The sequence below is a fragment of the Synechococcus sp. WH 5701 genome (genome assembly GCF_000153045.1).
Classification (GTDB): domain Bacteria; phylum Cyanobacteriota; class Cyanobacteriia; order PCC-6307; family Cyanobiaceae; genus Regnicoccus_A; species Regnicoccus_A antarcticus.
This window is the reverse complement of record NZ_CH724159.1, coordinates 1-54784: the sequence shown is the minus strand read 5'-3', so window position 1 is coordinate 54784 and position 54784 is coordinate 1. Positions and strand designations below refer to the sequence as shown.

Sequence of the window (54784 nt, the reverse complement as noted above, 5' to 3'; positions counted from 1 at the left end):
GCCATCCAGAGGCCGAACGGGTGCTCGTGCTGATGGGGTCGGGCTGCGAAACGGCCCATGAGACCGTCGACGCGCTCACGGCCAGCGGCACCAGGGTGGGGGTGCTGAAGGTGCGGCTGTATCGGCCGTTCGATGGCGCTCGCCTGCTGCGGGCCCTGCCGGCCACGACCCGGTCGATCGCGGTGCTCGATCGCTGCAAGGAACCGGGCAGCGGCGGCGAGCCCCTCTACCTCGATGTCTCCAATGCCCTGCGCGAGGGCTGGACGGGCTCACCCCTGCCGCGCCTGCTGGGCGGCCGCTACGGCCTGGCCTCGAAGGAGTTCACGCCGGCCATGGTGCGGGCGGTGTTCGCGGCCCTGGAGCGACCCGACAGCCCCAACCCCTTCACCGTCGGCATCGACGACGACGTGACCCACCGCTCCCTGCCGCTGGAGGACGACAGCGGCAGGGATGCTGACCACCAAGCCGGCGGCGACCCAGGCGCGCCCTTCGCCGCAATCCTGTATGGACTCGGCTCCGACGGCACGGTGGGGGCCAGCAAGTCCACCATCAAGATCATCGGGGCGGCCACTGCGCTGCACGCCCAGGGCTACTTCGTCTACGACTCCAAGAAGTCGGGGGCGGTCACGGTCTCCCACCTGCGCTTCGGACCGGAGCCGATCCGCTCCACCCACCTGGTGCGCCAGGCCCGCCTGGTGGCCTGCCACCACTGGGACTTCTTCGAGCGCTTCGATCTGCTGGCGGAAGCTCTGCCAGGGGCCACCCTGCTGCTGAACAGTCCCTGGCCGGCAGAGCAGGTGTGGCCGCGGCTGCCCCGGGCGGTGCAGGAGCGGATCGTCGAGCGCGATCTCAAGGTGCTGGCGATCGAGGCCTCGGCGATCGCCCGGGAACTCGGTCTGGGGGGGCGGATCAACACCGTGATGCAGGTGGCCTTCTTCGCCGCCGCCGGGGTGATGCCGCAGGAGCAGGCCCTCGAGGCGATCCGCGGCGCGATCCGCCACAGCTACGGCGGCAAGGGTGAGCGGGTGGTGCGCAGCAATCTGGCGGCCGTCGACATGGCCCTGAGCCGCCTGAGGCCGGTGCCGATCGGAGCGGTGGGCGAGGGCGTGGCGAGCACCGAACGGAAGGCTCTACCGGACCCCCTGGCCTCAGCCCCGGCATGGGTGCGTGAACTGATCGCGCCGCAGCTGGCACGCCAGGGGGACCGCCTGCCGGTGAGTGCCCTGCCTCCGGATGGCACCTTCGCCTCCGGCACGGCCCGCTGGGAGAAGCGCAACATCGCCGAATCGGTCCCGGTGTGGGACGACGACATCTGCGTGCAATGCGGCAAGTGCGTGATGGTCTGTCCCCACGCCGCAATCCGGGCCAAGGTGGTCGAGCCGGCTGCCCTGGCGGACGCACCGGAGGGCTTCGCGAGCACGGCCGCCCGTGACCCCCACTGGAGCGGCCTCAGCTTCACCCTCCAGGTGGCCGGCGAAGACTGCACCGGTTGCGGTCTGTGCGTGGAGGTCTGCCCGGCCCGCGACCGCACCGAGCCGCGGCACAAGGCGATCAACATGGCCCCGCAACGCCCCTTGCGGGAGAAGCTGCGCAGTCACTGGGACTACGCCCTGGGCCTGCCCAGCCCGGACCGGCGCGACCTCGACCTCCGCCACATCCGCCAGCAGCAGCTGCAGGAACCCCTGTTCGAGTTCTCCGGCGCCTGCGGTGGCTGCGGCGAGACCCCCTACATCAAGCTCGCCAGCCAGCTGTTCGGTGACCGCATGGTGGTGGCCAACGCCACCGGCTGCTCCTCGATCTACGGCGGCAACCTGCCCACCACCCCGTGGAGTGCCAATGGTGAAGGCCGAGGCCCCGCCTGGAGCAACTCCCTGTTCGAGGACAACGCGGAATTCGGTCTCGGCTTCCGTCTTGCCTTCGACCAGCGCCGGGCGATGGCGCAGCAGCTGCTGCACGAGCTCGCCGCCGGGAGCGGGGCCTGGGTGCCGGGGGCGCTGGCAACGGCCCTGATCGAGGCGGATCAGAGCGACGAAGCGGGCATCCACGAGCAGCGGCTGCGGGTGGCGGAGCTGCGCTCCCTGCTGGAGCCCTCCCGCGCCGAGGCCGCCCGCACCCTGCTCTCCCTGGCCGACGATCTGGTCAAGCGGAGCGTCTGGTTGATCGGAGGCGACGGCTGGGCCTACGACATCGGCTCCGCCGGCATCGACCACGTGCTGGCCAGCGGCACCGACGTCAACATCCTGGTGCTCGACACCGAGGTGTACTCCAACACCGGCGGCCAGATGTCGAAGGCCACCCCCCTGGGCGCCGTGGCCAAGTTCGCCAGCGGCGGCAAGACCACCGCCAAGAAGGATCTGGGGCTGATGGCGATGTCCTACGGCCACGTCTACGTAGCTAGCGTGGCGATGGGCGCCCGCGACGAGCACACCCTCAGGGCATTTCTCGAGGCTGAATCCTTCCCAGGTCCCTCGCTGATCCTGGCCTACTCCCACTGCATCGCCCATGGCATCGACATGGCCCAGGGCATGACGCAGCAGAAGCGGGCGGTGGACTCCGGGCGCTGGCTGCTCTACCGCCACGACCCCCGCCGCGTCGAGCGGGGCGAGAACCCCCTGATCCTGGATTCGCGGGCCCCGACGCTGCCGATGGCGGAAGCGATGGCCAGCGAGAACCGGTTCCGCCTGCTGACCTACAGCCATCCGGATCAGGCACGGACCCTCACCCACCAGGCCCAGCAGGAGGCCCGCCAGCGCTGGGAGCGCTACGAGCGGATGGCGGAACCATGAGCGGCCCCGACCTCAGCAGCCATTACCTCGGCCTGCCCCTGGCCTCCCCCCTCGTGGTGGGAGCCGCCGCCCCCCTGAGCGGCGACCCCGACCACATCCCGCGCCTGGCCGAGGCCGGGGCTGCGGCGGTGGTGCTCCACTCCCTCTTCCTGGAGCAGATCGAGCGCGACTGGCAGGACTGGGAGCACCATCGGCATCAGGGCAGCGAGAGTTACCCCGAAGCCCTCAGCTATCAGCCCAACCTCGAGCCCCGTCACCTTGGGGTTGAGGGGTATCTCCACGAGATCGAAACCGCCCGACGGCGGGTCGATATCCCCATCATCGCCAGCCTCAACGGCACAGAGGAGGGGCACTGGGAAGAGATCGCCCGGGCGGTGGAGCAGGCCGGGGCCGCGGCGATCGAGCTCAATCTCTATGCGGTCCCCACCGACCGCAGCCTGGACGCCAACGCCATGGAAGCGGCCCAGGTGGAGATCGTGCGCAGCGTCTGCACCGCCACCAGCCTGCCCGTGGCGGTGAAGCTCAGCCCCTACTACACCAATCTCAGCCACCTGGCCCATCAACTGCAGGCCGCCGGAGCCCGCGCCCTGGTGCTGTTCAACCGCTTCTACCAGCCCGACATCGACATCGAGACCCTTGAGCCTCGCGCGAACCTGCTGCTCAGTTCAGCGGCGGATCAGCGGCTTCCCCTGCGCTGGATCGCCCTGTTGCACGGGCGGGTTCCCCTGGAGTTCGCCGCCAGCGGCGGCATCAGCCATGGCACCGACGTGGTGCGGATGCTGATGGTGGGCGCCAGCGTGACGATGGTGGTGTCGGCGCTGCTGCGCCACGGCCCGCAGCACCTCCAGACGCTGACCGCCGAGTTGAGCCACTGGCTGGAGGAGCATGGCCATGGCTCCGCCCGGGAACTGCTGGGTTGCATGAGCCAGCAGCGCTGCCCCGACCCCGCCAGCTTCGAGCGGGCCCAGTACCTGCGGGCCATCTCCGCTGATCCGATGGGCATGGCCTGGGGTCCATGAGCGGCAGCCCCCTCCACCGTCAGCGGCAGCAGGTGCAGCGGCTGCTCGACGCGCTGCACGCCGAGATCAGCAGGAGCTGGACGCTGATGGAGGTCTGCGGCGGCCAGACCCACGCGATCCTGCGCCACGGCCTCGATCAGCTGATCCCCCCGCAGCTGGAGCTGATCCATGGGCCCGGCTGTCCGGTCTGCGTCACTGCGGCGGAGACGATCGATCGGGCCCTTCAGCTGGCGGCCCTGCCGGAGGTGATCCTCTGCTCCTACGGCGACATGTTGCGGGTGCCGGGAACGGGCCCTTCCCACCTGCTCGAAGCCCGCGCCAGCGGAGCCGACGTGCGCGTGGTGACCGCACCCCTCGACGTGCTGGCTCTGGCGAGGTCTCATCCCGAGCGGCAGGTGGTGTTCCTCGCGGTGGGCTTCGAAACCACCGCCCCGGCCACCGCCCTGCTCGCCCACCAGGCCTGGAGCAGTGGCGCACGGAACCTCAGCCTGCTGGTGTCACACGTGCGGGTGCCGCCGGCGATGGAGGCGATCCTGGCCGCGCCGGAAGGCCGGGTGCAGGGCTTTCTGGCCGCGGGTCATGTTTGCACCGTGATGGGCAGCCAGGAGTACGTGCCGATCGCGGCGCGTTACGGGGTGCCGATCGTGATCAGCGGCTTCGAACCGCACGACCTGCTGGAGGGGATGCTGCGAGCCGTACGGCAGCTGGAGCACGGCAAGGCCCGGGTGGAGGACGCCTACCCACGGGCCGGCGCGGGGGAGGGCAATGCCTCCGCCCGCGCCCTGATCTCACAGGTGTTCACGACCTGCGACCAGCACTGGCGCGGCCTGGGGGTGCTGCCCGACAGCGGGCTGTGTCTGCGCCCTCCCTACGACAGCCTCGACGCGGCACGGCGCTTCCTGCCGGCGGCCCGGCCAGGCACCGACACCGACACCGACGCCCAAGGCTGCATCAGCGGCCGGGTGCTGCAGGGGTTAGCCCGCCCCGATGCCTGTCCCCGCTTCGGCCGGGGCTGCACACCCGAGCGCCCCCTGGGAGCCCCGATGGTGTCGGCGGAAGGGGCCTGCGCCGCCTACTGGCGCTACCGCTCCCGGAGCTGATCCATGGCCGCACCGCTGGACTTCCCCTGTCCCATCAGTGCCGATGACGGCGCGGTGGTTCTGCTCGGCCACGGGGGCGGTGGGCTACTCAGCCAGCGGCTGCTGGAGCAGGTGATCCTGCCGGCCCTGGGAGCCACAGACGGCGTGCTGCTCGACGCCGCCAGCCTGACGACAGAGGCCGGAGAGCTGGCCTTCAGCACCGACGGTCATGTGGTGCGGCCCCTGGAGTTTCCCGGCGGTGACATCGGCGCACTGGCGGTGTTCGGCACCGTCAACGATCTGGCGATGCTGGGGGCCACACCCCTGGCCCTCAGCCTCGGCCTGATCCTGGAGGAAGGGCTGCCCCTGAGCATCCTGAGCCGGGTGCTGAGCTCCGCCGCTGCCGCCGCGGCCCGCTGTGGTGTGTCGGTGGTCACGGGAGACACCAAGGTGGTGGAGAGGGGCAAGGCCGACGGCCTGTTCATGACCACCGCTGGGATCGGACGGATTCCTGCCGGCGTGTCGATCGGGCCGTCCGCGATCCGCAGCGGCGACGCGATCCTGGTGAGTGGCGACCTGGGCCGCCACGGCCTGGCCATCCTGGCGGCCAGGGAGGAGCTGGGATTCAGCACCAGCCTGGAGAGTGATCTGGCCCCGCTGCACGGCAGCGTCCAGGCGTTGCTGGCAGCCGGCCTGGAGCTGCATGCCCTGCGCGACCTCACCCGTGGTGGACTGGCGGCCGCCCTGCATGAGCTCTGCCGCGACGCCGGCCTGGGGGGCCTGGTGCACGAGGCGGTGGTACCGGTCCATGCCGCCGTGGCCACGGCCTGCGAGCTGCTGGGCCTCGATCCGCTCACCATGGCCAGCGAGGGGCGCTTCGTGATGATGTTGCCGGCGTCTCAGGCGCAGGATGCCCTGAAACTGCTGCGCCACGAGCAGTCGAGCGCCGCGGTCATCGGCCGGATCGGAGGGGAGGCGTTGCTGCTGGAAACCTCCCTGGGGGTGCGCCGCCCCCTGGAGCTGGGCCGGGGCGAATTGTTGCCCCGAATCTGCTGAGGGCCAGGGGCACCTGGTGGCTGGGATGATGGGGTCTGTTCCCTTGAGCAGTCATGTACACCGACTGGACCGCCGTGATCCTGCTGCTGCTCACCGCCTTGCCCCTGGGGGTGGTGGTGGCCACAGCGGCCTTCTTCATCTGGCGCCAGAAAAAACTCAGGCAGCGCTGATGTCGCGGGGGGCGGCCAGATGATCAGCAAGGCTGCCCTGGCCGAGGCAGTCAAGGCAGGTGCGGAAGCTGTGCCCGCCTAGGCGCAGCACCCCACTGCCACCACAGTGGCTGCAGCGCTTGGAAACCATCTGTGCTGAGCCGCTCACCGACGTGGACGGACGGGCTGGATGGGTGAGAACGTGGGGGTAGGACTCGGGAGCACGAAGATCGGAGGCTGCTTCAAGTGCGCCGGGGAAAGACACCACCACCCGTGGCGGAACTCCTTCACGATCTGGATGTTTTTGAGAGAAGCGCTCCGGACTGACGAGACGTTCCGGACTGGAGCTGGACACGGAAATGCTCCGGTGCGTAGTTGATCAGTCTGATCTCAAAGTCGGGCATTTGATCCCGAAACCTTCCTTAAGAGTTCCCAGCCCTTCGGCCCCTCGACGCAGCTGAACCTGCAGGCTCGCAAGATCCATCTCCTGCAGCAGCTCCGCCGCGCTCAGGCGGCTGCCGGTGGGCACCAGCTCCAGGCTGGCCGCCATCCGGCCGATCACCGCCGCCGCATCGAGCCCCTCCTGCCGCAGGGGCTCCAGCCCCAGAGCCGCCTGCCGCTTGGCCAGCCGCTGCCCACGCTCATCCAGCCAGAGGGGCACATGCCAAGAGGTGGCAAACGGCCGCCCCAACCGCTCGCTCACCGCCACCTGCGGCGCCGTGGAACGCCAGAGGTCAGCGCCCCGCACCACGGTGGTCACCGCCAGCAGCAGGTCGTCCACGGCTGAGGTGAGGTGATAGGCGAGGAAGCCATCAGCCCGGCGGAGCACCACATCGCCCACCTGCGTGGCCGCCTCCAGACAGCCCTCGGGACCGATCTCCTCCCGCCAGCGCAAGAGTCCAGGCTCCAGTCTCAGTCGCCAGCTGGGCAGCCGGCCCTGCCGAGGCCCCCAGCCCACGGCTTGATCCCGGCAGGTGCCCGGATAGAGCGGCCAGCCGCCGTGGGGGGCAGAGAGATCCGCCAGCATCCGACGGCTGCAGCGGCAGGGATAGAGGGCCCCGCCGCGGCGAAACGCCGAAAGCACCGACGCATAAAACCCCGTGCGCTCGCTCTGGCGCAGCGGCTGTCCATCCCAGGTGATCCCCAGCCAGCTCAGATCGGCCTCGATCGCCTCGATCGCCCCCGGGCGCTGGCGCGGGAGGTCGAGGTCGTCGTGGCGCAACAAAAAGCGGCCACCGCTCAGGCGGGCCTGCAGCCAGGCCAGCAGGGCCGTGCGCAGGTTGCCCAGGTGTAACGGGCCGCTCGGGGATGGGGCGAACCGCCCAGTGGGTCCCTGGAGGCGGCGCCGGTCGGCCGCCTCGATCAGGTGTTCGAGCCGGGAAGGGAGAGGAAGCCCCAGGGCTCAGCTCTGGACCTTGTCCTTGAACTGCTTGCCGGCCGTGAAGGCCGGCACGCGCTTGGCGGGGATCTTGATCTTTTCGCCGGTCTTGGGGTTGAGGCCCTGGCGGGCGGAGCGCTCGCGGGCCTCGAAGGAGCCGAAGCCCAGGATCGAAACCTTCTTGCCTTCCACGACGGAGTCGACGATCGTCTCGATCGCGGCGTCGACGACCTTGGACACTTCGGTCTTGGTCAATTCGGTGCGAACCGCAACGAGGTTGACGAGATCAGCTTTGTTCATCGGGGGCGAAAACCTTCAGGAGAATGCGGGAGCTGGGCGGAGCGGAAAAACACCCTCTCGCCGGCGCCGGAACGGTACAGCGCGCCAATCGTATGGGGGAAGGGCGGTCCGGGCAACCAAAAACCCCGTCTGAACAACGGTTTGGGGCCGAATCAGCCCCGAACGCACCCATTCCGGCCCCATCGGCCGCCCAGCGGAGCCTCAGGGACGATCCAGCAGGCCATCCAGCAGAGCGCGGCCTCCGTCGATCAGCTTCTCCCCGTGCAGGGCCCCCAGACCCGCTCCGCTGGCGATCCAACGGGGGGAACCGGGCGGCAGCCAGCGGACCAGTGCTTCGAGGCTGCGCCCCTTCCGGCCCCAGTGAAAGGTGCGGGCCGTGCGTAGCGGACGGGCCGCACCAGGAGCACTCGGCACCAGGAGGCGGCCGCAGAAGAGCACGTCGAGATCCCCGGCCGCGTGGACCACGCAGGCCCCCGGGGTGGTCCCCGGCGTCCAGAGCACCCGTACACCCCCGCCCAGATCGAGTGCATCACCGAAGGGACGCAGGCCCGCCACGCCGGGCAGGAGATAGGCCTCCTGCTCCTGGAGCCGCACCGGCCAGCCCAGCGCCTCCTGCCAGCGGCGGCAACGGCCATGGCCCTCGCGGCTGGTGAGCAGGATCGTGCCGCCACTGGCACGGCGCAGAGCGGCAAGGTTGGCGGCGGTGTAGGCCGGCACATCGATCAGCAGCGGCGCCTGGCCCGGAGGCGCCAGCAGCCAGGAGGTCCCACCCAGGCTGTCGCGGTTGGGGGCGAACACCCATAGACCGGGGAGCACGGGCATGGGAGGACGCCCCCCCTCCAGGGTCCTCTCGCCACTGTCCTCCGCTGGCATGAACGCCTCCCGAGGACCATCGCCCCTGCGCAGCACTAGCTTGAAGCGTGAGGTGACCCGAGTCCTTGTCTTCGATCCAGCTCGGACATCCCTGGCCCCTCGGGGCAGCGCTCACCGCCCGGGGGGTGAATTTCTCCCTGGTGGCCCCATCGGCCTCGCGAGTGGAGCTGCTGCTGTTTGCCCGTGGAAGCTCGCCTGAGCCCTTCCGGATCATTCCCCTGGATCTGCGCCATCGCTCCGGCGACCACTGGCATGTGGAAGTTGAGGGGATCGGCGCCGGCACCTGCTACGGCTACCGCGTCTATGGGCCTCTCCACCCCGGGGGCCACGGCTTCAACCCGTCGAAGGTGCTGCTTGATCCCTGCGCCAGGGCGATCAGCGGCTGGGATGTCTACCGCCGCGGTGACGCCATCGGCGCCATCCCCAACACCGCCGCCTGCCTGAAGGGGGTGGTCACGGAGCGGGATCACTTCGATTTCGTGGCCGCGCCGAGGCCCCGCCACAGCTGGCAGACCACGGTGATCTACGAGCTGCACGTAGGCGGGCTCAGCCGGGGCCAGGGCAGCCCCGTGGCCCCCGAGCGCCAGGGCAGCCTGCTGGGCGTGATCGACTGCCTGCCCTACCTGCGGAGCCTGGGCGTCACCGCCCTGGAATTGCTGCCGGTGATGGCCTTCGATCCCCAGGACGCCCCCCACGGGCGCCAGAACTACTGGGGCTACAGCCCCCTGAGCTGGATGGCGCCCCACCAGGGCTATCTGGTGGGCGACGACCCGCTGGCGGGGCGCCAGCAGGTGCGTCAGCTGGTCACCGCCTGCCACCAGGCCGGGATAGAGGTGCTGCTCGACGTGGTTTACAACCACACCAGCGAAGGCAACCAGGCCGGGCCGACCCTGAGCTGGCGCGGACTGGCGGACCGCCTCTACTACCACCAGAACAGCCGGGGCGACTACCTGGATGTCACCGGCTGCGGCAACACCATCGCCGCCAACCGCCCCCTGGCGCGGCGGCTGCTGCTGGAATCGATGCGCTGCTGGGCCCTGGAGTTGGGCATCGACGGCTTCCGCTTCGATCTCGGCATCGCCCTCAGCCGCGGCGAGGAGCTGGCCCCGCTCGACAAACCGCCCCTGTTCGAGGAGATCGAGGCCGACCCCGAACTGAGCGACCTCAAGCTGGTGAGCGAACCCTGGGATTGCGGCGGTCTCTACCGGCTCAATGATTTCCCGGCGCGGCGCATGGGCACCTGGAATGGCCGCTTCCGCGACGACGTGCGCCGCTTCTGGAAAGGGGACGACAACGGCAGCTGGTTGATGGCCCAGAGGCTCTCAGGCAGCCCTGATCTCTACGGCGGCAAACCGGCCACGGCAGGCCGCAGCATCACCTTCATCACCGCCCACGACGGCTTCACGCTCGCCGACCTGGTCAGCTACGACCGCAAGCACAACCTGGCCAACGGCGAGGACAACCGCGACGGCGACAACCACAACAACAGCTGGAATCACGGGGTGGAGGGGCCCTGCAGCGACCTGCAGATCAACGAGCTGCGCAACCGCCAGATCCGCAACATGCTGGGCACCATGCTGCTGGCACCCGGGGTGCCGATGCTGCTGATGGGCGATGAAGTGCGCCGCAGCCAGGGGGGCAACAACAACACCTGGTGCCAGAACAATCCCCTGGGCTGGATGCACTGGCGCCCCGACGAGGACGACCAGCGCCTTCATCGGTTCTTGAGCCGCCTGGTGCGCCTGCGCCGCCGGCTCGAAAGGCTGCTCAATCCCGAGATCCCCCATGCCGACAGCCCCCCCTCCAAGCCCGGCGAGCGGGACCTGATCTGGCGCGAGTGGCACGGGGTGGAACTGCTCCAACCCGACTGGGGCAGCTGGTCCCACAGTCTGGCCTGGAGCCTGCACGACATGCGCCACGGCCCCCTGCTCTGGTGCGGCATGAATGCCTACTACCAGCCCATGGTCTTCAAGCTGCCAGAGGCCAGCGCCGGCTGGCTGAGGGTGATCGACACCGGAGCCCCCGACGGTGACGACGTGATGGCCTCCCCTCAGCCCTGGATTGCCGAGGAAGCCGCCCTGGAGAGCCGCAGCCTGATGCTGCTGCTGGCGTCCCACCTGGGCGAGAAGGCCGTCGAGGCCTGAGGCGGGGTGCCGCCACAGGCTCGGGAACCGCCGCCGTGAGGATCCGATCCCACCGCTGGCCTCTCGTCCCGGCCCTGCGGGTGCGAGTGGGCACCGAGGCGATCACAGTGCGGCTGGCCGGAGGGCGAAGTGTGAGGCTCGAGATCAAAGACACCGACATCAACATCGGCCTGACGACGGTGGAGGACAGCCAGACCTTGGTCGATCGCCGGTTCCTGGAGCGTCCCATTGCCTGGCCTGCCGAGCGGGGAATCGGCAAGCGCACTCCTAGAGATTGAATGCGTCTTCGGAGAGAGTATTGACGCCGAGCAGAATCACCTCTAGATCGGGGCTTCCATCTCCGTCAAAGTCGCCCTGCACGAGCCCGTTGGCAACGGACCCCAGTTGCATCGGCACGAACCGCAGTTCTCCCGCTTGGCCTGTGAACGCTGCCGCCCCGATGAACCTCAACGGCAGCTCATCCGGACTGCCCGCCGTATGGTCGAAAAGGCTGAAGTCAAGCTTGTCTTCGGATGGATCAAAGTCAGTGATGACATCACGCTGTCCACTCCAAGGCATTCCGCTGCCACCACGCAGACTCGAAAAGATGTCATCGAGGCCGTCCCCAGGCAGGCTGCTGTCACTCCTCAGGAAAAGAAATGCATCCCGGCCGGGACCCCCGCTGAGAACATCTCCCCCATAACCACCCGTGATCACCTCTGACTGATTCGTTCCATAGATCGCATCGTTACTTGGGCCCCCAATCGTTGTCGCACTGGAGAGCGAGCCCACGTTGATCGTCACCGGGAACTGGTCCGCAAGAAACGTGATTCCACCGAGGACGTTTTCCTGCGGGTAGGTATAGAATCCCTGAAAAGCATCTGGCAGAACAATATTTCCAAGCACTCCGCCCTTGATGCCATCCAGGGCCCTGGCCGCCTGCTGCAGGGCATAGGTAAATCCATTGCTGACTCCTGGGCCACCATCTTCTCGAGGCTTAACGATTTGCCAGCCGTTGTTGTTGCTTGGAGAACTTGCATTCGGCGTACCAAAGGCACCTGCCATGGCCAACTGCTGGCCTTCCGCTGGAAAGGTGGAACAAAACGTGGAAAAGCTCTCAGGAAGAAAGCCAGGAAGCGTCGAGCCATAGGTCCATAGCTTGCTGGGACCAACGATCCTGTTGTTGTCAAGTATGTCGTTCGACTTGCCTTGCCAGATCAGATTGGCCGTGATGGTCGCTGGCGTTGGCGGCGAACTGTTGAAGTTCTCCGGGTTCGTGAAAGGAACAGCTGCCATCCACGCTCTGACAAGGTCAAGGGCTCCGAGCGAGGGCCCGTTCGGACCGTCGCCGTCGAAGCGTGCTCTCCCGCCCAGCCCCCAGGAGATCCCATTGGCCTGCCATTGAATGGGATAGGAGAACGCATCAATGAGAGTGACATCGGCAGAGAGTCCTCCAGCCACAAAGGGCGCAGGTCCAAGATAATTATATTCAAATGCCGAAAATGGTACGTCCCCATCGACGTCCCCGTTGCCGATGTCGGGGAGCCTGTTGATCTCAAGCGACTCTGTCAATCGCGACCGAGAGAAGTAGAGAGAATTGGACTGGTAGAGCCTGCCACTGTCTGGAGTGGCAACAACATCAGGAAGCTTGATGTCGACAAATGACTGTGCCGCCAACCTGATATAGGCCTGCTCATCGATGGGTATGATCTGCTGTCCTGTGCGGGCCTCCAGGGCATAGTTATAGACGTAGATCGACTGGTCCCCGTCATTCCGGACCGTAATGGTCGAGCCTTTCCCATAGGTGTAATCAGCCATGAAAGAGGAGAACGCTTATGGGGAAAATGATCCAAGACAATGACCCAGGATTCTGCTGTGCCATGACATCTATATTGGCAAGGCGAAGGGCCAGGGAGCCGCTCAGGGGATGGGTGCGTTTCGGTCAGATGGCTACGGTTCTGATGGGCCTTTCCTGAGGAGATTCCCATGATCGAATGCATCAGCGCTCTGCAGGAAGACGCTCTCGCTTTTTCATTCCATGGGCAGATCACCGCTGACGATGATGACCATGTGCTCACTCCGGCGCTGGATCGTGCCCTGGAGCACGACCACCTCAGGCTGCTCGCCCAGCTGGGGCAAGTCTTCGAGGGCTACGACCTGGGTGCGGCCTGGTCCCGCAGGGCCGTGGCTGCCTTCAGCCTTGTGAGGCCCTGCCCGGAGCGGGTCTTCGCCAACGCGGAACTGGAGGGGCCAGCCGCTGGTTGGTGGAGTCGCTGGGCACGATACATCTGGAGCGGCAGGGCGAGGCGGTCCAGGTCCAGCTGATCGGCACGCTCGAGTCCAGTGCCTATGAACGGATCGAAGCCGACATCGACGCGGAGATTCAGGGGCTCGATGGTGTATGGCTGCTACTGGATCTGCGTCAGTTCGATGGCTGGGCCGGCATCGGCCCCCTGGGGCACCACCTGGCCCTGGCGGAGAAGCTGGTGTCCAGATTCTTCAATGCCGAGACCCGGTTGTTCGAGGCTGCTGACCATGCCCTGGCTGAAACCTGGATTCAGCAATGACGACTGCTTCGCAGCCCTTCTGACCAGGGCTCGCCGAGGAGCAGCCCGGCACGATCCTGCTGAGCCTAAGCATGAGAATCCGGGGTGAGAAAGCGGGCGGCGGGAATCGAACCCGCATCATCAGCTTGGAAGGCTGAGACGCAAATCGCCCAGTCTCATTGCGTTGTCTGACTTCTCAACAAGCAAAAGGCGCCATGTGAGATGTTTGGTGAGATGTTTTGCCCCTGAAAGCCGTCTGGGCCACAGGATCGGCCCTGAGAAGGCCAGCCACGCGAGCATCCACCGAGACCGCGGCGCGACGCGCGAGACACCCGCTGACGGCCCGTCGATTTATTCAGAGAAAGTGCTGCTTCCTTGAATAAACTGACGGCATATTCAAGGTCGGCCCGGAGGGGCTCCATGCGGCGCGAGGCCACCGGCCACTACGAGGTCAACAGCACCGCCGGGGAGCCGTGCTCGGCGCGGTCTGGCAAGGGTTTCACGAGCCGCTGCGCGGCCCTTGGCAGACCGCACCGGCCGGGGCGATCGGGCGGGTGTTCCTCGCCTCCGTCCCATGGCCTCCTCTGCTCCGCTGGCCTCAAGGTCGCCGTCAAAAAGCCCCGTTTCATGCCAGCGGAGCGGGCCCATGCGCTGGCGCGCAAGCTGGCCGCCAAGCGCGAGCAATCAAAATGTGTATGGCATGCCTACGCTCTACACATCAAGGAGGCCGGCCATGCGCACGAACATCGTCATCGACGACCAGCTGATGCGCGATGCGATGCAGGCCAGCGGAGCCCGCACCAAGAGGGAAGCCTTCGAGATCGGCCTGCGCACCCTTGTGAGGCTGGAACAGCAGAAGCGCATCCAGGCCTTCCGAGGCCGGCTCTCCCGGGGAGGGCGACCTGGAGAGCCTCCGCCAGGACCAGTCCCCTGCAGAGGCCGAGGCAGCGTGACCGTTGTCGATTCATCGGTCTGGATCGACTTCTTCAATGGCGTCAGCACTCCCGAGGTGGAGCGCCTGGATGGCCTGCTGGGCAGCACGCCGGTGGCGATCGGTGATCTGATCCTGGTGAAGGTGCTGCAGGGCTTCCGCCACGACCGAGATGTCGCCACAGCCCGCCAGTTGTTTCGTGCCATGCCCCTGCTGACGATGCTCGGGCCCCAGAACGCCTACAAGGCGGCAGGGAACTACCGCAGCCTGCACAGTCGGGGCATCACGGTGCGCAAAACAATCGACGGAATCATCGCCACCGCCTGCATCCAAGCGACTGTGCCCCTGCTGTTCAGCGATCGCGACTTCCAGCCCTACGTGGATCACCTGGGATTGGAAGCGGCTTGAGCCACCATCGCGGGATCAGCTGCGTGGACTCCTGCCGCTGGTCACGAAGCCAGCCCGGTAGAGCTCACTGGCGCTCATCGCGTGGGGGTTCAGCACCTCCCCAAAGCCGCCGGCCGTTGCCGACGTTGCCGCCAGGGCGTTGGCTGCACCCATGGCCCCGCGCTGCTGAAACAGGAAGCCGTAGACGGGATGGATGCGCAACTGATCGAGGAACTCGGCGGTGCTCAGCGGCCGGCCGTCGTCGCCCAGCAGGGGCTGGCCCTGGTGGATCGGCAGCTCATCGCGGCGCTGCCATCTCCTGTTGCCGAGGAGCGTGATCAGCTGTTCATGTAGCGCACCACCGTGCGGCTCGTCCAGGTTGCGATGCCGGTCCCGAAGAAGTCCTTGTCCTCCGTCCAGATGGCGCACTCCAGTTGCAGCCCCAGCGCCAGGGCCGGCCAGTCATCGGCGTCGCGGATCCTGGCCAGAGCCTTGTCCCGAGCCGACTCCAGCACCGTGTCCTCCACCATCTGAACAACGCGCATCAGGCTGAGCAGAGCGTTGGTGCAGACCTCTTCATCGAGATTCTTCTCCCTGGCGAGATCGGCGATGTAGTCCGCCGCCTCGGCGACATTGGCCTCCGCAACGAAGAAGTCCTCCCGATCGGCGTACTTGGCGATGAGGGTCCTCACCCGCAGCCAAGGCAGCCACGAATCAGGATGTTCGCGTCGATGACCAGTCGCTTGCGCTCCACCGTCAGGGCTGAGATCCTCTTCTGTGAGGCCGAGGCGCTCCAGCTCGGCCTGTATCAGACGGCCGGCCTCAAGGAGTCGTTCCCGGTCGTCCAGGTCACCTTGCTGGGGCAAGGGCACGTAAAGGACGATCGTGTGGCCCTGGCGTGTCACCTCAATCGGCGTCACCGACTCGAGATGGGAGGCCAGCTGGGCCCTGAGCTCACGAATGCCGACGCGGGTGGCCAAGACCTCAGCCCCACAAATGTGTACACACCCCAGGACTGACGGAGCCTGTTCGGCTTGAGCGTCCCGAACACCCGCTCCCCGATCAGCGGCTGCACCAGGGCGCCGATGCCGCCGGAGCCGTAGCTAGCGCCAAACTCCGGCACTGAGAACTGGGTGTGCTGGGCATAGGGGTCCACATCGGCATCACCAGCGGGGTTGAGCAGCGACAGGTTCCCCAGCCAGATCCAGCCCTCGCAGGGGGCCACCAGCGTGGTGCCATCCGCAGCCAGCCGACGCCCGTGCTGCTGCCAGACCAGATCGCTGCTCAGCCAGAAGGCACCAGGGTTGGGCGGCAGGCAAGCGGAGCGGCAGTGATAGCCGATGTAGGTGAAGTCGCCGGTGTCGACGCCAGGGCCGCTCTCCTTAGCGGAGATGTAGTTGGCGCGCTCAAGGAAGCACTCGAGCACGTGGCTGGCCACCACCGCTGAGGTGGTGTCGCCGTGGATGGAGGTCTCATGCAGCAGCAGGCGGGCCTTGGCGAAGGGCTGCAGGGGGGCGGTGTCGTAGGCGATCACGTTGGCTTTCTGCAGCGGCGCATCACCGTCAGCTGCCACTGAGCCGGCGATCGGTCCGGAGCTGCTCTGCTTCTCGATCGCCTGCTCCTGCTCAGGGCCGGCCGCCAGCAGCTGCTGATCGGAGGCAGGGCACCGTGGCGGACAGACTCAGGGCCTTGCGAATCGCCTCCTGATCGCCGGGTTGCCAGCCCCCATCGGAACCTGAATCCAGCAATGGCAGCAGCGCAGAACCCAGGGGCCATTGCCGACCTCCCACAGACCAGTACTACAATCGCTTCATTCGTCATACGGGCGTAAGCCCCTGCGGGTCATGCCGCTCACGGTCAGGCTGGATACCGAGACAGAGCACTGTCTCAATGAACTGCTGGCCGAAACAGGCCAGGACAGGAGTTCCCTGATCCGCCAGCTGATCCGCGAGCGCTGGCAGCAGCGTCAACCCAGTCCATCGATCGCCCAGCAGATCGGCGGGCATCCCGAGCGCTTCCTCGACACCCTGCCCCATGGCAGCGCAGAGAGGCAACAGCGTCGTCGACTTCTTGGCCAGAAACTCACTGCACGACAGGCGGAACGGCGCTGATGCGGCAGATCCTGATTGATTCGGGCATCCTGCTCAGCTACTACCAGCAGCAGGAGCCCCTCCATCAGGCGGTCGTGGATTTCTTTGATCAGACCGCCGCGCAATTGATCACCTCACCGATCTGCATCGCCGAGGTGCTCTGGCTGCTGGGTGATCCCGGTGATCCCCGCGTCCTGGCCGCTCAGAACCATCTGCTTGGGGCCGTCAGCCGCGGTGGGATCGAGGCGATCAACCTGCTCCCGGAGGATTACGCTCGCATCGTGGAGCTCAACGAGCGCTATGCCGATCTGCCCGGCGATTTCGCTGATCTCACCCTGGTGACGCTTTCGGAGCGGCTGGATGTCGCCGAGATCCTCAGCCTAGATAGCGATTTCGATGTCTACCGGCGCTTCCGGCGTGAACCTTTCTGCCGCGTTCCGATCGGCTGAGCACGCCGCTACGCCGTCGTCGGGGCGATGCCGGCCAGATCCCCCAACCATTGCCGCAGGGCGGCGTCGCTGACGATGCCCTGCTCGTGGGGCTGCAGCATCTCCGTCACGGTGGGCTGGGGTTTGAGAGCCGGTGCCAGCGGGCTGATCTCCACCACCAGGGCCGTTCCTTCCTGGGTAGGCAAAAGCTCACCGCTGATGGCGCACCAGTGCTGCAGCAGTGAGGAGAACATCGACGCCTTCTTGATCGCCTGGCTCTGGAGCAGGGCATAGGCCTGGGAGGCCGCCATCGAGATCTCTGTCGCCGTGCGCGGTGCTGCCCCCTGAGCGGCAGCCGGGATCTGGGCATCGCGGCGCATGGCCTGATCGAGCGACTCCAGCCAGGCACGGTGCTCGGCCAGCGAGCGGGCCTGGATCTCCACGAACTGGAAGCTGGCATCCTCCGGCAGATCGATCACGGTGTTGGGGCCCAGCATCACCGGTTCGCTGGGCTGACCGGAACTCATCGGCCCTGCCACGCCGGTGCGCACCCCAACGGGGAGGGCCGTCCGGTGCAGCAGCTCCTGGTAATCGCTCTGGCGGCGGAAGTGGTTGAGGTACTGGTGTGCCAGGCCCAAATGCGGCAGCTCCCCCTCGCCAAAGGCAGCGCCATGGCTGGCGTACCAGATGGCGGAGAGTTGGCTGATGCCGCGGTAGTGGCGTTGATCGAGGCGCTGCTTGCGCCAGCCGGACGGGGCCTGGGGATCGGCCACCAGGGAGGCCCCATCGCGCAGCACCAGCAGATCGGCGGCTTCCAGGAACACCCCCAGGTCGGTGCCGCAGCCATCCACGTCACTGATCACGCTCTGCAGCGAGGCCAGCAGCGCGCGCCAGTGGCTGGAGGCCAGCATCCCCGCAGAGGTGCACAGGGCATCGCGGAAGAACCCCGAGGGCAGGGCCGCCTCCACGTGGCGGCGGTAGGCGGATTCAGGCTCCCGTTCACCGCGGGGCAGGTAGTGCTCCTTGCGGGGCAGCAGCGCAGCCAGGGTGGGGTGGAGCGGCCAGGGGAGGGGATCCGGGGGAGGCTGGAGCAACCTCGATAAGCGGCTGCTGGCTATTGCCGGTGAGATCCAGCGCTGAGCCGCTGGCCCCGAGCAGGGAGCGGTAGGGCCAAGGGATCTGGTTCCGGGTGGTTCTCAGACCCGCGAACACGTCCTACGGTTTGAGGGATCAGCTGAAAACCACTGCATTCGCAACCGGCTCACACCCGTTCAGCCCACGATCTGCGGTTGGTTATCGGAAAGAGATTTACCACCCGGAGTGGTCCACGGAAACCACCGAAGAACAAGTTGGTTAAAGATAGGAAAGAGGGGTATAGCACATGAAGAAAGGTAAAAAGGCCGGGGCGTCCTGGTCAGACGTCAAGGCCAAGGTCACGAAGCTGGACGCACCTCAGCTGATCAACTTGGTTGCAGACCTTTATCGTCTCTCCAAGGAGAATCAGGCCTTTCTTCATGCTCGGCTAGTGTTCCGTCCCGGAAATAGCCGGTAGAATATGGAGTGTCTCCTCTGGGAGTAGTTCCATGCCTGTGGGTCGCCCCATGGCTCCGCTGGAGCTGTCGGCAGACGAGGTGAGTCAACTCAAGAGCCTCGCTGGATCGCGGACCTTGCCGCATTCGATCGTTCAGCGCGCCCAGATCGTTTTGGCCTGTGCTGCTGGTGAGACCAATACAGCCGTGGCAGAACGCTTCTGCGTCAGGGGCTCAACGGTGGGCAAGTGGCGCCAGCGCTACCTCGATCTGGGCATCGAGGGACTGCACGACGAGCTCAGGCCTGGCCGACCTCGCACCTACGAGGACGACAGGGTGGCCGAGGTGATCAACCGGGCCCTGCAGACCAAGCCAACCGATGGCAGCACCCACTGGAGTGCTCGGACTTTGGCTGCAGCGACTGGCATCTCCAAGACCACGGTTCACCGCTGGCTGCAGACCTTCTCGGTGCAGCCCCACCGGCAAAAGCACTTCAAGCTGTCGACGGATCCGTTCTTTGTCGAAAAGGTCCGCGACATCGTTGGCCTGTACCTGAACCCGCCCGACAAGGCGATGGTGCTCTGCGTCGACGAAAAGACACAGATCCAGGCTCTCGACCGCACCCAGCCGCTGCTGCCCATGGGCCTGGGCTACGTGGAAGGCGTCACCCACGACTACATCCGCCACGGCACCACCACCCTGTTCGCGGCTTTGGACGTGGGCACAGGAGAAGTGATCACCCAGTGCAAACCCCGCCACCGGCACCAGGAGTTCCTGGGGTTCCTCAGGCAGATCGAGAAGTCCGTCCCCGAGGATCTGGACGTGCACCTGATCGTGGACAACTACTGCACCCACAAGCACGTCAAGGTCCGTGCCTGGCTTGCCCAGCGGCCCCGCTTCCACGTGCACTACACCCCCACCTACGCCTCCTGGCTCAACCAGGTCGAGCGCTGGTTTGGGATCATCACGCAGCGGGCGATCCGACGCGGCAGCTTCTCCAGCGTCAAGGAGCTGATCGCCAAGATCGAGCAGTTCGTGGCCGCCTACAACAAGACCAAGGTACCGTTCAACTGGACGGCAACAGCGGATTCAATCCTGGAGAAGCTCCAGCGGCTTTGTGCACAAATCTCCGGGACAGGACACTAGCGGTCGTCGAGGACCCGCTGGAGTCCTACAAGAAAATAGTTGACGAATGCATGTACCCGGATGTTCACAAGAACAAGCCCATCCAGATTGCAAGAGCCAAAAAAGCCATCAGTGACTACAGCAAGGCCGTCGGCGATGCATTGGGAGAAGCGGAGCTGATGACCTTTTTCGTGGAGCAAGGAAACGCCTTGACGATCGAATACGGCGATATCGATGAAGGATTCTACGCTGCCCTGAACCTGATGTATCGTCGCGCCATCAAAAAGGTTTGCTACTTGCCCGACGCAAGCCGAGACGCGTTCAAAGTAAGATTGGAAGCAATTATGAGGTCTTCTGCTCATATTGGTTGGGGTTATCACGATGAGCTGCGCGCTGACTATTTCCGCGCATTTCCAGAAGAAAAATAGTTGGTACAGAAGGAGCTGGTTCACACCAGCGTGGGCGCCTGACCCTCAGGCGCAGCGTTAACCCCCCCCGACTCCTCATCAGCACTCACAGCAATCGCCACCGCACGAACGGCGCAGGCCTGGCAGATCTCAGCCCAGCGATCGACGGTGATGCCCAACCGCTCCGGAACCTCGTGTGCTGCTGCTCCCTCCCGCAGCAACTTCTGCCCTCGCGCATGCAGCTCCCGCCAGCGCCCCGGTACCGAAATCAGGAACGCCTTGTCGCGCAGGTAGTGGGTGATCTCACCGTTCACGACCGGCCAGGCGTGGGCGATGAACCTCGCCAGCTGCCGGTTGCTGTGACCGACCGGTGGCCCACTGGGGCTGCACCCAAGGCCGGGGCCCGCTGCAGTTGGACCTCGAGAACGTGGACGCCACCATCACCGGCTGGAGCCGGTGGCATCTCCGGCGCTCAACCACGCAAACTGGATGTAGAGTCGTGTATCTACAATAGGCCGACCGCGGCCGAGCCGGCTCCTTTGGCCCAGTCCCAACCCAGTGACCATTCCGTGGATGCCGCCCGGCACTTCCAGCAGGCGATCCGCCGCTGGGGCAACAGCCTTGCGGTGCGGCTCCCCGCCGATTGCCTGCGCCAGGCCGGCCTGCAGGAAGGCGACCAGATCGTGATCGTCGTTGGGCCCAATGGCCGGCTGAGCCTGGAGCCTGTGCAGCGGCTGGATCGCTCCGCTCTTGCGGCCGATCTGCGCCAGTTGCAGGCCACCATGCCCCTCACCCCATCGGTGATCGAGGAATGCCGCACCAGTTTGCGCTGGTGATGCCGTGATCTACCTCGACACCAGCGTGGTGGTCGCCCTGCTGACCACTGAGGAACGAAGCCCCCAAGCGCTGAACTGGTTTGAGCAGTGCCGCGACACGCTGATCAGCAGCGACTGGCTGATCACCGAGACCCACAGCGCCCTTGGCATCAAGCAGCGCCGCCATGGCCTCAGCCAGGACGCTCGATCGGCAGCCACGGTGCAGTTCGAGAGACTGCTGCAGGGCGGCGCTGAGCTGCGTCCGCTGGACCGCAGCCGCTTCCGTCAGGCGGCCGAACTGCTTCAGGATCCGGCTCTCGACCTGCGGGCCAGTGATGCCCTGCATCTGGCCGTGGCGCTCCACAGCCGCTGCTCCCAGCTGGCCAGCTTCGATGGGCGGATGCAGCAGGCCGCCACGGCCCTGGGCCTGAGCCCTGCCCTGTCGTAACCCGGTGGCCAGCAAGCGCACCTTCAACGCCAAGAACCTGGAAGCCCTGGGTGCTGCAGCGCTGGCGGAGCTGTTGATCGAGGTGAGCGGTGGCAACGCCGTGATCCAGCGGCGGCTGCGCCTTGCCCTGGCCGCTGCCGAGGGGATCGATGGCGCCGTTCAGGACGTGCGCAAACGCCTGACCGCGATCGACCGGGCCAGCACCTTTGTGGATTCGGCCAGACGCAAGGCCCTTGTGGCCGATCTGGAGGCGCAGCTCCAGGCAATCAATCATCGGTCCGATCGCGGCCGGTGATCCCAGGCAGGCCTGCGATCTCTTGCTGCGTTTCCTTGAACTCTCTGAGGGTGTGCTGTCGCGCAGCACAGGCAGCACCGGGGCGGTGATCGGGGTGTTCGAGCGGGGCGCCGAGCAGCTGGGCCCGCTGGCCCCAGGCCGCCCAGCTGGAGCCGGAAACACTGGCGCAACATGCCGCTGAGCTGCTGGCCGAGAACACCTATGAGCAGTTCGATGCGTTGGTGCCAGCGCTGAAAGACGCCCTGGGCGACTGGGGCCTGAAGCTGCTGGGCAGCTACTGCCGCCAGCACGGCGCCCGCGACGGCAACACCCACCTTCTCCAGATCGCTGTGGCCCGGGGGGATGTGGATGGCTACCTGGCCCAGTTCACTGCCGAGGATCTGTGCTGGCGCGACATCGCCGCCAGCGTGGCCCAACACCTGCTGACGTCCGGGCGGGCGGAGCAGGCCCTGGAAATCCTCGATGGAGCCACGGATGATGCCGCAGGTCTTCCCGATTCGCAGTGGCACGACAGCCGCATTGCCGTGCTCGAGGCCCTGAACCGGCAGGCGGAAGCCCAGGAGATGCGCTGGCAGTGGTTCAGCAGGACCCTCTCGATCCCGCACCTGCGCGATTACCTCAAGCGCCTTGACGACTTTGAGGATGTGGAAGCGGAAGAGCGGGCCCTGCAGGTGGCCGAGCAGCACCCGATCAGCCTGCTAAGCCTGCACTTCCTGGTGGAATGGCCGGCACTGGCCCGCGCCGCACGCCATGTGCTGGCCCATGAGGACGAGTGGGAGGGAGACGCCTACACGATCCACAGCGCTGCCGCCGAGCGCCTCAGTGCCGACCATCCGCTCGCGGCCACACTGCTCTTGCGGCCGATGGTGTTCTTTGCGTTGTGGATGGGGCGGGCCAAGCGCTACCGCTATGCCGTCGAACACCTCCGCACCTGCGAACAGCTGGCTGCCCGCATCGATGAATGGCAGGGCCATCCCGATCACTCGGCCTACGTCGAACGCCTGTACGACATCTATGGGGCGAAGTGGGGGTTCTGGAAACTGATGAAGCAGTGAAGCTTGATCGTGGGGTCCCGTTTGCCGATTACCACAACCAGAACGTCAAGCTGTCGGCACCCAGCCAGGCCCAGGAGTTCGGCCTGGGTTACTGATCTGAAATCAGGGAATAGCCCATGGCCCGATAGCCCCGCAGCCGCCGCTCCCACATGCGTTGCGGCACAGGATGGCCGAGGTCGAGCCAGTCGATGATGCGCACGCTGGTCTTGCCGCACTGCTGACGGTGCAGACGGCCGGCGTACTGCTGCAGGGTGCCCTTCCAGGACACGGGCATCGCCAGCAGCAGGCTGTCGAGCGGCGGGTGGTCGAAGCCTTCACCCACCAGGCGCCCGGTAGCCAGCACGATGCGGGGCGCCTCCGGTGTCAACGCCTCCAGCGCAGCCAGGGTGGCGCTGCGCTGGCGTGCGCTCAGCCGGCCATGCAGCAGAAACAGGTTCGGCACCTGCTCAGCCAGCGCGGCGGCGATCGCCGTGATGTGGTCCGTGCGCTCGCTGAGCAACAGCAGCTTGCGGTCCTCTCCCCAGCAGGCGAGGGCCTCAGCCACGATCCGGTCGGTGCGCCGTTGATCCTCCGCCAGCCAGCGCATCAGCTCCTGAATCGGCAGATCAGTTGGCAGGCTCTCAAGCTGATGGGTGCGGCTCACCAGCTCCAAAATCTGGGGCGCCCCGGCGTGCCGCTCGGCAGTGTGGCGAATGGGGCCGCACTGCATGAACAGGATCGGCTGCAGTCCGTCGCGTCGCACCAACGTGGCCGACAGCCCCAGCACGTAGCGGGCCCTCACCTGCCTGAGGATCGATTCAAAGGAGGCGGCGGCGATGTGGTGGCATTCATCCACGATCACCTGCCCGTAGCTCTGCACCACCGGGTTCACCTCGCCTTTGCGCACCAGCGATTGCATCACGGCGATGTCGAGCCGGCCGGTGGGTTTGGCCTTGCCGCCACCGATGGAACCAATGGTCTCCGGCGGGGCATCCAGGAAGGTCTGGAGCCGCTCCTGCCACTGGCGCAACAGCTCGGCACGATGCACCAGCACCAGCGTGTTCACGCCCCGCCGAGCCAGGATCGCCGCCGCCACAACGGTTTTCCCGAAAGCGGTCGGCGCCTGCAGCACGCCGATGTCATGCCGGAGCATCGCCTCCACCGCCGTCTCCTGGTCACCGCGCAGCTGGCCGGTGAATGCCAGCTCCAGCGGTGAGCCCTTCTGTCGTTCATCCACCAGCTCCCAGCCGATCCCCTGCTCCCGCAGCAGGGTCTGCACCGGCTCCAGGCAGCCCCGCGGCAAGGCGATGTGCTGGGGGAAGTTCTCAGCGCAGCCGATCACCCGCGGCTTGTCCCACACCGACAGCCGCATCGCCTGGGCTTTGTAGAAAGCCGGGTTCGCAAAGGCAGCGAGGCGGATCAGGCGATTGAGCAGCGGCTGCGGCAACCCCGAGCGCTCCACATAGAGCCGATCGGCCAGGGTGAGGGTGATCGAGGCGGGCAGCGGTCCGCTGAGCTTGGGAATCGGAGGAGATGCCTTCCATGGGGTCGCCAGGTCCTCCTCATCGATAAAGCTCAGGTCGAGAGGATGGGCGCCGGTGGTGGCGGTCTGAATCACGGTCTGCAGCCCCGCCACCGAGTACCGCTGCAGAGACGCCAGATAGGCCCACTGATCGGGATAGGGCTGCAGGTCGTCATCCACGAACACGCTGCAGCCCCGTTGCCGGGGTTCCTTCTGCAGCGGCAGGGCGATCAGGTTGCCGAAGCCGCCCTTGGGCATGGTGTCCTGGTTGGGGAAGAGCCGGTCGTAGGAGCTCAGCCCCAGCTGGCGTGTCGCGGAGCAGGTGTGGCTGATCAGGGCCGCCCCCAGCTGGCGGGCTTCCCTGGCCGGTACGGCCCCGTCGAAGAACACCCAGACATGGGCGCCCTCGCCGGAGCGCGAGATCTCCAGCGCTGCCGGCACCGCCAGCTCCCGGCAGGAGCGCAGGAAGGCCCGGGCGTCGTCACGCCAGTCCTGCTCGTCGAAGTCGACGGCCAGCAGGTGGCAGTGATCGTCCTCCCACAGGGGGTAGAGGCCGAGGGTGTGGTCGCCGGCCAGATGGCCGTAGATCGCCGCATCCGTCAGGGGCAGCAGCTCCCGGTGGTGGCAGTCGCGGCAGGAAATCCGTGGCTTCTCGCACACGCCCGGCTGCCATTCATTGGCGCACGCCGGCGCGTAGCCCGATCGCCCGCTGCTGCTGCTCTGCCAGCGCAGGGCGTAGACATCGTCACGGCCTCGAAAGAGATGCCGGAACAGCGCCACCTTCTCTTGCGGCGAAACAGGACCCTTGGCAGGGGACTGGACTGAAACGGGCGCGGGTTCAGCTGGGGCAGGTCCGCTGGAGCGCCAGGCGATGCCATGGGCCTCCAACAGGGCCATCAGTCGGGCGTTTTCCCGGCGGAGTTGATCCAGCTCAGAGGGCCTTGAGTCGGCCATGGGGTGAGGACCTCAGCGCTGGTCAGCCTGGCGATAGACAGCATTGCGCTCCCGCTTGCCCACCGCCACGACAAGCACCAGCACCTCGTGATCCCGCACCTCGTAGACCAGCCGGAAGCCGGCAGCGCGGAGCTTGATCTTGTAGCGATTGGTGGAGCCCCGCAGCTTGCTGGCGGGAATGCGCGGTTCGATCAGCCGTTCGGCCAGCTTCTTCTTGAACTGCTCCCGAATTCCTGCGGTCAACGTCCGCCATTCCCGCAGGGCCTCGGGATGAAAGTTCAGCTCAAAGGGCATCGAGGCTGACCCGCACCGGCTCCTGGCCGTCCGCCAGCCGGGCGTCGGCGAGGCGGCCCAGCTCCAGGTCCTCCACCAGGTCCATCAGCTGCTCGTAGGCCTTGGCCGGCACGCAGTAAAAGGCCGGCTCGTTGCGGTTGAGCACCGCCACAGGCATGCCCTCCCCAGCCGCCACGGTGGCCATGGGGTTCTTCTTGAGTTCCGAGATGCTCACGGCCGTCTCGGCCAGTACGCGGTGCGCCATCAGCAGATCAAAACGGACAGAAGTCTCACCATAGGTCGCCAACAAGGTCTTGGATTAGGTCTTGGACTGCTGTCTGGCTGGAGTGCCAGGGCGCCCACCTCCCGGAAGGCTGGCAGGAGTTGGGCACGTGTTCGCCTTCACTGAGGGGCTACGCCGCTGAGCTGTGAACGCCTGGGCCTCTTTGGTCACCAGCAAGGGCTTCTGGCCGAAAACACTGATTGAGAACAGGAAGCGGGCGGCGGGAATCGAACCCGCATCATCAGCTTGGAAGGCTGAGGTTTTACCACTAAACTACGCCCGCACCAGTACAAGCGTACCGTCGGTGAGCGCCCATCCTGGCCCCAACGACCACGACAAACGCTTGCCTGCAGCATTATGACCTGCGCCTGGGACAGCCCTTCTTGACCTCCACTGAGACCACGCTGAACCCCCAGGCGCCCACACCTGTCAGCGATGCCTCCAGCCTCAGCGGCGCAGCCCGCCAGCGGATGCTCTGGTCCTACAGCCTCGGCGACGCCGGCACCGGCATGGCGGCCACCCTGCTCGGGTTCTACCTGTTCGTCTTCTACACCGGGGTGGCGGGGCTGCCGGCCTGGATGGCGGGCCTGGTGCTGATGGTGATCAAGGTCTGGGACGGCATCAACGACCCGATCGTTGGCTTCCTCAGCGACCACACCAAGAGCCGCTGGGGGCCACGCATTCCCTGGATCGCCTTCAGCGCCGTGCCCCTCGGGCTGAGCATGGCTGCGATGTGGTGGGTACCCCCCGGCAACGACTGGCAGAAGTTCGTCGTCTTCGTGCTGATCCAGCTGGTGGCGATGGGGCTGTACACCTGCGTCAATCTGCCCTACTCGGCCCTGGCCTGTGAGCTCACGACCGACACCCCCCTGCGAACCCGGCTCAACGCCCTTCGCTTCACCGGATCGATCATCGCCGGCCTGAGCGGGCTGGTGCTGGGAGCCCTGCTGGTAGGGGGCGGCGCCGTGGGCTACCTGCGCATGGGCCTGATCTCAGGGGTCCTGATCACCGTCACCAGCCTGATCTGCGCCTGGGGGCTGGCCCCCTTCGCCCGCCACTGCCAACGCCCCAGCGGCCATCCCGAACCGATCCGCAAGCAACTGAGGCGGATCAGCCGCAACGGCCGCTTCCTGCGGGTGCTGGCGCTCTACCTGCTGCTCTGGTGCGCTCTGCAACTCATGCAACCGGTGTCGCTGATCTTCCTCACGGTGGTGATGCGCATCCCCGAGAGCTGGAGCACCTGGATTCTGATTCCCTTCCAGCTCAGTGCCCTGGCGGGCCTGCAGCTCTGGAGCTGGGTGGCCTACTGGCACGGACGGGTCCATGCCCTGCGCTGGGGGGTGGGGCTCTGGATGGTGGGCTGCATGGCGGCGATGGTGCTGGTGCCGCTCAACCCGGAGATCTCCCCCACCGGTTCGGCCGGCAACCTGCTGAATCTCTCGTTGCTGGTGAGCACGATCATTCTGGTTGGTCTTGGAGCCGCCACCGCGTACCTGATCCCCTGGGCCCTGCTGCCTGATGCCATCGATGCCGATCCCGACAAACCCGCCGGCCTTTACACCGCCTGGATGGTGATCACCCAGAAGCTGGGGATCGGCGTGGCGGTGTTCGTACTCGGCAACGTCCTCAGCTTCAGCGGCTACAAGGCCGCCAAAGGGCTGCTTCAGCCCGACTCGGCCCTGCTGACGATCCGGCTGTGCATGGGCATCATCCCGGTGGTGCTGATCGTGGTGGGGCTGGTGGTGATGCGCCGCTGGCCGGAGCGCCGCCGCCGCCGGCCGGCACTGCAACCATGAGGATTCCCCGCTACATCCACCGGCTGGGCAGCAGTGTCATGATCGGCGGGCAGTCGATCTCCGCCCTGGCCAAGGGCCGCATCAACCTCAACGATCTGTTCGAGCAGATGCTGGAAGCCGGACCTGGAAGCTTCCTGATCGTGATCATCACGGCCCTGGCCGCCGGCACCGTGTTCAACATTCAGGTGGCGGCGGAGCTGACGCGCCAGGGGGCAGGTTTCTCCGTGGGCGGCATCCTCGCGCTGGGACTGGCCCGGGAGATCGCCCCACTTCTCACTGCCACCCTGCTCACCGGGAAAGTGGCCACGGCCTATGCCGCCCAGCTGGGCACGATGAAGGTGACTGAGCAGATCGACGCGATCACGATGCTGCGCACCGATCCGGTGGAATACCTGGTGGTGCCCCGCGTGCTGGCGATGGTGGTGATGGCTCCGGTGCAGTGCCTGCTGTTCTTTGTGGTGGGGATCTGGTCGGGCCAGGTGAGCAGCACCTTCCTCTATTCGATTCCCCCCACGGTGTTCTGGAACTCTGTGCGCACCTGGATGGAGCCTTCCGACCTGCCCTCGATGCTGGTGAAGGCCCTGGTCTTCGGCCTGCAGATCGCGGTGATTGCCTGCGGCTGGGGCCTCACCACCCGGGGCGGCCCTAAGGAGGTGGGCACCAGCACCACCGGCGCCGTGGTGATGATCCTGGTAACGGTGAGCCTGGTGGATGTAGTCCTCACCCAGGTGCTCTTCGGGACCTGAGCTGGTCAACGGGGGGGCAGGCGCTGCAGCATGGAGGGATGACCACTCCCACGAGCCTTTCCAGCAACGAGCCGGCGGGCAGCGAGCCCCTAGCCCCCAGCGGTCCCGATCCGGCAGCCGGGGTGATCCTGGCTCCCCGACCGTGGGTGCCCCTGGGTGTGATCGCCCTGGGACTGGCGCTGCTGCCCCTCCAGCCTGCCTGGAGCTGGACTCCGATCGCCGCCGGGGTGGTGGGGCTGCTCGGGCTGTTCCTGCTGGTGCAGACCCTGCTGCTGCGGCTGCAGTTCAGCGGTGATGCCCTGCTGGTGTGGAGCCGCTCCAGCCTGCTGCGTCGCTTCCCCTATAGCGAATGGATCGGCTGGACCGTGTTCTGGGGACCCCTGCCGGTGCTGTTCTATTTCCGTGAAGCGCGGAGTCCCCACCTGCTGCCGGTGCTCTTTGATGCCACCGCCCTGCGCCAGCAGCTGGATCTCCACCTGAGCGGCCTGCCATGAGCGACATCCCCCCCCCAACAGAGCCCGGCTCCGAGCCGTTGCCCCAGCCCGAGCCGGCCACCCGCGATGAGCTGCTGGAGCTCGCCCTGCTCGACCTGCGTGAGCGCCGAGCGGCCCTTCTGAGCGAGATCGAGGGCCTGGAGCAGCGGCGGCGGCAGCTGGAAACCGATCTCAACGGCAGCCTCAGCGGTCGCGCCGACGGCATTGCCCGCAGGCTCAAGGGCTTCCAGGACTACCTGGTGGTGGCCCTGCAGGACCTGGCCAGCCAGGCGGAACTGATGGATCTGGTGGTGCAGCCCCTGCAGGTGCAGCCCTCACCCCTGGATCCTGTCCCTGAGGCTCCTGCTGCGGCTTCAATGGCGGCGACAGCGGCGGTTCAGCAGATCCCTCCGGCGGCGGCGGGCCAGTTCAGCCAGGACGCCGAGCTGATCCGCGATCGCCTCACCAGCTTCCAGGGCCAGCCCGATTTCTATGCCGATCCCTGGAAGCTACGCCGCAGCCTGGAGCCAGCCGCGGCCGCCCTGCTCGACGACTGGTTCCTCAACCAGGGCGGGCGGGGTGCCCAGGCCAGCACCGGCAGCCGCAACCGCAATGCCCTGATCACCGCCGGGGCCGTGGCGATCCTGGGGGATCTCTACGGCGACCGCTTCCAGACCCTGGTGCTGGCCGGAGAACCCGAGCGGCTCGGGGAATGGCGCCGCGGCCTGCAGGATTGCCTGGGGTTGGCCCGGGAAGACTTCGGCCCCAACAGCGGCATCGTCCTGTTCGAGCGGCCCGATGCCCTGATCGAGCGGGCCGACCGGCTTGAGGAGCGCGGCGAGCTGCCCTTCATCGTCATCGATGCCGCCGAGCAGGTTGTCGACATCCCGGTGCTTCAGTTCCCCCTCTGGCTGGCCTTTGCCGCCACCGCCAACGAACTGGCCCTGGAGCAGGACCTGCCATGAGCCAACCCCTCTTGCACCTGCTGGTGCTGGCGGTGGGATACCTGCTGGGCTCTCTGCCCACGGGCTGGCTGGCCGGCCGCTGGCTGGCTGGCATCGACCTGCGCCAGCTGGGCTCCGGCTCCACCGGGGCCACCAACGTGCTGCGGCAGCTGGGCAAGGGGCCCGCCCTGGTCGTGTTCCTGGTGGATGTGCTCAAGGGCAGCGCCGCGGTGCTGCTGGCCAAGGCCCTGCTGCAGCCCAGCGGCTTCACCCCCATCACCGACTGGTGGGTGGTGGCGGCCGGTCTGGCCGCCCTGGCGGGCCACATCTGGCCCGTGTGGCTGGGCTGGAAGGGGGGTAAAGCCGTGGCCACGGGACTGGGCATGCTGCTCGGCCTGGTGCCGGTTGTGGGCCTGGCCTGCTTCGGGACCTTTCTGGCCTGCCTCACCCTCAGCCGGATCGTCTCGCTCTCCAGCGTCGTGGCGGCCCTGAGCCTGCCCCTGCTGATGCTGGGGGCTTTTGCCGGAGCCGGCACCGGATTGAGGCCGGCCTACCTGGCCCTGGCACTGCTCACCACCGCGCTGGTGGTCTGGCGACACCGCAGCAACCTGCAGCGGCTGCTGGCGGGCCAGGAACCGCGGCTTGGGGAAAAGGACAAGGCCTAGCCGGAAGACCTGGCTGGAGGCCCTAGCCGGCGTTGAGAGCCCGGCTGCGCTCCGCCGCTGCCAGAACCGCCTCGATCAGAGCACTGCGCACCCCCGCCTGCTCCAGCTGACGCAGGGCCGCGATCGTGGTGCCGGCCGGGCTGGCCACCATGTCCTTGAGCTGGGCCGGATGCAGGCCCTGCTCCTGCAGCACTTTCACCGAGCCGACCATCATCCCCAGGGCCAGCTCCAGGGCCAGTGGCCGGGGCAGGCCCGAGGCCACGCCACCATCAGCGAGGGCTTCCAACAGCACCGCCGCCAGAGCAGGGCCCGAGGAGGCCAGGGCCAGCAGGCCATCCAGCTGGCTCTCGGGCAGCTCCTTGACCACCCCGACGCGGGCGAAGAGATCGAGCACCCACTGGCGCTGCTCGTCCGGCAGGTCTTTGCCCCAGGCCAGACCGGTGATGCCGGCACCCACGAGGCAGGGGGTGTTGGGCACGGCCCGCACGCACCGCCAGCCGGGGAAGGACCGCTCCAGCCGCTCCAGGGTCACCCCGGCCAGCACAGAAATCAGCAGGGGAGCCTCGTCGCCAGAGTGGGGCGGCGGCGCTGCAGCCGCAACCGCTGAGAGCAGCTGGGGTTTCACCGCCAGCAGCACGGCGGGGGCAGCCCAGGCCTGGGCTGGATCACGACCCACGGCCACACCGAGCTCGGCCTGGAGACGCCGGGCCGAGTCCTCGCTGGCGACCACGGCCTGCACCTGATCACGGGCGATCACCCCTTGATCCAGCAACGGCTTCAAAAGAGCCCGGGCCATACGGCCGAGGCCGATCACACCAAGACGGGAGGGCTTCAGAGGCTGAAACCGGAGGCGGAATCCTGACGGCCCCAGGCCGGGCTGGGAGCGGCTGGATCGCTCTCGCTGCCGACAGGATCACGGCTGGGCACGATCGTGGGCGAGGAGGGCTCTTCCCCACTGGCGGTGGTGACCGTGACGCAGCTGGGGGCAAACAGGAAAATGCTCTCGCCCACCCGCTCCTGGTGGCCATCAATGGCGAAGGTGCCACCCGCCACGAAATCAACGGCACGCTGGGCCTGATCCGGCTCCATCATCGTGAGATTGAGGATCACGGTCTTGCGATCGCGCAGGGCCTGGATCGCCCGGGGCATCTCATCGAAGCTCCTGGGCTCCATCAGGGTGACCTCCGCCGCCGTGGAGGAGAGCCCCGGCATGCCGATGACGTTGCTGGAGGAGCTGACGGATCCGAAGGGGTCGTCGCTGCTGAAGTCGCTGGTCAGGGCAAGGGCACTGCCGCTGGAGAGGGCCGAGCGTCCAGGGGGAGCCGAGCTGGCGGGCGAATCGCCGGGGTCGTAGTCCAGTTCGTCGTCGTAGTCACCATCGAGGTAGTCGTCTCCGGAAACAACGGCACGCAGGCGGGAGAACAACGACACCGTGGGCACCTTCGATTGGAGATGTACTTACTTAGCGTCCCATGCCTTTGGTTGCAACTGGACACATCCTGGATACCGATTTCCGAAACACAGCTCAAGCCCTTGGACCGAACAGAGCCGAGCCGAGCCGCACCCAGGTGCTGCCGGCCCGCACCGCCTCGGGCCAGTCGCTGCTCATGCCCATCGAGAGCTCCTTGAGGCCCAGGGTCGCCGCCAGCGCAGCGCAGTCCTGGAACAGGCCGAAGCGCTGATCCGCCTCCAGCCCCAGGGGCGCGATCGTCATCAGACCCACTGGCACCAGGGGCTCCAGCGCCCGCAACCGGGGCCAGCACTGCTCCAGCTCCCGGGGCTCGAACCCCGTCTTGCCGGGATCGGGCCGGAGTTTCACCTGAAAGAACACGCGGGGACTGAGCTGCTCCTCAGCGGCAATCCGCTGCAACCGCTCCGCCAGGGGAAGACTGTCGACCGAATGGATCGTGCCGAAATGGCGAAGGACCCCCCGGGCCTTGTTGGCCTGCAGCCGACCGATGAAATGCCAGTCGAGGGGTTCGAGTTCGGCCAGCTCCGCCTGCTTGGCCTGGGCCTCCTGCAGACGGCTCTCGCCAAAGCTGCGCAGCCCCAGGGCCACCGCCTCGCGCAGGCGGGCCGCCGGCTGACCCTTGCTGACCGCCAGCAGGCGGGCCTGTGGGGGCAACTGCTCCTGCAGAGTCTCAAGCCGCTGGGCGAGAGCGTCAGCGGGCATCACAGGTCGTCAGATGAAGGTCTGATCGAACAGCTGGCGCCACCGGGGCAGGTGCGAACTGCCATCACGCCGGGCCCGCGCCAGGTTCTGCTCCGCCACGTGGCGAGCATCCATCAGCGGAATCACCTCGAACTGGGCACCGCGTGGCTGCAGGGTCACCAGAAAGAACATCCGCTGGGCGTAGAGGGTGGCGAAGAGATCGCGACCTTCACCCGCTGGAGCCACCCGATAGAGAAGGCCAAATGTCGGATGATTGAGATAACGCTCTGTGGTCGCGTCGACGCTCACTGTCGGATGCAATGGCTACCAATTACAGCGCACCGTACTGCCAGCGCAGCCCGAGAAACAAAAAAAGTGCGCTTGCTGCCACCAGATTCAGCCAGCGGGCCGCCCGCCGGGCCAGGCGCATCTGCGCCGGAGGCACCCAATGCCCCCCTCGGGCCATCAGGGCCTCGGCCCCCTGCTCCGAGCGCAGCAGCAGGTTGGCGAGCAGCCGCTCAGCCACCGCCAGCACCAGCCCGAGGCCACCCTTCCAGCCCAGGCTCCTGAGGTTCACGGCCCGGGTGGCGATCGAGCGCAGCAGGTTCTGGAACTCCTCCTGCACCAGCGGCAGAAAACGCAGAGAGAGGAGCAGGGTGAAGCCCAACCGCTCCACCGGCAGCCCCAGGGCACCGAGCGGCGTGATCACCCAACTCAGCGCCCACACCAGTTCCTCAGGCGGGGTGGAGAGCAGCAGCAGGTTGGCGCTGTGCAGCAGGGTGAACAGCAGCGTGGCGCTGTTGAGACCCAGCTCGGCAGAGCGGCGGTTCACCACCAGCGGCCCGATCGGCAGGGGTCCGAGCTGGATCGGCCCCCAGCGCAGCACCTCCCAACGCAGTCCCAGGCGCTGGGGCGCTGGCTGGCCAGCGGGGGCCGGGGCCAGCAGGAGTTCCCGGGGGGAGCGCATCGCGCTTGTTGAGGCCACCACCCCCACCGGCACCAGAGCAGCCAGCAGGCCTACCAGCAGGCAGAGGACCAGCAGTACCGGTAGGTTGCGCCGCCAAAGGCGCCAGGGCAGACCACAGACAGCTGTGATCAGCAGCAGCAGCGCCACCAGGGACAGACGCCATTGGGGTCCGGCCAGAATCGGGGTGACCAGGAAGGCCAGGGTCCAGCCCAACTTGAGTCGGGCATCGAGCTGCCGTAGCCATCCCTGCTGCCCATCGACGTACTGGCCGATGGGCAGCTGACGCAGCCAGTCCATCAGGGGCGCACCATCAGGAGGCTGATCATCAGGAGGAGGAACGACTCTGCTGCCGGGCCAGGTCCTTCTCGGCATCGCGCTGCTGCTTGCCGCGCCAGAACAGCCGGATCGGTGAGCCATCGAAGCCCAGACCCTCGCGGATCTGGCGCTCCACATAACGGCGGTAGGTTTCGCCGAACAGCTTCGGGTCGTTCACGAACAGGGTGAAGCTGGGGGGCCGTGTGGCCACCTGGGTGCCGTAGTAGATGCGGCCCTGGCGGCCGCCGCGGCTGGTGGGGGGCGAACGCCAGCTCACCGCCTCCTGCAGCACTTCATTCACCACCGAGGTGGTGACCCGTCGGCGGTGCTGCTCCACCGCCAGCAACGCGAGGGCAAAGATGCTTTCCACCCGCTGGCCGGTGAGGGCGGAGGTGAACAGCATCGGCGCCCAGTCGAGGAAATAGAGCTTGGCGCGCAGCTCCTTTTCCATCGCCGCCATCGTGTGGCTGTCCTTCTCGATCGCGTCCCATTTGTTGACCACGATCACGCAGGCGCGGCCGTCCTCTTCGATGCGCCCCGCCACCCGCTGATCCTGTTCGGTGACGCCATCGAGGGCATCGATCACCAACACGCAGACATCGCTGCGTTCCACCGCCTTGAAGCTGCGGTTGATGCCGAAGTATTCAGGGCCATAGCTGACGCTGCGGCGGCGGCGGATGCCTGCGGTGTCGAGCAGTTTCCAGGTCTTGCCTTCGCGCTCGATCGTGGTGTCGATCGTGTCGCGGGTGGTGCCACGGATCGGGCTCACGATCGCCCGCGCTTCACCACAGATCGAGTTGAGCAGGCTGGATTTGCCGACGTTGGGACGCCCGATGATCGCCAGCTGGATCGGTTCCTCAGTCTCCTCCTCAGGCGTGGTGGGCAGGTAGCCGATCACCTTGTCGAGCAGATCACCGGTGCCGGCGCCGTGGATGGCCGAGACGGCATGGGGCTCACCCAGACCCAGACCCCAGAAGTCGGCGGCCATGGCCAGGCCCTGATCGGGAGATTCGCACTTGTTCACCGCCAGCAGAACGGGCACCTTCTGCCCGCGCAACCAGTCGGCGATGGCCTGATCGGCTCCGGTGAGTCCCTGCTGGCCATCGACGATCACCACCGCCACGGACGCCTCGGCGAGGGCCAGGTTGGCCTGCTCACGGATCTCCGGAAGGAACTCACTGTCGTCATCGAAGACGAGACCGCCGGTGTCGACCACGCGGAAGCGGCGATCCCCCCAGAACCCTTCCTGATAGGTGCGGTCACGGGTGACGCCGGGCTGATCATGCACGATCGCCTCACGGCTGCGGCAGAGCCGATTCACCAGGGTGGATTTGCCCACATTGGGCCGCCCAATGATGGCGACGACTGGAAGCGCCAAGAACTTTTATCTCAACAACGATTACCTGCTTCAACCCTACAGACTGAAGCTGCTTCGATCAGCCGCCCACCGGTCCGTCCCTCTTCAGTGCACCGCTGGATCGCCGGGGTGCCCCTGAAGCGGCGACTCGGGTGGGACCAGCGGCTCCGGCAGCGGCCCCTGCTCGGGCAGCACTTCCCCACGTGCGGCCTGATCAGCCAGCAGCCAGCTCACGGCCGTGGCCCGGCGCGTGCGGCGCGGCACGAGTTCGCTGATCCGGTAGCCGGCAAAGCCGAGCTGAGCTTTGAGCAACTGCTTGTGCTCCGCAGGGATCGAGCGGGTCAGGCGCACGCTGGCCGGGCGCTCGGCAATCAGCTCCGGCGCCTGGGGGAAGGCTTCGGCCCAGGCCGCCGGCGTGGTGGGCCCCGCCCGCCAGATCAGCTCCCCCTGGAGCTCATAGCCCAGCCGCCGCCAGATCAGCTCACAGACGAAGCGGTCGCTGAGGCGGTCGTCCAGGATCATCATCAACAGGGCTCGGCTGAGCGGCTGGGGATCCGCTGCGCCCTCCGGCTGCGACGCTGACGACGCTGACATGGCCATGGCTCCCAGCTCCCTCCACGATGCACCCCTGAGCCTGCCGGGTCGCGGCACCCCGCGGAGCCTGCGCTGCCGGGTGCTGCAGTCGCCCCTGGCCGGCGTGAGCGATCGGATTTTTCGTGGCTTCGTGCGCCGCTGGGCCCCTGATGCCCTGCTCTTCACGGAGATGGTCAACGCCACCAGCCTGGAGCTGGGCCACGGCAGCGACAAGATGGCGGGACTGGAAGCCGAAACCGGGCCGATCGCCGTTCAGCTTTTCGACCACCGGCCCGGCGCGATGGCGGAGGCGGCCCGGCGGGCCGAGGGGGCGGGTGCCTTCCTGGTCGACATCAACATGGGCTGCCCGGTTCGCAAGATTGCCCGCAAGGGGGGCGGCAGCGGCCTTCTGCGCGACCCCGCCCTGGCCTGCCGCATCGTCGAGGCCGTCAGCGCGGCTGTCACGGTTCCAGTCACCGTCAAGACCCGTCTGGGCTGGTGCGGCGACTCCTCCGATCCGGTGGGATTCGCCCTGGCCCTGCAGGAGGCCGGAGCCCAGGCCCTCACCCTGCATGGCCGCACCCGCGAGCAGGGCTTTTCCGGCTCCGCCGACTGGGACGCCATCGCCCGGGTGAAGCAGGCCCTCTTCATTCCCCTGATCGCCAACGGCGACATCACCGGCCCCGAGCAGGCCCTCGCCTGCCTGGAGCGCACCGGCGCCGATGGGGTGATGGTGGGCCGGGGCACACTCGGAGCCCCCTGGCTGGTGGGCCGCATCGACGCTGCCCTGAGCGGAAGAGCGCTGCCGCCTCTGCCCGGTCCTGCGGAACGGCTGGCCCTGGCGCGGGAGCACCTCGAGGCCCTGGTGGCGGCCCGGGGGGAGCAGGGGCTGCTGATCGCCCGGAAGCACCTGGGCTGGACCTGTCAGGGTTTTGCCGGCGCCGCCCGGCTGCGCCATCAGCTGATGCGGGCCCCCAGCCCATCGGCGGCGCTGGAGCTGCTGGCTGGGGCCGGACAGATGCGCTTCTCGAAGTCGCAGGAGTAGATCGCCGGCTTCTGCCAGCTCACCGGAATCTCGAGCAGGTCGCGGCTGCCGGTGATCGCCTGAACAGCCAGCAGCACCGCCACCAGGATGTTCACGCTCACATGCAGGCGGCGCATCTTCAGGGAGCGGAAGATCTCCGGTTTGGCCGACATCGAGAACAGCATCAAGCCGGTGAGCAGGACCCCGCTCCAGTAATGGGAGGCCCAGAACGACCCCTCGAAGGGGTTGTCGCTCAGTCGCCAGATCTCTGGCTGGCTGCCCAGCCCCAGCAGACCTGCCCAGGTGAGCAGCGCAAACGAGGCCCGCAGAGTCGTGGACTTCACCCGCCAGAGGGCCAGCAGGCTGGCGAAGGTGCCCGCGCTCACCAGCAGCAGCAGAGCCAGGCGCTGGACGCCACCGGCGAACGGTGGCTCAGGGCTGATGAACTTGCTGGTGAAGGAGTAGATCAGCGCCACCAGCACCGCCACCACCATCCCTCCGGTCACCCAGCGGCCGTGATCGGCATGCTCCACCCCCACCGTGGGCGGCTGGGGGTGGATCTTCAGCCGTCGCTCCCTGGCCAGGATTCCCAGGCGAATGGTCGCCCCCACCACCGGATACACGAACAGGATCACCAGCACGGGGTGGAGCAGGGCGAACCAGTCGATTGGATTCATGGACCTCCAGGCGGTTCACTCAGGCAAGCATCTCAGGCCTGATCAGCCCAGCCCCGGCGGTATCTCGGGAAGCACCTGGGGCCAGCCGCAGCGGATCAGCAGCAGGGAGAAGTAGGCGGAGGCACCCTCCCCTTCGGACGGCACCGCAGCGGCCGGTGCCACCAACTGCTCGGGCCAGCCCACATGCCGGGCGAAGAGGGCGTCCTCCAGCAGTCCCAGGTGCTCCAGCAGGGGCCGCACCCAGCTCCAGCGGGCACCCAGCTTGAGCAGGGCCAGCACTGGCCTCTGGCCTTCAGGACAGGCCATGGCTGCCTCCAGTAGCGCCTCCAGCTCGGCGGGATCATCCGGCGTGGGCAGCACCTGCAGGGTCTGGCGCTGCAGGGCGAGGGGCCAGGCACCGGCCGCCGCCGCCGCCGAAGCCGCCGTGATCCCCGGGATCAGGCGCAGCGGACAGTCCGGGTGGTGCTCCAGCAAAGCCAGCAGCACGTAGGAGGCACTGGCGAACAGGGAGACATCCCCCTCACAGAGCAGAACCACCCGCCGGCCGGCGGCCACCTCCAGCGCGAGGGCCTCGGCGGCCTGGCGCCAGGCCAGGCGGCGCGGAGCCGCCTCCGCCACCATCGGGAACACCAGCGGCAGGCGCCGCTGCTGCGGCCTCAGCCAGGGAGAGGCGATCCTGGCGGCCATCCCCTCCGCCTCCAGGCGCGCGACCGGATAGGCCACCACCTCCGCCGCCTGGATCGCCCGGACCGCGGCCACGGTGCAGAGCTCCGGATCGCCGGGGCCGACCCCCACCAGCACCAGGCCCGGTCCGGAGCCCGAAGCGGAGGCTGAGGCCAACACCGAGGCTGTATCCAAGCGATCAATCACAGAGGTGCTCCCGGCGGCGCCTGCCAGCACGCTTTCTAGGCTCAGGCGCGATCCCTTCGCCGCTGCGCCGCCGTGAGCCGCCTGCAGATCCACTCCGTTCATTCGCCCGCGCCGGGCCCGCTCGCCCAGTCCGAGCCCCTGCTCAGCAGCGACGACGGCGCGGTGATCGCCGCCGAGCTGGCCGCCCGTGGCCTGCGCTTCGAGCGCTGGCCGGCCCACAGCGAGCTGGCGGAAGACGCCGACCAAGAGGCCATCCTCAGCGCCTACGCCGGCGAGATCGCCCGCATCCAGAGCCAGGGCCATTACCCCACCGTCGACGCGATCCGGCTGGGCCCTGACCACCCGGATCGCCAGGCCCTGCGCCTGAAGTTCCTGGCCGAGCACACCCACGCCGAAGACGAAGTGCGCTTCTTCGTGGAGGGGCAGGGCCTGTTCTGCCTCCACATCGGCGAGGAGGTGCTGCAGGTGCTCTGCACCAGAGGCGACCTGATCGGCGTTCCCGCCGGCACCCGCCACTGGTTCGACATGGGCGCGACACCACGGTTCACAGCCCTGCGCTTCTTCGACAACCCTGAGGGCTGGGTGGCCCGGTTCACCGGCGATGACATCGCCTCCCGCTACCCCCTGCTCGACCCTTAGCTGTGCATCCGAGGCTGGGGGTGAAGCCGGGCCAGCAGCTCGGCTTCATGGCAGGCCAGCTGCTCCAGACGCTCCACCAGCGCAGGACGCGGCCAGCGGCGCTCACACAGCACCCAGTAGAGGCCGAAGTGACGGGCCTCACTGGCCAGCAGCTCCCCATAGAGCTCCCTCAGCTCCGGATCAGGGCTGTGGGCCGCCAGCAGAGCCATGCGTTCGTGACTGCGGGCCTCGATCAGGCCGGCCACCAGAAAACTGTCGAGCATGCGCTCGGGTTCCTGGCGACGCACCAGCTTGGCGAGGGCGGCGCCGTAGGGGGGAGCCGCCAGCGGACGCAGGGCCTGGCCCCGGCGCCCCAGCAAGGCCAGCACCTGCTCGAAATGCTCCAGTTCCTCCCGCGCCAGGGGGCTGAGGGCGGCCGCCAGGGACTCATCGGAGGGATAGCGGAACATCAGCTGCAGTGCCGCCCCAGCCGCTTTGCGCTCGCAGTGGGCGTGATCGATCAGCAGCTCGAGAGGATGGGCCAGGGCCTGCTCCAGCCACTCGGAACCGGTGGGCGCCGCCAGCCAGCGCACCCTGGCCACGGTGGCCGCTGGAGTCTTCATGGCTGCTGACGCAGGTGGTCAACCAGACCCTCGAGGGCCAGCCGGTAGCTGGTGGGCCCGAAGCCGCAGATCACACCCACGGCCCTGTCGGCGAGGACGGAGTGATGGCGGAAGGGTTCGCGGGCATGGGTGTTGCTCAGGTGCAGTTCCACGTAGGGGATGGCCACGGCCAGCAGCGCGTCGCGCAGGGCAATGGAGGTGTGGGTGTAGGCGGCGGCATTGATCAGGATGCCGGTGCTCTGGCCGCGGGCCTCCTGGATGCGGTCCACCAGGGCGCCCTCATGGTTGCTCTGGAACCAGGCCAGATCGGCCCCCAACGCTGCAGCCCGCTCGGTGAGGTCAGAGCGGATGGCCTCAAGGCTCAACGTGCCGTAGAGCCCGGGCTCGCGACTGCCCAGCAGATTCAGGTTCGGACCATTGAGGGCGAGCAGCTGCATGAGGGAGGTCGGCTGGTAAGTTGTCGAGGTGTGGTTCGGGTCGGTGCCCGAGTGGTTAATGGGGGCGGACTGTAAATCCGCTGGCTCTGCCTACGTTGGTTCAAATCCAACCCGGCCCACCTTTCCACATGCCCTTGTAGCTCAGCGGTAGAGCACTCCCTTGGTAAGGGAGAGGTCACGAGTTCAAGTCTCGTCAAGGGCTTTCCAACTCACCGTTCTGCAGCCTTTTGTCCAGCTGATTCTGGCTGGCTCAAGGGCCTGGATAGGGCTGAGGTTTCTTTTCAATTCCGGCTCAGATTCATCCGAATCCGCTGATGTCCAGCCAGGCCAATTCTCCCGGCCGGCCTCAGTCTTTGGCCAGACTTGGTTCGGCTGCCAGCATGAGCCTGGCTCTGCTTTTCCACTCTCGCCAACCCGTCGATGAGCCCGACCTCCCTCTCCCCCTCCGCCGCTGCTGGCGCAGGCGGGGCCGTTGACCCCGCAGGTCGGCTCTCGACGGCCGCCCTGCGGGAGCTGGTGAATTCAGGCCTCACCAGGCCGATCGCCTGGCGTCAGGCCCAGCTGCAGCGCCTCGATGGGCTGCTGAGCGAGAACGAGCCGGCCATCCTGGAGGCACTGAGCGCCGATCTCGGCAAGCCGCCGGTGGAGGCCTACTTCGAAGTGGTGGCCGTGCGGCAGGAACTGCGCCTGGCCCAGAAGAAGCTGAAGCGCTGGATGGCGCCGCGGCCCGTATCCGTTCCCCTCTCCCAGCTCCCCGGCCGGGCCGAGCTGGTGGCTGAACCCCTCGGCTGCGTGCTGATCATCGGGCCCTGGAACTATCCCTTCTCGCTCACGCTCCAGCCCCTGGTGAGCGCCCTGGCGGCGGGCAACACCGCCGTGCTCAAGCCTTCGGAGCAGGCGCCCCACACCTCCGCCCTGATCGCCCGGCTGGTGGGCCGCCACCTCGATCCCAAGGTGGCGGCGGTGCTCGAGGGCGGCGCCGACGTGGCCGGCGAGCTGCTCGAGCTCCGCTTCGATCACATCTTCTTCACCGGCGGCGGCCGGGTGGGGCGGCTGGTGATGGCCGCCGCGGCCAGAACTCTCACGCCGGTCACCCTGGAGCTGGGAGGCCGCAGCCCGGCGATCGTGCTGGCCGATGCCGATCTCGATGTGTCCGCAAGGCGGCTGGCTTGGGGCAAGGGTCTCAACGCCGGCCAGACCTGCATCGCCCCTGACCACCTGCTGGTGGAGGACTCGGTGCGGCCGGCCCTGATCGAGCGGCTGCGGGGCGAGTTCCAGCGGGCCTACGGCGACGATCCCCTCGCCTCCCCCGACCTGGCCCGCATCGTCAACCAGGCCCAGTTCGAGCGCCTGCTGGCCTTGCTGGAGGGCGCTCGCCGCGGCGGCCGGGTGCTCAGCGGCGGCCAGGTGGATCCCCAGACCCGCCGGATCGCACCCACCCTGATCGCCTGCGATTCCGCCTTCGAACTCCTCAGCCGCGGCTGCGACGATGATCCACTGTTGGCCGGCGAGCTGTTCGGACCCTTGCTGCCGGTGGTCGGTGTGTCAGGGCTGCCCCAGGCCATCGACCTCATCCGCCAGGGGCCCAAGCCGCTGGCCCTCTACCTGTTCAGCCGCAGCCAGGCGGCCCAGGACCAGGTGCTGACCAGCACCAGTTCCGGCGGCGTCTGCCTCAACGACGTCGTGATGCAGGCGGTGGTGCCGGAGTTGTCCTTCGGCGGGGTCGGTGAGAGCGGCATGGGCCGCTACCACGGCCAGGCCGGCTTCGACACCTTCTCGCACCTGCGCAGCGTGCTGCGCCGACCCTTCCGCTTTGATCTTCCCTTCCGCTATCCGCCCTATGGCGATCGGCTCGCCCTGATGAAACGGCTGCTGGGCTGAGTTCCGAGCCGGAGGCGGCCCGGGCTTGGAGCCCTGAGCGGGGACTGGCGTTCCGGAGGGTTCTCCGTAAGGTTCATCCAACCGAACGCCATCCATGCGCAGCCCGCAGCCCTTGCGCCGTGCCCTGGCCGCCCTTGTCGTGGCCCTGGTTCTGCCCTTGCCTGCACTGGCGGGGCCTCAACACGTGGTGAAGTCGGGTGAAACTCTTTCGGAGATCGCCGAGCGCTATGGGGTGTCGGTGAAGCGGCTGCTTCAGCTCAACGGCATCAAGGACCCCAACCTGGTGGAGGCCGGCACCCGCCTGAAGCTGCCCGAGGGCAGTCCCGCGCAGGCCAGCCACACCGTGAGCGCCGGCGAAACGCTCTCAGAGATCGCCGAGCGCTATGGGCTTTCGGTTCAGAAGCTGATGGAGCTCAATGGCCTCAAGGACGCTGACCTCGTGCAGGTGGGGCAACGCCTGAAGGTGCCCACGGCGAAGAGCGCGGCCAGTCCAGCCAAGCCTGCCAAGCCAGCGGCCCCCGCTGCGGCCGGAGCGAAGACCGGAAGGGTGCACGTGGTCAAATCCGGTGAAACCCTCTCGGAGATCGCCGAGCGCTACGACGTGCCGATGGCCCGGCTGGTGAGCATGAACAAGCTGGAGAGCCCCGACAACCTTCAGGTGGGCACCAAGCTCAGTCTGGGTGCAGGCAGCGGAACTCCAGCCACAAAACCAGCACCGGCCAAACCAGCAGCCGCTAAACCAGCAGCCTCCAAGCCAGCAGCCTCCAAGCCAGCAGCAGCCAAACCAGCCCCTGCCCCCCAGGCGGCGGCTCCGAAGCCCGCGGCCAAACCCGAGCCAAAACCAGCACCGAATCCTCCCGAACAAGCCGAACAGCCCGCTCCAGCCGTCGCCACGCCTGCGGCCCAGGCCACGCCTGAACCCGAAGCCAAACCAGCGGCGGCCGCACCGAAACCCACCGTGGCCGCCGCCCAGCCCCAGCCAAAGCCCAAGCCCAAGCCCAAGCCCGACCCCAGCAACACCGCCCCCCCGGACTGGCGCACCTATGGCCCGCTGCAGGTGGATTTCTCCAACTGGCGGCCGATGGGTGGCAGCCAGGTGGCTCCGGCCCTCAACAGTGGCGGCCAGCCGGTGTTCGTGGCGATCAACTGCGCCGCCCGCAAGATCAATGCCACCGGCGAAGCAGGCGCCTGGACCAGCTGGGAAGATCCCACAACCGACTTCGAGGAGCAGCTGATCAAGGACGTCTGCAAGCAGACCGCAGGCTGAAGACAGAGATCCCAGCGGCCGAGTCAGGCAGCCCAGCGCAGGGGCCAGGGCTGGCTGAGGTAGTGGCGGCCAGCGCTGCGCAGCCAGAGGCGCTGGCTGCCATCATCGCTTTCGCTGATCAGCTCCTCCTGCACCAGACGGCGGGTCAGCCAGCCCCAGCGCTGCTCATCGCCGGCATGGGCCTGCTCCAGGGTCTCGGCCAGGCGGCGCAGGTCCACGCCGTCCTTCTGGGCCAGGGCCTCCAGCACCCGCGCCGCATCGAGCGACCAGTCGCTGATCGAGCGGGGCCGCCGGCAGACATCGCAGCGGCCACAGGGCGGCACCAGTTCCCCCACCGCCTGCAGCAGGGCCTGCTCACGGCAGCCGCTGCCCTCCGCCACCGCCTCCATCCGCCGCAGCTGCTGCTGGGCGATGTCACGGCGCGGGCGCTCCTGGTCCTGAAGTTCCGGGCTCATCTGCCGGGCCGAAGCCCGCATCGCCCAGCCCAGGGAGAGCCGATCGGCCGGATCGAACAGCACCAGGCAGCGGGCGGGGTGACCGTCACGGCCGGCCCGTCCCGACTCCTGTAGGTACCCCTCGGCGCTGGCGGGCAGGTCCAGGTGCAGCACCAGGCCCACATCCGGGCGGTCCACTCCCATCCCGAAGGCCACCGTGGCCACCAGCACTGGCTGGGGACTCTCCTGGAAATGCTCCAGGGCCAGCCGGCGACTCTCCGGGTCCATGCCCGCGTGATAAGCGATCGCCTCACGGCCGGCGGCAGAGAGGCGGGCGGCCCAGTGCTCCACCGAGCGGCGAGTGCGGGCGTAGATCAGCACCGCCCCCCGGGCCTGCTCCAGCGCCTCCAGGACGAGGGACAAAGGGTCGTGGGGACGCCGCTCCATCGCATAGCTCAGGTTGGGGCGGCGGGCCGAGCGCACCTGCACCAGGGGACGGCGCAACTGCAGCAGGCGGATGATGTCGGCCCGCACCCGGGGTGCCGCTGTGGCACTCAGGGCCACCAGTGGCACCCCGGGACAGAGACTGCGCAACTGACCCAGCCGCCTGTAATCGGGCCGGAAGTCGTGGCCCCAGGCACTGATGCAATGGGCCTCATCCACCGCCAGGGCCACCAGGCGCCCCTGCTCCAGCACCTCCTCCAGCAACTGGCGGGTGGCCTCGGCCTGCAGCCGCTCCGGGGCCAGGTAGAGCACCCGCAGACGGTTCTCCTCCAGGCGGCGAAGCAAGGCTCGGCGGCTGGGCAGATCAAGGCCCTGGTGCAGGCTGGCCGCCGGGATGCCCCGCCGTTGCAGCTGGCTCACCTGGTCCTGCATCAGGGCCACCAGGGGGGAGACCACCAGCACCAGGCCATCCCGCACCAGGGCCGGCAATTGAAAACACAACGACTTGCCGGCCCCGGTGGGCATCACCGCCAGGCAATCCCGACCGGAGAGCAGCGCCTCCACCACCGGCCGCTGCCCTGGGCGGAAGGCGGTCCAACCGAAATGGCGCTGGAGCTCCGATTCGAGCGGATCCCTCATGGCGCTCAGGGCAAGGGAGGAGGCGTCAGCTGGTCGGGGCTTTCCTCCACCAGTTGCAGGCGGATCCGCATCCCCCCCGAGAGCTCGCCGAGGGACACCCGCAAGGTGGTTCCGCTCAGGCTCTGCAGAGCGGTGAGCAGCTCGCGCAGATGGGGGGTGCTGCTGCCGCTCTCCACCCAGAGGCGCTCCTGCAAGCCCCCCAGGCGCCGCCAGCTGGTGTGCAGCTTGAGCACGGCGCTCTCCAGCTGCTGGGCCTGAGCGACGGCATCGGCGAACAGGCCGAGGGCATCGAGCCGCTGGGCCTCCTGCAGGGCCTTCTCGAGGTTGAGGTCCCCCTGCTGGAACGCGCGCACGGCGATGCCGGCCTCAGCCGCCTTGCTCAGCCAGCGGGCGGTGCTGGTCACATCCTTGACCCGCTCCAGCTCCGGCTCCTCCCGCAGGACCCGGCGCAGGTCGTCCTGCTGGGGTTCCGGCAGTTTGGACAGCTCGCGCACCAGGGGCGCCACCACCCGGGGGGGCAGCAGGTTCTCCTGAGTGCGCTGGCGGATCTCTTCAGGCAACAGCGGGCTGGTGGCTGCGGTGAATTCATCGCTGAGGCGCCGCACCTGCTTGCGGGTGATCTGCTGACCGTCGTTGGCGGCCTCGCTGATCATCTGCTGCACCTCCGGATCCGCCAGAGCCGTATCCAGGAAGGCGCGCTTGGAGAAGTTGTTCACGCTCTCCTGCTCGAGCAGCCCCTCGCCCACCAGGCCATCAGCCGACTCCGCCAGCTGAATTAGGCCGTAAGCCCGGGTCTTGCTGATCTCCTGCTCCCTCAGCCATTGCAGGAATCCGGTGCCACGGCCCTCACCGCCCCGCTTCTCCCGGTCACGCACCGCCCGCAGGATGCGCCCTCGCCAGATCTCAGTTTGCAGATCGAAGCGGTCGCAGACGGCCCAGGCCTCCTCCAGGCGGGAGAGGAACTCCATGGTGCTGATGTCGTCCCGCTCCGGATCGGGCAGCTCCAGGCTGAGGACGGGTGCCTCCATCGACGACCAGCGGCGCAATCGCTGATGCTGCCACGCAGACCCGTGACGGCAAACCATAAGCCGAACGACGAAACGTGACGCCCGCGGTTCATCCCCCCCTTTGGAGCAGGTATCTTCCGTCAGGCAGTCACCCCATAACAGCGCAGCGATGGCGATCTCCCGCGGCGACAAGGTGCGCATCAAGCGGCCTGAGTCCTACTGGTTCAACGAAGTCGGCACCGTGGCGTCCGTCGACACCTCGGGCATCCGCTACCCCGTGGTGGTGCGCTTCGAGAAGGTCAATTACAGCGGCTTCAGCGGCTCAGAAGGCGGCATCAACACCAACAACTTCGCCGAAAGCGAACTGCAGTCGGCCTGAGCCCCCTCCGGGTCATGCCGCCCAGGTTTCAGCACTGATCCGCTTGAAGCTGAGCTTCGGGCGGATTTTATTCGTCGTGGCGACCACCCATCTGCCTGACAGGCTGCCTGGATTGATTCTGAGCGGATGCCCGAGCTTCCCGAGGTAGAAACAGTCCGGCGCGGGCTGGAGCGCCAGCTCAAGGGGTTCGAGATTGAGCGGGTCGAGGTGCTCAGGCAGAGGGCCATCGCCGCTCCCGAGGAGGTTGATCAGTTCCGGGCCGGGCTGATCGGCTGCTTGGTTGGGACCTGGAGCCGCCGGGGGAAGTACCTGATGGCTGAGCTCAGCCGCGACGGCCAGTCGGCAGGCCACTGGGGCGTTCATCTGCGCATGACCGGACAGTTTCTCTGGCTGGAGGAGCCCCGCGAGCCCTGCGCCCATACCCGGGTGCGTTGTTGGAGCCGTCTGGGCCAGGAGCTGCGCTTCATCGACGTACGCAGCTTCGGGCAGATGTGGTTCATCCCGTGCGGACTCGACTGTTCCTGCGTGATGACGGGCCTGCAGAAGCTGGGACCTGAACCCTTCAGCGAGGCCTTCAGCGGCGCCTACCTGCAGCAGAAACTGAAGGGCTCCGTGCGACCGATCAAGGCCGCCCTGCTCGATCAGGCGCTGGTGGCTGGTGTGGGCAACATCTATGCCGATGAATCCCTGTTCACAGCCGGCGTGGCCCCCCAGCGCCGCAGCGGCAGCCTCAGCCTCTTGGAGCTCGAGCGGCTGCGCCGGTCGCTCATCGAGGTCCTCGAAATCAGCATCGGCTCGGGCGGCACCACCTTCAGCGACTTTCGTGATCTCAGTGGCACGAACGGAAATTACGGAGGCGTGGCCTGGGTGTACCGCCGCGGCGGTCAACCGTGCCGGCGCTGCGGCCAGCCGATCCAGCGTGAGCGGCTGGGTGGTCGCAGCAGCCACTGGTGCTCCAACTGCCAGCGTTGAAGCGTGCTTGGGGCTCGTACGGAGGTGCGAGAGGATGAGTCCAAGCCGTTGAAGGGTCCGTGCCCACATCCGCGCCCGAGGAGCAGGCCAGGGCACTGAGCCGTGTCATCGCAGCGATCCATGCCAGGGGCTGGTGCGACGGCACGGGCGGAAATTTCAGCTGCGTGAGCCAGCTGGAACCCTTGGAGCTGTTGATGGCCCCCAGCGGGGTCGACAAGGGCTCAATCCAACCCCAGGACCTGATCCTGGTCAATGGCGAAGCCCAGGTGATCGCAGGCAGCGGAGAAGCCAGTGCCGAGACCCTGCTGCACCTGGAGATCGTCAAACGCACAGGAGCCGGAGCCGTGCTGCATACCCACTCCCAGGCCGCCACCCTGCTCTCCCGGCACGCTCTGCAAGCCGCTTCACACCCTCAAGCAGCCGATGCAGCAGAAGCAGCTGTGCTGATCGAAGGGCTGGAGATGCTCAAGGGCCTCGCAGGCATTCGCAGCCACGACACCTCCATCGCCATCCCCGTGCTGGCCAACGATCAGGATCTGCGCCGCCTCAGCCTCGCCGCCTCACCACACCTGGGCGAGGCACCCCACGGCCTCCTGATCGCTGGCCATGGGCTCTATGCCTGGGGCAACGATCTTTTCAGCGCCCGCCGCCATCTGGAAATTCTCGAATTCCTGCTGGAGCAGAGCTGGCGGGAGCGACTCCTACCTCACCGCCCCGGACCATGAATCATCCAACCTTCACATCTCAAACGGCGGCAGGAGCTGATGGAACCGACCGCTCACTGGCCGGCATCAGCCATGTGCTGCTTGACATCGAAGGAACCACTTGCCCCGTGAGTTTCGTGGCCGACACGCTCTTCCCCTATGCCAGGGATCGTCTTGAGACTTTCCTGCTTGAGCACAGCCAGGATCCGGAGCTCAAACCATTGCTCTGTGATCTCAGCAAAGCCTGGAACAGCGCCAACGGCGAAGCCATGAACAACCCCGTTCGCCAGCACGAAGGCGTTGATCAGCATCAGCAGGACCTTCAACAGTCACCAACCAAGCAACCCAGCCTCCATCAGCTCTGCAGCTTTCTTGAGTCCCTGATCGATGAAGACCGCAAGCTCACCGCTCTGAAAGACCTGCAGGGTTTGATCTGGACTGAGGGCTATGCCACTGGTGCGCTGTGCGCTCCCCTGTTTGTCGATGTGGCGCCAACCCTGGTGCAATGGCACGCCGCTGGGCTTCAGTTGGCGGTGTATTCGTCAGGGTCCGTCGCCGCTCAGCAACTTCTCTACGGTCACAGCGATGCCGGAGATCTTCGCCAGTTGTTCAGCGCCTGGTTTGATACACGCATCGGCCACAAACAGGACCCAGCCAGCTACCTCAGGATTGCCGAATCCCTTGACACGCCCCCCGCCAAGATCCTGTTCGTGAGTGACTCCCTGGCCGAACTCGATGCCGCCCACCACAGCGGCCTGGCTGTGATCTTCAGTAGCAGACCAGGCAATCCCGAACACGACCCAGGATCCCGTGCCCAGATCACGACTCTGAAGCAAATTGAATTTCCGTACTGACCGGCCACCATGGCCCAAAAAGCTACAAAAAAAGCCACCAATAGGTGGCCTTTTCGTCTCTTCTCTGCATTGCAGAGTCAAGAATTGAGCGTTCAGATTGTTTTATCCTGGCATTGAGCTATTTTTGCAGGAAGCTACCCTCCAACTATCGTCGCCGCTACTGCGTTTCACAACCGAGTTCGAGATGGATCGGAGTGGGTCCACAGTGCCATGAACACCAGGAAAGAATCTGTTCACTCTCAGGTGATCCCTGAGAACTACATAGGTAATCGACTTGGCTTTCACCTCATCGGTCTGCAAATTCAGCAACTCATGCTCGTCTTGAGCAGGGCCAAGTGTTGGTCAAGCCCTCGGTCTATTAGTACTCCTCCGCTTCACACATTGCTGCGCTTCCACGTAGAGCCTATCAACGGGTGTTCTTCCCGTGACCTTACTGGCTTAAGCCATGAGAACACTCATCTTGAGGTGGGCTTCCCACTTAGATGCTTTCAGCGGTTATCCTCTCCGCACATGGCTACCCAGCGTTTACCGTTGGCACGATAACTGGTACACCAGAGGTGCGTTCCTCCCGGTCCTCTCGTACTAGGGAGAACTCCTCTCAATGTTCTTACGCATGCACCGGATATGGACCGAACTGTCTCACGACGTTCTGAACCCAGCTCGCGTACCGCTTTAATGGGCGAACAGCCCAACCCTTGGGACCGACTTCAGCCCCAGGTTGCGATGAGCCGACATCGAGGTGCCAAACCTCCCCGTCGATGTGAACTCTTGGGGGAGATCAGCCTGTTATCCCTAGAGTAACTTTTATCCGTTGAGCGACGGCCCTTCCACTCAGAACCGTCGGATCACTAAAGCCGACTTTCGTCCCTGTTCGACTTGTTGGTCTCACAGTCAAGCTTGCTTCTGCTTTTACACTCGTCGGCTGATTTCCAACCAGCCTGAGCAAACCTTTGCGCGCCTCCGTTACCTTTTAGGAGGCGACCGCCCCAGTCAAACTGCCCACCTGATACTGTCCCCTCCCCGGATAACGGGTGAAGGTTAGAACCCTAGCTCTGAAAGAGTGGTATCTCACCGTTGGCTCACCATGACCCGCAAGCCATGGATCAAAGCCTCCCACCTATCCTGCGCATTCAGAGCCCGGGCACAATACCAAGCTACAGTAAAGCTTCATAGGGTCTTTCTGTCCGGGTGCACGTAGTCCGCATCTTCACAGACAATTCTATTTCGCCGAGCCTCTCTCCGAGACAGCGCCCAGATCGTTACGCCTTTCGTGCGGGTCGGAACTTACCCGACAAGGAATTTCGCTACCTTAGGACCGTTATAGTTACGGCCGCCGTTCACCGGGGCTTCAGTCGCTAGCTTCGCTTGCGCTGACCAGCTTCCTTAACCTTCCGGCACTGGGCAGGCGTCAGCCCCCATACATCGTCTTGCGACTTAGCGGAGACCTGTGTTTTTGGTAAACAGTCGCCTGGGCCTCTTCACTGCGACCACCTTGCGGTGGCACCCCTTCTCCCGAAGTTACGGGGCCATTTTGCCGAGTTCCTTAGAGAGAGTTATCTCGCGCCCCTCGGTATTCTCTACCACCCCACCTGTGTCGGTTTCGGGTACAGGCCGTCATGCCTTAACGGGTATAGGGCTTTTCTTGGAAGCTTGACATCACCCACTTCGCTGCCGTAGCAGCTCGTACTCACGCCTCCGCTCAGGGTGTTTTCACCACCCCTCAACGCCTCGAACGCTTGAACCAGTAACCAACATCTGGCTGGGCTAGCCTTCTCCGTCCCCCTTCCCAAAACATGACAGGTACAGGAATGTTGACCTGTTGTCCATCGACTACGCCTTTCGGCCTCGCCTTAGGTCCTGACTAACCCTCCGCGGACGAGCCTGCCGGAGGAACCCTTAGGGTTTCGGGGCATGGGATTCTCACCCATGTTTTCGCTACTCAAGCCGACATTCTCACTTCCATGCAGTCCACGCCCGCTTACGCTAACGCTTCGCCCCACATGGAACGCTCCCCTACCATTTGAATGTTCCTAAGAACAATTAAATCCGCAGCTTCGGTACAATGCTTAGCCCCGTTCATTTTCGGCGCAGGATCGCTCGACCAGTGAGCTATTACGCACTCCTTTGAGGATGGCTGCTTCTAGGCAAACCTCCTGGTTGTCTGGGCAATCCCACCTCCTTTATCACTCAGCATTGATTTGGGGACCTTAGCTGGCGGTCTGGGCTGTTTCCCTTTCGACCATGGAGCTTATCCCCCACAGTCTGACTGCCTAGTTTCACACAGGGTATTCAGAGTTCGTATCGATTTGGTACCGCTCTCGCAGCCCGCACCGAAACGGTGGCTTTACCCCCCTGCTATAGCACTAGACGCTACGCCTCAACGTATTTCGGGGAGAACCAGCTAGCTCCGGGTTCGATTGGCATTTCACCCCTAACCACAGCTCATCCGCTGATTTTTCAACATCAGTCGGTTCGGACCTCCACTTGGTATCACCCAAGCTTCATCCTGGCCATGGTTAGATCACCCGGGTTCGGGTCTATAAACACTGACGATCGCCCTATTCAGACTCGCTTTCGCTATGGCTCCACCATTCCCGGTTTAACCTGCCAGTGCCTATAAGTCGCCGGCTCATTCTTCAACAGGCACACGGTCACCCGATCAGTCGGGCTCCCATTGCTTGTAAGCTCACGGTTTCATGTTCTATTTCACTCCCCTCCCGGGGTTCTTTTCACCTTTCCCTCGCGGTACTGTTGCGCTATCGGTCACACAGGAGTACTTAGCCTTACGAGGTGGTCCTCGCAGATTCATACGGAATTTCACGTGCTCCGTACTACTCGGGATACAGCTAGGCCAGATTCGTTTTCGCGTACGGGGCTTTCACCCTCTATGGCGCGCCTTTCAAACGCTTCCACTAACGTCACTGGTCCACGTTGCTGTCCCACAACCCCGATGGTCGGAACCATCGGTTTAGGCTCTTCCCCGTTCGCTCGCCGCTACTTAGGGAGTCGTTTTTACTTTCCTTTCCTCCAGCTACTAAGATGTTTCAGTTCGCTGGGTTGGCTCGTGCCAGCCTATGGATTCAGCTGGCCGTTCTAGGGGTTGCCCCATTCGGAAATTCCCGGATCAAAGCGTGTTTCCAGCTCCCCGAGACTATCGCAGTAACTACGTCCTTCATCGCCTCTGTGTGCCAAGGTATCCACCGTGAGCCCTTTGTAGCTTGACCAATTTATCTCCACATCACCTTACTGCGGTTGTACGCAGATTCTCCTGCTTTCATCCTCAACGCCTGATCAACTGAATTTCTTCAATTGATCTCGCATTGACTCTAAAAACAAGATCAAACCCGATTCTTTCGGCAAGAACCAGGAGCAATGTGGAGTCTCGGCTCCTACTCTAGAATCGCTCCAAAAACAAACGTTGATCCCAGGAGCCAAAGCCACCAGAATCATCGACTGCTGATGAAGCATCCATGAGATGCTTTATTTACAGACTTACCTATGCAGTTGTCAAGGTTCTACTGAACACCGCAACCATCAGCCTTTCAGCTGATCTTGCTGGAGTCCAGCGTCTTTTCAATCAAGGCCTATGGCAGTACTTGACTCGCATCAAGATACTGATCAAACCTTAAAATGAAAGGAAGCTAGAGTCCTTTTCTCAGTACAATCATCTAAAATCACCACCACAAGCTCTCTCCCTCTGCTTTCGCGATCCGGGCGGGTTGGTCAGTGGAGGTTAGCGGACTCGAACCGCTGACATCCTGCTTGCAAAGCAGGCGCTCTACCAACTGAGCTAAACCCCCAAACACGAATGGGCCATCCTGGACTTGAACCAGGGACCTCACCCTTATCAGGGGTGCGCTCTAACCACCTGAGCTAATGGCCCAGGGATACCCTTGCGGGGTGACCTAGACAAAGTTTAGGAACTGAAAAGACATCCACGACAGCTCAGAGGTCTCTCCATCGCTGGATTCACATCTGGCTTCGTCTCTGTCGGTTGAGGTACCGATTAACCATCGAGATGACAGGATCATGGCCTAGCAATAAATGAGCCAGACATCACGATCAGTTATTGTCTCCCTGTTAGGAGGTGATCCAGCCGCACCTTCCGGTACGGCTACCTTGTTACGACTTCACCCCAGTCATCAGCCCCACCTTCGGCGTCCTCCTCCCTTGCGGGTTGGAGTAACGACTTCGGGCATGGCCAACTTCCATGGTGTGACGGGCGGTGTGTACAAGGCCCGGGAACGTATTCACCGCAGTATGCTGACCTGCGATTACTAGCGATTCCTCCTTCACGTAGGCGAGTTGCAGCCTACGATCTGAACTGAGCCACGGTTTATGGGATTTGCTAGCTCTCGCGAGTTTGCTGCCCTTTGTCCGTAGCATTGTAGTACGTGTGTAGCCCAGGATGTAAGGGGCATGATGACTTGACGTCATCCACACCTTCCTCCGGTTTATCACCGGCGGTCTCTCTAGAGTGCCCAACTGAATGCTGGCAACTAAAGACGTGGGTTGCGCTCGTTGCGGGACTTAACCCAACATCTCACGACACGAGCTGACGACAGCCATGCACCACCTGTCACTGCGTTCCCGAAGGCACTCCCAAGTTTCCAAGGGATTCGCAGGATGTCAAACCCTGGTAAGGTTCTTCGCGTTGCATCGAATTAAACCACATACTCCACCGCTTGTGCGGGCCCCCGTCAATTCCTTTGAGTTTCACACTTGCGTGCGTACTCCCCAGGCGGAACACTTAACGCGTTGGCTACGACACCGGAAGGGTTAATTCTCCCGACACCTAGTGTTCATCGTTTACGGCCAGGACTACAGGGGTATCTAATCCCTTTCGCTCCCCTGGCTTTCGTCCATGAGCGTCAGTTATGGCCCAGCAGAGCGCCTTCGCCACTGGTGTTCTTCCCGATATCTACGCATTTCACCGCTACACCGGGAATTCCCTCTGCCCCTACCACACTCTAGCCTTGTAGTTTCCATTGCTGAAATGGAGTTGAGCTCCACGCTTTAACAACAGACTTTCAAGGCCGCCTGCGGACGCTTTACGCCCAATAATTCCGGATAACGCTTGCCACTCCCGTATTACCGCGGCTGCTGGCACGGAATTAGCCGTGGCTTATTCCTCAAGTACCGTCATGTCTTCTTCCTTGAGAAAAGAGGTTTACAGCCCAGAGGCCTTCGTCCCTCACGCGGCGTTGCTCCGTCAGGCTTGCGCCCATTGCGGAAAATTCCCCACTGCTGCCTCCCGTAGGAGTCTGGGCCGTGTCTCAGTCCCAGTGTGGCTGATCATCCTCTCAGACCAGCTACTGATCGATGCCTTGGTGAGCCATTACCTCACCAACTAGCTAATCAGACGCGGGCTCATCCCCAGGCGAAATTCGTTTCACCTCTCGGCATATGGGGTATTAGCGGCCGTTTCCGGCCGTTATCCCCCTCCTGAGGGCAGATTCCCACGCGTTACTCACCCGTCCGCCACTAGCCCGAAGGCTCGTTCGACTTGCATGTGTTAAGCACGCCGCCAGCGTTCATCCTGAGCCAGGATCAAACTCTCCGTTGTAGTCATCATTCCTATAAACTCTAATTCACATAACCTTGGCTTTCGCTAAAATCATGCCAACTATCATCGCAAATGATGTCGCCGTTACCCAATAACCTGACTTGCGTCAATCATTAGTTAAGGCCTCCTTCTAGCCAGAAGGGTTCGAGAGTGCATCACACAACATGCCAACCTCAATCACAACAACCTTCACAGATAACCTTTCGCGCTCATTCCTCATCAGAGTCTCCCCTGACAATCGAGTCTCGATCACTCATCCATGCGGTCGCCGCAACGTCTTTCAGCTGCTCGTGCAACGACTTTCCAAATCACTCAGATCCGGTCGCACCGTCTCTCACCTGAACATTCATTGAAAAAATTACCCGTGAAAGTAACCTTCTCAAAATTCAGGCAAAATCCTGATGCTTTTTTCTTTTGACGGGACCTCACACCTTTGCTGCTATCTCGTCAGACTCCTAAGCTCGGCTCAAGCCATGCCTCCCTTGCAGGAGCTCATTGCTCATCACCTCGCTTTGGCTTCTGACACAGCAAAAGCGTCAGTTCCTAAACTTTTTAGTTGTCCAGGTGCGC

58 protein-coding genes, 5 tRNA genes and 3 rRNA genes (1 of these 66 cut by a window edge) are annotated in these 54784 nt (G+C 65.6%); 34 read left to right on the top strand and 32 right to left on the bottom strand.

Going from position 1 to position 54784, the window contains the following annotated elements:
• The 4 genes in view from nifJ to hypE are tightly spaced (at most 3 nt apart) and all read left to right on the top strand, a layout consistent with a single transcriptional unit that may run on beyond the window.
• Positions 1–2786: the 3' portion of a pyruvate:ferredoxin (flavodoxin) oxidoreductase gene (nifJ, locus tag WH5701_RS01085; protein WP_006170033.1), read on the top strand. The gene continues 787 nt to the left of window position 1, outside the view; only the last 2786 of its 3573 coding nucleotides appear in the window; its start codon lies beyond the left edge, outside the window; it ends in the stop codon at positions 2784–2786.
• Positions 2783–3805: a dihydroorotate dehydrogenase-like protein gene (locus WH5701_RS01080; RefSeq protein ID WP_006170032.1), complete on the top strand. Its 1023-nt coding sequence runs from the start codon at positions 2783–2785 to the stop codon at positions 3803–3805. The genes nifJ and WH5701_RS01080 overlap by 4 nt, the downstream gene beginning before the upstream one ends.
• Positions 3802–4905 (top strand): hydrogenase formation protein HypD, encoded by a 1104-nt coding sequence (hypD, locus tag WH5701_RS01075; RefSeq protein WP_006170031.1) that lies wholly within the window; start codon positions 3802–3804, stop codon positions 4903–4905. The genes WH5701_RS01080 and hypD overlap by 4 nt, the downstream gene beginning before the upstream one ends.
• Before the next feature lie 3 nt (positions 4906–4908).
• Complete coding sequence (gene hypE, locus WH5701_RS01070) at positions 4909–5940, top strand: hydrogenase expression/formation protein HypE (protein WP_006170030.1); 1032 nt, start codon at positions 4909–4911, stop codon at positions 5938–5940.
• A 156-nt stretch (positions 5941–6096) separates the two neighbouring features.
• On the opposite strand, the gene WH5701_RS17365 is transcribed toward hypE, so the two are convergent.
• The 4 genes from WH5701_RS17365 to WH5701_RS01055 form a co-directional block, all read right to left on the bottom strand.
• Entirely contained in the window at positions 6097–6240 is a 144-nt protein-coding gene (locus WH5701_RS17365) for a hypothetical protein (RefSeq protein ID WP_006170028.1), read from the bottom strand.
• Between the two features lie 228 nt (positions 6241–6468).
• Positions 6469–7488 carry a tRNA glutamyl-Q(34) synthetase GluQRS gene (gene gluQRS / locus WH5701_RS01065; RefSeq protein ID WP_083781793.1) on the bottom strand — a complete coding sequence of 340 codons (1020 nt, stop codon included), beginning with the start codon at positions 7486–7488 and terminating at the stop codon, positions 6469–6471.
• A 3-nt stretch (positions 7489–7491) separates the two neighbouring features.
• Complete coding sequence (locus WH5701_RS01060) at positions 7492–7767, bottom strand: HU family DNA-binding protein (protein ID WP_006170026.1); 276 nt, start codon at positions 7765–7767, stop codon at positions 7492–7494.
• Positions 7768–7968: 201 nt separating this feature from the next.
• A complete protein-coding gene (locus WH5701_RS01055; protein ID WP_037979950.1) occupies positions 7969–8640 on the bottom strand; it encodes a hypothetical protein in 672 nt (223 codons plus the stop codon).
• 65 nt (positions 8641–8705) lie between these two features.
• Between WH5701_RS01055 and WH5701_RS01050 the strand changes: the two genes are divergently transcribed.
• Positions 8706–10784: a glycogen-debranching protein gene (locus WH5701_RS01050; RefSeq protein ID WP_006170021.1), complete on the top strand. Its 2079-nt coding sequence runs from the start codon at positions 8706–8708 to the stop codon at positions 10782–10784.
• A gap of 35 nt (positions 10785–10819) precedes the next feature.
• The gene (locus WH5701_RS01045; RefSeq protein ID WP_037979346.1) at positions 10820–11062 is read left to right on the top strand and encodes a hypothetical protein; all 243 of its coding nucleotides are present in this window, start codon (positions 10820–10822) and stop codon (positions 11060–11062) included.
• Here the strand turns inward: WH5701_RS01045 and WH5701_RS01040 are convergent.
• Positions 11052–12581: a hypothetical protein gene (locus WH5701_RS01040; RefSeq protein WP_006170019.1), complete on the bottom strand. Its 1530-nt coding sequence runs from the start codon at positions 12579–12581 to the stop codon at positions 11052–11054. The genes WH5701_RS01045 and WH5701_RS01040 overlap by 11 nt on opposite strands.
• Before the next feature lie 168 nt (positions 12582–12749).
• Between WH5701_RS01040 and WH5701_RS17360 the strand changes: the two genes are divergently transcribed.
• The 3 genes from WH5701_RS17360 to WH5701_RS18265 all read left to right on the top strand — a co-directional run bounded on the left by WH5701_RS17360 (position 12750) and on the right by WH5701_RS18265 (position 14648).
• Positions 12750–13088, top strand: a complete 339-nt coding sequence (locus WH5701_RS17360) for an STAS/SEC14 domain-containing protein (RefSeq protein WP_156776484.1) — start codon at positions 12750–12752, stop codon at positions 13086–13088.
• On the top strand, positions 13025–13330 hold the full coding sequence (locus WH5701_RS01035) for an STAS/SEC14 domain-containing protein (protein WP_006170016.1): 306 nt from the start codon (positions 13025–13027) through the stop codon (positions 13328–13330). The genes WH5701_RS17360 and WH5701_RS01035 overlap by 64 nt, the downstream gene beginning before the upstream one ends.
• A 712-nt stretch (positions 13331–14042) precedes the next feature.
• Complete coding sequence (locus WH5701_RS18265) at positions 14043–14648, top strand: type II toxin-antitoxin system VapB family antitoxin (RefSeq protein WP_006170015.1); 606 nt, start codon at positions 14043–14045, stop codon at positions 14646–14648.
• A 15-nt stretch (positions 14649–14663) separates the two neighbouring features.
• Here WH5701_RS18265 and WH5701_RS01025 read toward each other — a convergent pair whose 3' ends face one another.
• The gene (locus WH5701_RS01025) at positions 14664–14849 is read right to left on the bottom strand and encodes a hypothetical protein (RefSeq protein ID WP_006170014.1); all 186 of its coding nucleotides are present in this window, start codon (positions 14847–14849) and stop codon (positions 14664–14666) included.
• On the opposite strand from WH5701_RS01025, the gene WH5701_RS17355 reads away from it, so the two are divergent.
• Positions 14838–14981: a hypothetical protein gene (locus WH5701_RS17355; RefSeq protein ID WP_006170013.1), complete on the top strand. Its 144-nt coding sequence runs from the start codon at positions 14838–14840 to the stop codon at positions 14979–14981. The two genes, WH5701_RS01025 and WH5701_RS17355, sit on opposite strands and share 12 nt — an antisense overlap.
• Here the strand turns inward: WH5701_RS17355 and WH5701_RS17865 are convergent.
• Positions 14966–15607 carry a PIN domain-containing protein gene (locus WH5701_RS17865; RefSeq protein ID WP_006170011.1) on the bottom strand — a complete coding sequence of 214 codons (642 nt, stop codon included), beginning with the start codon at positions 15605–15607 and terminating at the stop codon, positions 14966–14968. The two genes, WH5701_RS17355 and WH5701_RS17865, sit on opposite strands and share 16 nt — an antisense overlap.
• A complete protein-coding gene (locus WH5701_RS01010) occupies positions 15544–16200 on the bottom strand; it encodes a hypothetical protein (protein WP_006170009.1) in 657 nt (218 codons plus the stop codon). Before WH5701_RS01010 ends, WH5701_RS17865 begins: the two co-directional genes overlap by 64 nt.
• A 271-nt stretch (positions 16201–16471) precedes the next feature.
• On the opposite strand from WH5701_RS01010, the gene WH5701_RS01005 reads away from it, so the two are divergent.
• Both WH5701_RS01005 and WH5701_RS01000 read left to right on the top strand, forming a co-directional pair.
• Positions 16472–16738 (top strand): ribbon-helix-helix protein, CopG family, encoded by a 267-nt coding sequence (locus tag WH5701_RS01005; protein WP_006170007.1) that lies wholly within the window; start codon positions 16472–16474, stop codon positions 16736–16738.
• Positions 16738–17166 carry a type II toxin-antitoxin system VapC family toxin gene (locus WH5701_RS01000; protein WP_006170006.1) on the top strand — a complete coding sequence of 143 codons (429 nt, stop codon included), beginning with the start codon at positions 16738–16740 and terminating at the stop codon, positions 17164–17166. Before WH5701_RS01005 ends, WH5701_RS01000 begins: the two co-directional genes overlap by 1 nt.
• An 8-nt stretch (positions 17167–17174) precedes the next feature.
• Here WH5701_RS01000 and WH5701_RS00995 read toward each other — a convergent pair whose 3' ends face one another.
• Entirely contained in the window at positions 17175–18239 is a 1065-nt protein-coding gene (locus tag WH5701_RS00995; RefSeq protein WP_006170004.1) for a DUF4055 domain-containing protein, read from the bottom strand.
• A 489-nt stretch (positions 18240–18728) separates the two neighbouring features.
• Here WH5701_RS00995 and WH5701_RS00990 point away from each other — a divergent pair, with 489 nt between their 5' ends.
• Both WH5701_RS00990 and WH5701_RS00985 read left to right on the top strand, forming a co-directional pair.
• On the top strand, positions 18729–19820 hold the full coding sequence (locus tag WH5701_RS00990; RefSeq protein WP_037979344.1) for an IS630 family transposase: 1092 nt from the start codon (positions 18729–18731) through the stop codon (positions 19818–19820).
• A gap of 50 nt (positions 19821–19870) precedes the next feature.
• Positions 19871–20227 carry a hypothetical protein gene (locus WH5701_RS00985; RefSeq protein ID WP_156776483.1) on the top strand — a complete coding sequence of 119 codons (357 nt, stop codon included), beginning with the start codon at positions 19871–19873 and terminating at the stop codon, positions 20225–20227.
• Between the two features lie 20 nt (positions 20228–20247).
• Here the strand turns inward: WH5701_RS00985 and WH5701_RS00980 are convergent, their stop codons facing one another.
• Positions 20248–20520 carry a hypothetical protein gene (locus WH5701_RS00980; protein ID WP_006169998.1) on the bottom strand — a complete coding sequence of 91 codons (273 nt, stop codon included), beginning with the start codon at positions 20518–20520 and terminating at the stop codon, positions 20248–20250.
• Positions 20521–20745: 225 nt separating this feature from the next.
• Between WH5701_RS00980 and WH5701_RS00975 the strand changes: the two genes are divergently transcribed.
• Genes WH5701_RS00975 through WH5701_RS18250 form a run of 5 tightly spaced genes read left to right on the top strand, consistent with a single transcriptional unit; the run spans position 20746 to position 22819 of the window.
• The gene (locus tag WH5701_RS00975; protein ID WP_006169996.1) at positions 20746–21042 is read left to right on the top strand and encodes an AbrB/MazE/SpoVT family DNA-binding domain-containing protein; all 297 of its coding nucleotides are present in this window, start codon (positions 20746–20748) and stop codon (positions 21040–21042) included.
• 4 nt (positions 21043–21046) lie between these two features.
• Positions 21047–21469 carry a type II toxin-antitoxin system VapC family toxin gene (locus WH5701_RS00970; RefSeq protein WP_006169995.1) on the top strand — a complete coding sequence of 141 codons (423 nt, stop codon included), beginning with the start codon at positions 21047–21049 and terminating at the stop codon, positions 21467–21469.
• A 4-nt stretch (positions 21470–21473) separates the two neighbouring features.
• A complete protein-coding gene (locus WH5701_RS18260) occupies positions 21474–21764 on the top strand; it encodes a DUF6880 family protein (protein WP_006169994.1) in 291 nt (96 codons plus the stop codon).
• 22 nt (positions 21765–21786) lie between these two features.
• Positions 21787–21945, top strand: a complete 159-nt coding sequence (locus WH5701_RS18255; RefSeq protein WP_006169992.1) for a hypothetical protein — start codon at positions 21787–21789, stop codon at positions 21943–21945.
• Between the two features lie 40 nt (positions 21946–21985).
• Complete coding sequence (locus WH5701_RS18250; protein ID WP_232201754.1) at positions 21986–22819, top strand: DUF6880 family protein; 834 nt, start codon at positions 21986–21988, stop codon at positions 22817–22819.
• A gap of 88 nt (positions 22820–22907) precedes the next feature.
• On the opposite strand, the gene WH5701_RS00960 is transcribed toward WH5701_RS18250, so the two are convergent.
• The 4 genes from WH5701_RS00960 to WH5701_RS00945 all read right to left on the bottom strand — a co-directional run bounded on the left by WH5701_RS00960 (position 22908) and on the right by WH5701_RS00945 (position 26113).
• Positions 22908–25274, bottom strand: a complete 2367-nt coding sequence (locus WH5701_RS00960) for a DEAD/DEAH box helicase family protein (RefSeq protein ID WP_037979341.1) — start codon at positions 25272–25274, stop codon at positions 22908–22910.
• Between the two features lie 12 nt (positions 25275–25286).
• Positions 25287–25568 (bottom strand): type II toxin-antitoxin system RelE/ParE family toxin, encoded by a 282-nt coding sequence (locus tag WH5701_RS00955; RefSeq protein WP_006169987.1) that lies wholly within the window; start codon positions 25566–25568, stop codon positions 25287–25289.
• On the bottom strand, positions 25558–25812 hold the full coding sequence (locus tag WH5701_RS00950; RefSeq protein ID WP_037979333.1) for a type II toxin-antitoxin system Phd/YefM family antitoxin: 255 nt from the start codon (positions 25810–25812) through the stop codon (positions 25558–25560). Before WH5701_RS00950 ends, WH5701_RS00955 begins: the two co-directional genes overlap by 11 nt.
• 230 nt (positions 25813–26042) lie before the next feature.
• Positions 26043–26113, bottom strand: a tRNA-Gly gene (locus tag WH5701_RS00945).
• A gap of 100 nt (positions 26114–26213) precedes the next feature.
• Between WH5701_RS00945 and WH5701_RS00940 the strand changes: the two genes are divergently transcribed.
• The 5 genes from WH5701_RS00940 to plsY are packed head-to-tail and all read left to right on the top strand — an operon-like array spanning position 26214 to position 30454.
• Positions 26214–27626: an MFS transporter gene (locus WH5701_RS00940; protein WP_006169984.1), complete on the top strand. Its 1413-nt coding sequence runs from the start codon at positions 26214–26216 to the stop codon at positions 27624–27626.
• Positions 27623–28372, top strand: coding sequence for an ABC transporter permease (locus tag WH5701_RS00935; protein WP_006169983.1), 750 nt, complete (start codon positions 27623–27625; stop codon positions 28370–28372). Before WH5701_RS00940 ends, WH5701_RS00935 begins: the two co-directional genes overlap by 4 nt.
• Before the next feature lie 38 nt (positions 28373–28410).
• The gene (locus tag WH5701_RS00930; RefSeq protein ID WP_006169981.1) at positions 28411–28866 is read left to right on the top strand and encodes a DUF3119 family protein; all 456 of its coding nucleotides are present in this window, start codon (positions 28411–28413) and stop codon (positions 28864–28866) included.
• A complete protein-coding gene (locus WH5701_RS00925) occupies positions 28863–29810 on the top strand; it encodes a DUF3086 domain-containing protein (RefSeq protein WP_006169980.1) in 948 nt (315 codons plus the stop codon). Before WH5701_RS00930 ends, WH5701_RS00925 begins: the two co-directional genes overlap by 4 nt.
• On the top strand, positions 29807–30454 hold the full coding sequence (gene plsY / locus WH5701_RS00920; RefSeq protein ID WP_006169978.1) for a glycerol-3-phosphate 1-O-acyltransferase PlsY: 648 nt from the start codon (positions 29807–29809) through the stop codon (positions 30452–30454). The genes WH5701_RS00925 and plsY overlap by 4 nt, the downstream gene beginning before the upstream one ends.
• Positions 30455–30476: 22 nt before the next feature.
• Here plsY and proC read toward each other — a convergent pair whose 3' ends face one another.
• From proC to WH5701_RS00885, 7 genes are all read right to left on the bottom strand, one after another.
• Positions 30477–31289, bottom strand: coding sequence for a pyrroline-5-carboxylate reductase (proC, locus tag WH5701_RS00915; RefSeq protein ID WP_037979330.1), 813 nt, complete (start codon positions 31287–31289; stop codon positions 30477–30479).
• Positions 31286–31885 carry a cell division protein SepF gene (locus WH5701_RS00910; protein ID WP_037979926.1) on the bottom strand — a complete coding sequence of 200 codons (600 nt, stop codon included), beginning with the start codon at positions 31883–31885 and terminating at the stop codon, positions 31286–31288. Before WH5701_RS00910 ends, proC begins: the two co-directional genes overlap by 4 nt.
• A gap of 94 nt (positions 31886–31979) precedes the next feature.
• Positions 31980–32627 (bottom strand): YggS family pyridoxal phosphate-dependent enzyme, encoded by a 648-nt coding sequence (locus tag WH5701_RS00905; RefSeq protein WP_006169973.1) that lies wholly within the window; start codon positions 32625–32627, stop codon positions 31980–31982.
• Positions 32628–32636: 9 nt separating this feature from the next.
• On the bottom strand, positions 32637–32915 hold the full coding sequence (locus tag WH5701_RS00900; RefSeq protein ID WP_037979328.1) for a PipX family protein: 279 nt from the start codon (positions 32913–32915) through the stop codon (positions 32637–32639).
• A 22-nt stretch (positions 32916–32937) separates the two neighbouring features.
• On the bottom strand, positions 32938–33870 hold the full coding sequence (locus WH5701_RS00895) for a CbiQ family ECF transporter T component (protein WP_006169969.1): 933 nt from the start codon (positions 33868–33870) through the stop codon (positions 32938–32940).
• A gap of 28 nt (positions 33871–33898) precedes the next feature.
• Positions 33899–35266, bottom strand: a complete 1368-nt coding sequence (gene der, locus WH5701_RS00890; protein ID WP_006169967.1) for a ribosome biogenesis GTPase Der — start codon at positions 35264–35266, stop codon at positions 33899–33901.
• 84 nt (positions 35267–35350) lie between these two features.
• The gene (locus tag WH5701_RS00885) at positions 35351–35839 is read right to left on the bottom strand and encodes a DUF1823 family protein (protein ID WP_037979924.1); all 489 of its coding nucleotides are present in this window, start codon (positions 35837–35839) and stop codon (positions 35351–35353) included.
• A gap of 4 nt (positions 35840–35843) precedes the next feature.
• Here WH5701_RS00885 and dusB point away from each other — a divergent pair, with 4 nt between their 5' ends.
• The gene (gene dusB / locus WH5701_RS16455) at positions 35844–36863 is read left to right on the top strand and encodes a tRNA dihydrouridine synthase DusB (protein ID WP_006169958.1); all 1020 of its coding nucleotides are present in this window, start codon (positions 35844–35846) and stop codon (positions 36861–36863) included.
• Here dusB and WH5701_RS00875 read toward each other — a convergent pair.
• The gene (locus tag WH5701_RS00875; protein WP_006169956.1) at positions 36776–37519 is read right to left on the bottom strand and encodes a DUF4079 domain-containing protein; all 744 of its coding nucleotides are present in this window, start codon (positions 37517–37519) and stop codon (positions 36776–36778) included. The genes dusB and WH5701_RS00875 overlap by 88 nt on opposite strands.
• A gap of 42 nt (positions 37520–37561) precedes the next feature.
• Positions 37562–38482, bottom strand: coding sequence for a precorrin-2 C(20)-methyltransferase (locus tag WH5701_RS00870; RefSeq protein ID WP_006169955.1), 921 nt, complete (start codon positions 38480–38482; stop codon positions 37562–37564).
• On the opposite strand from WH5701_RS00870, the gene WH5701_RS00865 reads away from it, so the two are divergent.
• Positions 38462–39028: an acireductone dioxygenase gene (locus WH5701_RS00865; RefSeq protein ID WP_006169954.1), complete on the top strand. Its 567-nt coding sequence runs from the start codon at positions 38462–38464 to the stop codon at positions 39026–39028. The two genes, WH5701_RS00870 and WH5701_RS00865, sit on opposite strands and share 21 nt — an antisense overlap.
• Here WH5701_RS00865 and WH5701_RS00860 read toward each other — a convergent pair.
• Complete coding sequence (locus WH5701_RS00860) at positions 39025–39630, bottom strand: tRNA-(ms[2]io[6]A)-hydroxylase (protein WP_006169953.1); 606 nt, start codon at positions 39628–39630, stop codon at positions 39025–39027. The two genes, WH5701_RS00865 and WH5701_RS00860, sit on opposite strands and share 4 nt — an antisense overlap.
• Positions 39627–40067 (bottom strand): type II 3-dehydroquinate dehydratase, encoded by a 441-nt coding sequence (aroQ, locus tag WH5701_RS00855; protein ID WP_006169952.1) that lies wholly within the window; start codon positions 40065–40067, stop codon positions 39627–39629. The genes WH5701_RS00860 and aroQ overlap by 4 nt, the downstream gene beginning before the upstream one ends.
• A 37-nt stretch (positions 40068–40104) precedes the next feature.
• On the opposite strand from aroQ, the gene WH5701_RS00850 reads away from it, so the two are divergent.
• The 4 genes from WH5701_RS00850 to WH5701_RS00835 all read left to right on the top strand — a co-directional run bounded on the left by WH5701_RS00850 (position 40105) and on the right by WH5701_RS00835 (position 43215).
• Positions 40105–40186: transfer RNA gene (locus WH5701_RS00850), tRNA-Tyr, on the top strand.
• 11 nt (positions 40187–40197) lie between these two features.
• Positions 40198–40269: transfer RNA gene (locus tag WH5701_RS00845), tRNA-Thr, on the top strand.
• Between the two features lie 218 nt (positions 40270–40487).
• Entirely contained in the window at positions 40488–41948 is a 1461-nt protein-coding gene (locus WH5701_RS00840) for an aldehyde dehydrogenase family protein (protein ID WP_006169951.1), read from the top strand.
• Between the two features lie 94 nt (positions 41949–42042).
• Positions 42043–43215 (top strand): LysM peptidoglycan-binding domain-containing protein, encoded by a 1173-nt coding sequence (locus WH5701_RS00835; RefSeq protein ID WP_006169950.1) that lies wholly within the window; start codon positions 42043–42045, stop codon positions 43213–43215.
• Between the two features lie 23 nt (positions 43216–43238).
• On the opposite strand, the gene WH5701_RS00830 is transcribed toward WH5701_RS00835, so the two are convergent.
• Both WH5701_RS00830 and WH5701_RS00825 read right to left on the bottom strand, forming a co-directional pair.
• A complete protein-coding gene (locus tag WH5701_RS00830; protein WP_006169949.1) occupies positions 43239–44732 on the bottom strand; it encodes an ATP-dependent DNA helicase RecQ in 1494 nt (497 codons plus the stop codon).
• 5 nt (positions 44733–44737) lie between these two features.
• The gene (locus tag WH5701_RS00825; protein WP_006169948.1) at positions 44738–45760 is read right to left on the bottom strand and encodes a hypothetical protein; all 1023 of its coding nucleotides are present in this window, start codon (positions 45758–45760) and stop codon (positions 44738–44740) included.
• Between the two features lie 148 nt (positions 45761–45908).
• Here WH5701_RS00825 and WH5701_RS00820 point away from each other — a divergent pair, with 148 nt between their 5' ends.
• The 4 genes from WH5701_RS00820 (at position 45909) to mtnC (ending at position 48648) form a co-directional block, all read left to right on the top strand.
• The gene (locus WH5701_RS00820) at positions 45909–46118 is read left to right on the top strand and encodes a photosystem I reaction center subunit IV (RefSeq protein ID WP_006169947.1); all 210 of its coding nucleotides are present in this window, start codon (positions 45909–45911) and stop codon (positions 46116–46118) included.
• 126 nt (positions 46119–46244) lie between these two features.
• Positions 46245–47090 (top strand): DNA-formamidopyrimidine glycosylase, encoded by an 846-nt coding sequence (locus WH5701_RS00815; protein WP_006169946.1) that lies wholly within the window; start codon positions 46245–46247, stop codon positions 47088–47090.
• Positions 47091–47149: 59 nt separating this feature from the next.
• Positions 47150–47815, top strand: coding sequence for a methylthioribulose 1-phosphate dehydratase (gene mtnB / locus WH5701_RS00810; protein ID WP_037979319.1), 666 nt, complete (start codon positions 47150–47152; stop codon positions 47813–47815).
• Positions 47812–48648, top strand: a complete 837-nt coding sequence (mtnC, locus tag WH5701_RS00805; protein ID WP_006169944.1) for an acireductone synthase — start codon at positions 47812–47814, stop codon at positions 48646–48648. The genes mtnB and mtnC overlap by 4 nt, the downstream gene beginning before the upstream one ends.
• A gap of 105 nt (positions 48649–48753) precedes the next feature.
• Here mtnC and rrf read toward each other — a convergent pair.
• The 5 genes from rrf to WH5701_RS00780 form a co-directional block, all read right to left on the bottom strand.
• A 5S ribosomal RNA gene (gene rrf, locus WH5701_RS00800) occupies positions 48754–48870 on the bottom strand.
• Positions 48871–48986: 116 nt separating this feature from the next.
• Positions 48987–51872 (bottom strand): 23S ribosomal RNA (locus tag WH5701_RS00795).
• Positions 51873–52375: 503 nt separating this feature from the next.
• Positions 52376–52448: transfer RNA gene (locus tag WH5701_RS00790), tRNA-Ala, on the bottom strand.
• Positions 52449–52457: 9 nt separating this feature from the next.
• A tRNA-Ile gene (locus WH5701_RS00785) sits at positions 52458–52531 on the bottom strand.
• A gap of 197 nt (positions 52532–52728) precedes the next feature.
• Positions 52729–54214, bottom strand: a 16S ribosomal RNA gene (locus WH5701_RS00780).
• Together the 16S, 23S and 5S rRNA genes with 2 tRNA genes alongside form the textbook arrangement of a ribosomal RNA operon.
• Between the last annotated feature and the right edge of the window lie 570 nt (positions 54215–54784).

Bases quoted from the DNA above. Each gene is read 5' to 3' on its own strand.
- WH5701_RS01005 (WP_006170007.1), top strand. From the start codon at position 16,472: ATGCCGCTCACGGTCAGGCTGGATACCGAGACAGAGCACTGTCTCAAT.
- WH5701_RS01040 (WP_006170019.1), bottom strand. From the start codon at position 12,581: ATGGCTGATTACACCTATGGGAAAGGCTCGACCATTACGGTCCGGAAT.
- WH5701_RS00860 (WP_006169953.1), bottom strand. From the start codon at position 39,630: ATGAAGACTCCAGCGGCCACCGTGGCCAGGGTGCGCTGGCTGGCGGCG.
- WH5701_RS17355 (WP_006170013.1), top strand. From the start codon at position 14,838: ATGGATGCGCAACTGATCGAGGAACTCGGCGGTGCTCAGCGGCCGGCC.
- WH5701_RS01080 (WP_006170032.1), top strand. From the start codon at position 2,783: ATGAGCGGCCCCGACCTCAGCAGCCATTACCTCGGCCTGCCCCTGGCC.
- WH5701_RS00895 (WP_006169969.1), bottom strand. From the start codon at position 33,870: ATGGACTGGCTGCGTCAGCTGCCCATCGGCCAGTACGTCGATGGGCAG.
- WH5701_RS17365 (WP_006170028.1), bottom strand. From the start codon at position 6,240: ATGGTTTCCAAGCGCTGCAGCCACTGTGGTGGCAGTGGGGTGCTGCGC.
- WH5701_RS00840 (WP_006169951.1), top strand. From the start codon at position 40,488: ATGAGCCCGACCTCCCTCTCCCCCTCCGCCGCTGCTGGCGCAGGCGGG.
- WH5701_RS00925 (WP_006169980.1), top strand. From the start codon at position 28,863: ATGAGCGACATCCCCCCCCCAACAGAGCCCGGCTCCGAGCCGTTGCCC.
- WH5701_RS00955 (WP_006169987.1), bottom strand. From the start codon at position 25,568: ATGCCCTTTGAGCTGAACTTTCATCCCGAGGCCCTGCGGGAATGGCGG.
- WH5701_RS00990 (WP_037979344.1), top strand. From the start codon at position 18,729: ATGCCTGTGGGTCGCCCCATGGCTCCGCTGGAGCTGTCGGCAGACGAG.
- aroQ (WP_006169952.1), bottom strand. From the start codon at position 40,067: ATGCAGCTGCTCGCCCTCAATGGTCCGAACCTGAATCTGCTGGGCAGT.
- WH5701_RS00950 (WP_037979333.1), bottom strand. From the start codon at position 25,812: ATGGCGCACCGCGTACTGGCCGAGACGGCCGTGAGCATCTCGGAACTC.
- hypE (WP_006170030.1), top strand. From the start codon at position 4,909: ATGGCCGCACCGCTGGACTTCCCCTGTCCCATCAGTGCCGATGACGGC.
- dusB (WP_006169958.1), top strand. From the start codon at position 35,844: ATGGCTCCCAGCTCCCTCCACGATGCACCCCTGAGCCTGCCGGGTCGC.
- WH5701_RS00930 (WP_006169981.1), top strand. From the start codon at position 28,411: ATGACCACTCCCACGAGCCTTTCCAGCAACGAGCCGGCGGGCAGCGAG.
- WH5701_RS00825 (WP_006169948.1), bottom strand. From the start codon at position 45,760: ATGGAGGCACCCGTCCTCAGCCTGGAGCTGCCCGATCCGGAGCGGGAC.
- WH5701_RS01055 (WP_037979950.1), bottom strand. From the start codon at position 8,640: ATGCCAGCGGAGGACAGTGGCGAGAGGACCCTGGAGGGGGGGCGTCCT.
- WH5701_RS00960 (WP_037979341.1), bottom strand. From the start codon at position 25,274: ATGGCCGACTCAAGGCCCTCTGAGCTGGATCAACTCCGCCGGGAAAAC.
- mtnC (WP_006169944.1), top strand. From the start codon at position 47,812: ATGAATCATCCAACCTTCACATCTCAAACGGCGGCAGGAGCTGATGGA.
- WH5701_RS00835 (WP_006169950.1), top strand. From the start codon at position 42,043: ATGCGCAGCCCGCAGCCCTTGCGCCGTGCCCTGGCCGCCCTTGTCGTG.
- WH5701_RS01060 (WP_006170026.1), bottom strand. From the start codon at position 7,767: ATGAACAAAGCTGATCTCGTCAACCTCGTTGCGGTTCGCACCGAATTG.
- WH5701_RS00875 (WP_006169956.1), bottom strand. From the start codon at position 37,519: ATGAATCCAATCGACTGGTTCGCCCTGCTCCACCCCGTGCTGGTGATC.
- WH5701_RS00985 (WP_156776483.1), top strand. From the start codon at position 19,871: ATGTACCCGGATGTTCACAAGAACAAGCCCATCCAGATTGCAAGAGCC.
- WH5701_RS18265 (WP_006170015.1), top strand. From the start codon at position 14,043: ATGCGCACGAACATCGTCATCGACGACCAGCTGATGCGCGATGCGATG.
- WH5701_RS00820 (WP_006169947.1), top strand. From the start codon at position 45,909: ATGGCGATCTCCCGCGGCGACAAGGTGCGCATCAAGCGGCCTGAGTCC.
- hypD (WP_006170031.1), top strand. From the start codon at position 3,802: ATGAGCGGCAGCCCCCTCCACCGTCAGCGGCAGCAGGTGCAGCGGCTG.
- WH5701_RS00885 (WP_037979924.1), bottom strand. From the start codon at position 35,839: ATGTCAGCGTCGTCAGCGTCGCAGCCGGAGGGCGCAGCGGATCCCCAG.
- WH5701_RS00905 (WP_006169973.1), bottom strand. From the start codon at position 32,627: ATGCCCGCTGACGCTCTCGCCCAGCGGCTTGAGACTCTGCAGGAGCAG.
- WH5701_RS01000 (WP_006170006.1), top strand. From the start codon at position 16,738: ATGCGGCAGATCCTGATTGATTCGGGCATCCTGCTCAGCTACTACCAG.
- WH5701_RS00935 (WP_006169983.1), top strand. From the start codon at position 27,623: ATGAGGATTCCCCGCTACATCCACCGGCTGGGCAGCAGTGTCATGATC.
- WH5701_RS00830 (WP_006169949.1), bottom strand. From the start codon at position 44,732: ATGAGGGATCCGCTCGAATCGGAGCTCCAGCGCCATTTCGGTTGGACC.
- WH5701_RS17360 (WP_156776484.1), top strand. From the start codon at position 12,750: ATGATCGAATGCATCAGCGCTCTGCAGGAAGACGCTCTCGCTTTTTCA.
- plsY (WP_006169978.1), top strand. From the start codon at position 29,807: ATGAGCCAACCCCTCTTGCACCTGCTGGTGCTGGCGGTGGGATACCTG.
- WH5701_RS00815 (WP_006169946.1), top strand. From the start codon at position 46,245: ATGCCCGAGCTTCCCGAGGTAGAAACAGTCCGGCGCGGGCTGGAGCGC.